This is a genomic window from Spirosoma taeanense (assembly GCF_013127955.1).
Lineage (GTDB): Bacteria > Bacteroidota > Bacteroidia > Cytophagales > Spirosomataceae > Spirosoma > Spirosoma taeanense.
The window spans coordinates 1958204-2014603 of the sequence record NZ_CP053435.1; the positions used below are offsets into that span (position 1 = coordinate 1958204).

A 56400-nucleotide genomic window follows, 5' to 3' on the forward strand; every position below is an offset into this window, starting at 1 on the left:
GGGCGGGTTTCGACGATCAGTTTATTTACGAAGAAATCGACAAGCCACGCGAGCAGCGGCATATTCCCATGCAGCAATGCCTGCGCGATGAAGCCAACGCGGTCTTTCGGGAGTGGATAGCCCTGGAAGAGCGAATCCACTACTGACGCGGATGAAGTGGGTTGACCGGAAAAGCCGTACTTTTGCAGCCGTTGGCGAACCACAGCGCGTTCGTCGGCAGCCACGTAGTAATTCCTAGCAGCTATGTCTCAAAAAATCGTTCGCGTCGGCGACATCGAATGTGGGTCGGATGAGTTGTTTCTCATCAGTGGTCCGTGCGTCATCGAAGACGAAAAAATTATGATGACCGTTGCTGAGCAACTCCGCGAAATCTCGGAAAAGCTTGGTATCAAGATCATTTACAAATCGTCGTTCCAGAAGGATAACCGGTCCAGCCTGAACTATTACAACGGGCCCGGACTAGAGAAAGGGATTCAGATTCTGGCGAAAGTGAAAGAGCAGTTCGGTTTTCCGCTGCTGACCGACGTTCATTATCCCGATCAGTGCGCGCCCGTGGCTGAGGTTGTGGATGTGCTGCAGATTCCGGCTTATCTGTGTATGCAGACAACGCTGACCGTAGCAGCCGCTAAAACCGGCCGGGTTGTCAACGTAAAGCACGGGCAGTTTCTGGCACCTGAGAACATGAAGCACCCGGTCAAGAAAATTGAGGATTCGGGTAATGATCAGATCATCCTGACCGAGCGTGGCTTTACTTTCGGCTATAACGACCTGGTGGTTGACCCGCGCAGTTTCTACCACATGGCCCGCACCAACTACCCGGTTGTGTTCGACGTAACGCACGCCATTCGCAAATACGGGATTCCGTCGGCCGACGCTAAAGGCGGGGCGCGGGAGTATCTGCCGGTGCTGGCGCGCGCGGGCGTAGCGGCCGGTGTGGATGGACTGTTCATTGAAGCGCATACGTGCCCATCAGAAGCGCTCTGCGATGCCGCTAGCCAGCTTGATATCCGCTATCTGGAAGAGTTTATGAAGCCCCTGCTGGAACTGCACGCCGTTGAAGTGAAATACCGGAACACCCTGCCGGAACTGGCGTAAAGAGTAGAGTCTATTATCTGCTGCGGAGAGGTCTCCGCAGCAGATCTTGTTTTTATGATCGATATTGAGCAAACCTTTACCGCCCTCGGCGGTCAGTTCGTTACGCCCGCGGAAGTCCTGACCCAAAAGCTTCGGACCATTCGGGCGGTGGTCTTCGACTGGGATGGTGTCTTTAACGACGGGGTTAAAACCGGCTCGGGCAGCAGCAGCTTCAGTGAAGTGGACTCGATGGGTACGAACCTGCTTCGGTTCGGATTCTGGCTGCACCATAACGGGCAGTTACCCGTTGTCGCTATCGTAACGGGCGTTACGAATGATCTGGCCGATGCGCTCGTGCGCCGGGAGCATTTCCACGCCTGTTATTCGCAGGCCAAACACAAGGTTGAGGTTCTGCAGCATTTTTTGGATCGATTCAACCTGCAGCCGAAGGAAGTTGCCTTTTTCTTCGACGATGCGCTCGATCTGTCGGTGGCCGAAGTGGCGGGCGTTCGGATCATGGTACGCCGGAACGCAAACCCGCTGCTGACGGATTACGTCGTGCGAAACGGTCTGGCCGATTATCTGACGGGTAATCCGAGCGGACAGTTTGCGGTTCGCGAGGGCTGTGAACTAATGCTGGGGCTGCTGGGTCAGTTCGATACGGTTATGGCCGAGCGGCTCCGCTACCGACCCGTTTACGATCAATATTATCAGCAGCGGCAGGCCATCGAACCCGCCTACTGGACCGTAGGAACCGCCGGTCCTGAACCCAAACTTCTTTAATCGGACGATCTGTCCGGAACGTATCCCATGCGAATTGGAATTATTCCATCCCGTTACGCGTCCACGCGCTTTCCCGGTAAACCCCTGGCCGACATTGGCGGTAAACCCATGATTCAGCGGGTGCTGGAGCAGGTGCAGCAGGCGCAGTTGTTAGATAAAGTAGTGGTTGCCACCGACGACGAGCGTATTGCTGAGGTGGTGCGTCGGGTAGGGGGCGAGGCCATCATGACCCGCACCGACCACCCCAGCGGCACCGATCGATGCTGGGAAGCCTATAACCGACTGGTGACTGATGGACTGATTCCGGGCCAGCCGACAGACTATATCCTCAATGTTCAGGGGGATGAGCCGTTTATTAACCCGGCGCAGATTGATGAGCTGGCGGCTGTGCTGGATGGCTCCGTTGAACTGGCAAGCCAGATGTCGCCGGTCGATTCGGCTGAGATTCTGCACTCGCCCAATGAAGCAAAGATCACGGTCAACGCCCGGAAGGAAGCCCTGTATTTCAGTCGGTCGGCGATTCCATTTCTGCGGGGTGTTGACCCGGCTCACTGGCACGAGCATCATACCTATCACCGCCATATTGGTATGTATGCCTACCGGGCCGACATTCTGGAAGCTATTACGCTGCTGCCGCCCTCTTCGCTCGAACGCGCCGAATCGCTGGAACAACTACGATGGGTAGAAGCCGGTTACCGAATCAAACTGGTCGAAACGCGTTACCAGAGCCAGAGTGTCGATGCCCCTGACGATGTAGACCGGGCGATCCGGTCGGCCCCCGAATTTGCTAAAAAGTCTACGCCTGAAGCGGCCGATTCAACCGGGCTGTAACTGCCAGAATACGTTCAGGATTTTCTGCTGATCCCTATGTCATCTCACCATATCGTTCGCGATAAACAGGAACCGGCTCTTCTGATTGCCAACGGCGAAGCCTGCCAGCCCGAACTCATGGGGCAGTTGCTGGAATGGAGCCCGGTAGTGGTAGTGCTCGACAGCGCCATCTGGCGGGTACTTGATCTGGGCATCAAAGTAGACGTGTTGCTCGGTGATTTCGACCGGGCGCTGGACCTCGATACGATTCGGGCGCAGCAGTACCCACTGGAGGTAGTCCATGCCCCCGACCAGAACAAAACCGATCTGGAAAAAGGAATTGAATACCTCATTGAGCATGGGTTTCCTGCCGTAAATATCATCTGGGCAACGGGCCGGCGGGCGGATCATAGCCTGACGAACATGACCAGCATCGTGCGGTACAAAGACCAGATCCGGATTGTGCTGCTGGACGATTACTCCAAGATTTTTCCGCTCGTGGGGCGCTTCGAGAAATGGTATGAAGCCGGAACGACTATCTCGCTGATACCCGTCGGCACGGTAACGGGCATCGCCACGGAAGGGCTACTGTATAATCTCCACGACGAAAGCCTCCGTCTCGGTTACCGGACTGGCAGCAGCAACGAAGCGGCTCGGGACGGGTTTGTACGGATTACGGCCGGGGAGGGTGACCTGCTGATTATGGAGTGCTGGGATTGATCGCTCAACCAAACTATTGTTTTAGCGGTGGACGAATAATCTCGCCTGAACCTGATTCAGCTTATGGTTCAGGTTCGCCTGCGGTAAGAGCTGTAGCCACGACCCCAGTAACAGCATGGCCCAATACGGGCGAATAAGCCGCTGATACTGCACGGGCAGTTGACCCACCCAAAGCAGCCCAGCCGTGAGCAGGCAAAATGTGCTGGGAGCCATCAGGCGTAGGTTTGGGGCATCAAACGGGCTTAGCGTGCGTAGTATGAACAGCACGCCTACGTAAACGAATCCGGTCATTACGAATAACTGGCTTAGGGTGGCCGTTTGCCGTTCGTCGTTCATAGGCCTGTAGGCCCGGCGCAGACGCCAGCCGCCAAGGCTCAGGAGCACTCCCTGAAGCCCCACGCCCAGCCAGGCCAGCCAGTCCGATCCGCCGACCGTAAAGTCTCGGATTAGTAAGCCCTCGTTCAGGAGTGCCCGCCCGAAAAGCCAGGCAAGCTGACCCGACGATTCGGTAGGAAGAAACCGCTCACCACCGAATGCCGAATCCGAGAAAAGGCTGTTTAGCTCGAAATAAGTCCCCAGGCCAGTAATCCCCGCAAGTGAAGCCGTCAGCAGCTGCCTGCCTATTGAACGCTGACGGGCTATTGGCAAGGAAAGTCGCTCTGGCGACAGCCAGCTAAGAAGAGCTAGTAGTCCGGTTAGTGCGAACACATACCCACCGACGTAACGAACCAGAAACAGTGCGTAACCCACCAGAATTAATACGATAGTTCGGCGCGGTGTTGGTGCGGTTAGCAGGCAGTGAAGCTGCCAGACCCACTCGGCCAGCAGGACCAGAAACACCGCTTCTGACCAGGTATAGGTCAGGAGTTTCAGAAAGCCGCCCAGCCACCAGACCGAGAGCATCCAGGTTGCCCGTTGCGTACCTAACCGACGGGTCCAGACCCAGCCCGAAACCATCAGAAAAAGTCCGTTGATAAGTTTGGAGGCCACCAGGACGGATAACCCGGTTAGCCCCGACAAACCCGCAATCAAGGCTGGGTAGCCAATGGGGAATGTGCCATTCCAGACCAGTCGGCCAGTTTCTTGCACCACGTATCCCCGACCCGCCAGCAGGTTGGCGGCCGACTGCAGGTAATAGCCCGAGTCGATACTCGTGCCGTGGTTGGGATTACTCAGAACAAGTCCTGCCAGTAGCAGACCGGTCATTGCGAAACCGGCCAGAAGATACCAGCGGCTCATCGGGTCAGAATAAGCCGGCCTTTCAATGAAATCGTATTGGCTACCGGCAGATCGGCGCCTTCAATGCTGTACAGGTACACGCCCCCCGCCAGCGCCGTTCCCGCATCGGAGGTGCCGTCCCAGAACCATTCATTCAGGCCGATGCGCGCCGGGCGGTGCAGTGTCCGGACGACGCGGCCCGTCAGGTCACTGATGAGCACCGTCAGATCGGCGGGTGGTGTCAGACCCGTCAAGATTATCGAGAAGCGGGTCTGCTGGCCGAATGGATTTGGGTAAACGCTGACAGCGGTCAGTTCCGGCTGATTTCTAACCGTGAAATGGATCTGGTAGGGAGCCCCCCGGTTGCCGCTCAGATCGGCGCTGATAGCCTCGAACCCGTAACGGCCATCGGGCAGGGGCGTGCTGGGCTGATAGCTCAGACGAAAAGCATTATCGGACCCCGCGGCTGTCCACTGCACGCCGTTACCGCGCAGGCTGAGCCGTTCGTAAGGGCAGGGACCGTTCGTGCAGGGACGCTGAAGATATAGTTCCACCTCAGTCGTGTCGGCACGTAACAGACGTCGGTTATCGTCCTGCACCAGAACGTCGATGACCGGCCGGGCGGATACCACATCACCATCGCTGATACGTTGACCATCGAACGCTACTTCTACAATAGGTGGCGTCAGGTCGGCCGGGAAAGGCAGGCTGCTAACCTGTCCGGCCGTACTGATTTCGGCTTTATTGTTCGTTTCGCTCGTTTCGGTAATCCGGTCGTCGGGGTCCAGCAGCAGCTCGAAGTAAGTCGTTCCACTTTCCGTAGGATCGTTGGGCAGTTTCCATTGGAGCGTATCAGTATAAAACGGAGCCGGTTGCGTAAACCGCTCCTCCCGGATGAGTAACCCACTGGCTTCGTAGCGCCGGAAACGAACCGTTAGGGGGTTGTTCGATACCCGTCCGTAGTTGATTAAAACGCCCGACACAACGACGGAGTCGGATGCTGCCAGCGAACCGCCCCGGTTGCCGCTTAACCGCAGACTTCCCGGCGCAACGGCAAAGTCAGCTTTCGGGAACGGAAAAACGCTCACGGCCGGGTCGCCCTGTAAGGTCATCTGCTGGGCCGTTGTTACCTCATACACAGACGTATGCGTTTGCAGATACCGTCGGATGGTTTCCTGCTGTAAGTAAGCGAGCGGCTTAGCCACGTAATTGCTGTCGGTTAGTAGCGCGTACAACTGATCGGAGTAGCTTTTCAGTGTATGGCCAAACCCGTTGTAGGTATGGGCCATAAACAGCACGGCGCCCCGGTTTGGCGTCGTGATCCAGTCGGAGCCGAAGGTCGGCAGGCCGAAATAGAAATTGCCGGCTGCGCAGCCATTCGCCAGCATAAATGGATAGCGGCCCTGGTTTCGGTAACCCATCCGGTCGTCGCTGGCAAAACCGACATCAATATCGGATACGTCCAGGCTTGAATGGCCAAACATGGAGATCATGCCGAAGCCCCGGTTAACAAGGTCCACCACCGAGAAGGACTCAACCGGATTATCGGTTTGTTTCGACAAGGTCGTAACGCGCCCACCGACGTAACGCGCTTCCACAACGTCTTTAAACTCGTCAACAAACTGACGGAACGTCTGAATCTCACTTTCGGTATTGCCACCGCTCAAGTGCAGAATGTTCTTACGCCATAGGGCGGGTTCGCTGGTATTTTCATGTTCTTTGACCTTGCTGAGGTAGTCCAGCACCGTCTGGGATCGGGTTGCGTTCAGCCGACCGATGGGCATGGCTGGTACGTTGGCCACTTCGCCGTTCAGTCCTTCAACCAGACCCAGATCTGAGCCGGGCCAGCCCGCATTCGGGACCAGGTCGAGCAGCAGACCATTGGGATTCTTACGGATACCCTGCGGATCACGCGATTGCCCGACTAGAAACAGAAATTTAGGTCTGTTACTGTTGCGGAGCATATAATCGGCAAACCGCCGAATGCCCAGCGGGTGCCGTTCTCCGTAACTGAACTGATCGAAAAGCTGGTCGATGTTCACCGTCAGGGTGTCATAATGACCGCCTGCTTCGGAAGCCCGGTAGGCCGCGTAGGCCCGGATGGGGTCGGCTACTCCGCTCACTGGCTGACGCAATATCGGGTGGGTGATGATGACATAATTAGCTGTCTGAGAAGCAAACGAACGAAAGGCAACCGGCTTGATTGACAGAACCGAAAGCGGCTGGCTGGTCATCAGTAGGGTTCGTTCGGTCTGACTATCACGTACCACGCCCCGCCAGCGGCCACCCGACAACTGGCCATCAATACGTCTCAGATCACCCGAATGTGTAATGTCGAACAGCCGACTGCCTGCCGGGACGTTCAATAGCTCCAGCGAAGACCGTCCGCCCGGGTTCAGGCGTAGATGCAGCCATTTGCGAGCCGCGCCCCCCATATCCAGGCGCTGGGGGTAGCGCAGTTTCAGGTACGAAGCCGATACCTCGTCTTCCTCCTCGCGGGGCAGTAGGCTCACCAGCACGCTGCCCGATTTGGTGAGGTCGTTCGGGGTTAGCTCAGTTTTAAAAAAGGTGGTGTTATAATCCTGAAATAACTGCGTGCCGAGCGTTCGCAACGACGTAGCGGCTGGCCCGGCCAGGTATTCAACCCGGTGGGCACGCGGGTTACGCCCGACGAGCAGGTAACTGATTTGCGGGTTGACACCGGCCCCTGCTACAAAACCTGTTAGCGAAAACGATTGGTCGTAGCGCGTGTTTGTCCGAACAACCGGTCCGGTCCAGCCTTCACCGACGTCATAGCCGGTCAGGATGGCCCCGTTGCTGTAACCGGCCCCGATTGGGTAAATGGTGCCAGCCGGGTAAGTCTGCGTAAAGACCCGAAGTTCTTCTTCCCAATGATACGGCTCAGGTGTCAGGCCCGAGAAGTCGGTATCGGAATAAGCCGTTATCCGCCTGCCGGGCCGGCCATCAGGACGCCAGGTCAGAAAATAAGCAGTGGTATCACTAAACAGGCTGTAGTAGGCGTGGGGCATGGCGCTGTAGGGCTGATAAAGCAGCGAATCCTGACTGCCATCGTTACCCCGCCCGTAGAACTCCACAAAATCCGGCGCATCGAAGCGGCTATCAGTTTCACCTTCCACGTAGATGGCCTGCTCAACGCCCCGGTGGAATAATTGTAACGTAGTGGGGTTGACCTGACCCACCGGAACGCCCGCGCGCTGTAGTTCGGCCGTCGTGATTCGGTACAGCCCCGGCTGCATTACGGGAATTTTATAGTAGGTCTGCTGGTAATTGATCCATTCATTGCCGAGAGGGAGATTCTGTGCCCAACTGGCCGATAATGAGAAAGTAAGTAGGAATATGCACGTACAAAGTTTTGGCATACAGAGCGATATACGGACGTGGCGGTGGGTTATTAATGTATGCTTAAGACTGCCGGTCCGGTTACAGGTAACTTAGAACTAGAGATAAGCGACAAAGCAAATCACTCCACAATCAGACGTAATGGACGCCCTGAGGGCATTACACTTTATGACTGGCCTGCGTTACCGTTCGTCTAGGGATGTTGCCATTTATCCGCCAATAATTAATTTTAAGCAATGTACCTTGCATTGCATAGTACCTTATGCTATCTTTGTTGCATCGGTTAATTGATCGGCTGATACGAGGGCAAATGATGGCCCCGGCTTCCGGTGTCAATTCCTTAATTAATTCACAAGTCAACCCTGTACACCAATGAATATTGAAAACGCTCAGGTGCAGATGCGAAAGGGTATTCTGGAATTCTGCATCCTGCACATCATATCGCGGGGCGAGGTATATGCCTCCGATATGCTCGACGAGCTAACCTCCGCCCGCATTATGGTCGTGGAAGGCACACTTTATCCCTTGCTAACCCGGCTTAAAAACGCCGGTCTGCTCGACTATAAATGGGTAGAATCGACCTCCGGGCCGCCACGCAAATATTATATCCTGACCGAGCTGGGGCGTAATTCACTGGATGCTCTGAACGAAACCTGGCAGGAGCTTGCCGAATCGGTTAATTCCATCGTTGGAAAAACCGTCCAGCATACCAAGCCTGCCAACGGGACCATAGCGCCGATGTCTATGCCTGATCCTTTAAATCCTTCATCCAACGCTTAACCTATTCTCTTCCCTATCACCATGAAAAAGACCATCAGCATTAATATTAGTGGCGTCATCTTCCATATCGAGGAAGACGGTTACGACAAACTCAGAAGCTACCTGACGTCGGTACAGCAGTACTTTTCGACTTACGAAGACAGTCAGGAGATTGTGACGGATATCGAAAACCGGATTGCCGAAAAGCTTCTTGCTAAACTCAAAGCCGCCGATAAGCAGGCCGTTTCGCTCGAAGATGTCAACGAACTGGTAGCGGCCATGGGTACGGTCGCCGATTTTGAAGCCGTTGAGGAAGAAGAGATTCTCGTCAGCACCGGCGGCCGTAATTCGGCGGGTAACAGTCAGACTGGAACGGGTCGTCCCGGCGCTTCGCAATCGAGTACGGGCGGTTCCAACGCTGGTAACTTTGGTTCGAATCCGGCGGGTGATGCTGCCTTTGCGGGCCCGCGCCGACTCGTGCGTGACCTGCGTCGGAAAACCCTCGGGGGCGTTGCGGCTGGCCTGGCGCACTACTTCAATATGGATGTTGTATGGATACGGCTGATTTTAGTCGCTCTGGTTATCGGCCTGCCGGCGCTGGCTGGCGCATCGAACAACGACTTCTTTGGCGGGCTGAGCGGCTTTACGGTCATTGTCTACATCGCCATGTGGATTGCCCTGCCCGGTACGATGGGCATTGAGGAAGATAAGTCGGTAAAAAAGTTTTACCGTAACCCGGAAGACAAAGTGCTGGGGGGCGTAGCCTCGGGCATTGCGGCTTACTTCGGCGTCGATACGGGGATTATCCGGTTGTTGTTTGTGCTGGGGATTGTGTTCTTCGGCGTTGGCTTCCTGCTGTATCTCGTACTCTGGATGATAGCGCCCCAGGCCAATACGCTGACCGAAAAAATGGAAATGCAGGGCCAGCCGATCACGCTCTCGAACATCGAGAACAGCATCAAACAGAACCTGAACATCAACGAAACGCCCAATAATGAGAGTACCCTGACGCGCATTCTGCTGTTTCCGTTTCGGGCCATAGCCACCATCATCAGCGGACTTGGCAGTGCTCTGGGGCCGCTGCTTAGCGGAACGGTCGCCATCATCCGGGTGCTGGCCGGGATTATGATGCTGGTGGTTGCTTTTGCCGCGATGATCGCTTGTCTGGCGTTCCTGGGCGCAGCGATCGGGGTTAACTCGGGTGCTCTGATTGGCGACAGCAGCTTTCCCGTTGCCTTATTCCGGGCCGATATTACGCTGCCCATGGTCCTGTCGGGCTTTCTGGCTGGTTTCCTGCCAAGCTTTGGCCTGGCCATCCTGGGGGTAATGCTGATCACTACCCGCAGCGTGCTGAGCAGCCGCACCGCCCTGACACTGGCTGGTGTGTGGATCGTGAGTCTGCTGGTGTTTGGGGGAACGGCCGCTCCCCTGATCAACGGCTTTCAGCGCCGGGGAACGGTGGAAGAAACAAGGATTTTGAACGTACCGGCGGCCATTCCGACGTTTGCCATGAACGAGCTGGACGACGATAACTGGCGGCCATCCATTGAACTGCTGGGCTACGAAGGCACGACGCTGAACCTGGTGGAGCGGTTCCGGGCGCAGGGCGCTACCCGCGCCGAAGCCCAGGCCAACGCCCGCCAGATCAGATATACCTACGTGATCAAGGATTCGACAGTACGTTTTGACAATGCGCTGGAATTACAGCCCAACGCGCATTTCCGGGCGCAGGATCTGGATATAGACCTGATGATTCCTTACGAGAAACCGTTTCGGATGACGAAGGATTTCGCCCGGTTTATCCGCAATGAATTCGGCGAGAAGGAAATCAACCGGATGGAAGCCAGCTTGTGGAAGTTTACGAGAACAGAAGGACTAGTTTGCCTGAATTTTCCCCGCGAGAAAAACCGCGATGCCGACAGCGAAGACAATGACGTAACTGATCTGACCGACGATGTGCAGGATGCCGTTTCCAGCGAACTGGGGGATGACTTCGACAACATTGGCGATCATACCCGCCAGTTTAACGTCAGTAATTTCTCAAAAGTAGACGTATCGGGCGCGTTTGTGGTGCGTTTCCGCAAAGGGGATGCCTATAAAGTGGTGGCCGATGGCCGCGAGGAAGACCTGGAGGACATTAAAGTTGACGTTGATGGCAGTACGCTGGAGGTGTCAGTTGATCGCCGGGGACTGTTCGACTGGAAGAATCGTAAACGAACCGGGCTGACGATCACCCTGCCGGCTATTCAGAATTTGAAGCTGTCGGGTGCCTCAAAAGCCAGTCTGGCCGGTTTTGACAACTTCAGTAATCTGAATATTCAGATGAGCGGTGCCTGCCGCACGGTATTTGATGGGGACGTTCAAAAACTGAACGTGGACCTTTCCGGCGCGTCGAATATCGTGTTGCGTGGGCATGCCAGCCAGCTGGAGGCCGACCTGACCGGCGCCAGCAAGATCGAAGCCACGAGCATGAACGTCGATAAGGCGTCGGTGGATGCCAGCGGAGCCAGCCATGCAGATTTTGGTCAGGTCGGTTCACTCGACTCCGAAACGTCAGGCGCCAGCAAAGTGACTCGCCAATAAGCCGACCCGAAAAATAGGTTGAACGGGGTGGTGAGCACTGGAACAGGTGCCGCTACCCCGTTCGTCATTTTATGGGTTACGTCCGTTGTTCGGCTTTTTTCTCCGCCTTTTCTTCTACTTTAGCCTCGTCTTTAGCTACCTCCTCACGTTGCTCCCGATTTTCGCGCTCAAAGACCTGAATCAGTACGATGAAATAGGACAGAAGAAGCGGGCCGATAACCAGGCCCAGAATACCAAAAATAGGGACGCCCAGCACGATACCGGCCAGCGTTACTAACGGGTGAATATCGCCCATGCGTTTGGCCAGCGTTATTCGCAGCAGGTTATCGATGTTGATAATGACCACGATGCCCACGATCAGAATCCCGACGCCCTGCCCCGTGTCACCCTGCGAAAGTTTGATCAGAGCGGCCGGCCCCCAGACCAGGGGTGTTCCCAGAACAGGAATAAACGCCATAAAAAAGGCGACAACGCCCCAGAACGGCGCGTCGGATACGTTGAAGATCCAGAGCGTTACGCCCGTCAGGACGCCCTGCACCAGACTAACCAGCGCCTGGCCCAGCACGTTAGCGTTTACGTTGTTCTTCAGCGATTCCCCCAGTTCCTGCTGCGTATCCCGTTTGAAAGGCAGGTATTTCTGGAGCCCTTTCTGAAAGGCTTCCTGCTGCACGAACATAAAATAGAACGTAAACAGCATCAGGCCGATGATGACAATGAAATCCAGCGCGCCCCCCGCCAGCGACGGAAGCAGCCGGCTGACGTAGCCCGCACCCTGCTGCACCAGCTGGCGCACGTTTTGCGGACTCGTAATCTTAAACCCAGTGAGGTCTTCCGCCTTATGAATCAGGTTCAGAATGTCCTCGGTATGCTGGCTGTAATACTGGATCCGACCGATGAGCAGCAGGCTCAGCGTCAGAAAAGGCATGATGATAACGACAAACGAGAAGATGATCAGGAGGGTCGTTACGAACTGACGGTTCCATTTGCGCTTGTGGACCAGAGCCGTAAACCACGGCCGCAAGACGACGTACAGGATACCCGCGCCCAGAAACGCCGTTACGTAGCCGCGTAGTCCCGCAATGATGAAGCCCGCAATGATGATCAGACTCGCAATGAGCAGAACCCGTTGCTGCTTGGGGGTATATATTGTGTTCATAAAACAGAGAGGGTGCCGGCGAGAAAGGCCGACCTGCTTAGAACACCGTAAAGCCCCTTAATTGTTTGGGCGGGCAGATTGCATCAGCACTCGGTGGCGCTCAGGGCCAGCCCGGCTTCTGACGTTTCCTTGTACTTGGTCGACATATCGCGGCCGGTCGCTTTCATGACCTTGATCACCGCGTCGAGCGAAATCTTCTGAACCGCTGCGGCCCCGGAGGTCGCCAGCAGAAAGGCATTATAGGCTTTAACGGCACCCATCGCGTTACGTTCGATGCACGGAATCTGAACGTAACCGCCGATTGGGTCGCAGGTCATGCCGAGGTGGTGCTCAATGGCAATTTCGGCCGCGGCTTCAATGGTGCCGATGGACCCGTTGGGCAGGGCACAGCGGGTCAGGAAAGCCGCCCCCATGGCCGAGGCCGTCCCTATTTCGCCCATGCACCCCATTTCGGCACCCGAAATACTGGCGTTGTGCTTTACTAAAAACCCAATGGCAGCCGCTGCCAGCATACCTGCCCGGAGCGTGGCACGATCATAATGGAAATGGTGCTTGGCCAGAAACGTCAGCCCCGGTATAACGCCCGATGCCCCCGACGTAGGTGCCGTGACGACAATTCCCCCGGCTGCATTTTCTTCCGATGCTGCCAGACAATAGGCGTTCAGAAATATCAAAAAACTGTCGGTTGACTGGCTGATGTGTTTGGCCTGCTGGTATAAGATAGGCGCTTTACGTGTCAACCTGATGGTGCCGGGTAAGGTGCCCTTATGCCGCAAACCACGCCGAACCGCCTTGTGCATAAAATCCAGAATCTGATCGAGCCGTTGATGAACCTGTGCCTGGCTGCGGTTGGTGAGCGCCATTTCGTTAGCCATAAGCAGCTCATCGAGCGCCAGCTTATTCGCCGTTAGCTGCGCTTTCAGCTCCGTCATGGTGCTGTACGGATATGGTACGGGTTGGGCAACCGGGGGCGTTTCCGCTTCACCTTTAAGGATAATGAACCCGCCCCCAATGGAATAGTATTCTTCCTCGGCCAGGGTTGCGTCGCCCGCCGTTAGGCGCAGAACCATCGTGTTGGCGTAGGGAGATTCGTACCGTTTCCGTTCAAAATGAATCTGCTGCGGTCCAATGGCCAGCGTTCGGTCGCCTACCGGTACCGGATAAACGCCAGAAGGGTCTTTGAGCAGGGCAAGCAGGGCGTCGGGGTCGGTGGTTTCGGGCTGCCAGCCAAGCAGTCCGGCCACGATGGCGCGGTCGGTACCATGACCTTTACCCGTCGCGCTGAGCGACCCGTACAGATAAACGTGCACCGCATCAGCGCGTTGCTGCGCGTCGTTGGGTAGCTCAGCCAGGCGCTGCCGGAAATCGAAAGCGGCCTTCATGGGGCCAATGGTGTGCGAGCTGGATGGCCCCGGTCCAACCTTGAACAGGTCAAACACGGAGGTGGTAATCGGGTTAGTCGTCATGTTGATGAAGAAAAGGAGGGGGTACGTGATTCCATTCGGTATCGATACCTCACCGGACATAATCACGTAAACTATCTATCCAGCGCCCGAATCTGATCCAGATACTCTGCTGGTAGCAGTATCCGTTGAGTCAGGGATCGGAGACCGAGCGCATTCAGCACTTTGTATAGACCAATGGAATACTGCAGCAGGGGTTTTTGAGGCAGATTCAGCAGCCGGCTAACCGGCTGCGGCATCAGCACGGCCTGTGCCTGCCGCAGCAAGGAATACCGCCAGCCACCCAACTGTTCGCGGTATCGCCGGAACAGCTTGTCCGTAAACTCGCTATGAACCAGGTCGCTGTTCAGATGGGCTACCCGGTCAATTTTCCACTCGGCATAGCTCGTCGGCAGGTCGGGTATCTGCAGCCCGGTGCCCACTTCGCGGAAGTGCGCGAACATGTGTTCGCGTTCGGCGTCGGTCAGCGGGCGGTGCAGGCTCTGGTAAGCCCGTTCGGAATAATCGATCAGCATGTAAAGGACGTCGCGGTAGGCCCAGTCCGGAATCCGGCGTCCCCGTTTTTCTTCAACTCCCCCATGAATCGCGTTGATCCGGCTGAGGGCCTGCCGGGCCTTAATATCGGTTGCCAGCAGGATCTCCTGCGCGTAGCGAACCGTCGAAAACAGCCGCCCAATCGGGTCGGCCGGTAGGTTACCCGTAAAGAAAAGCCAGTCAACGGCCCGGTTGAGGGCAAACTCGCCAGCGGCCCCACCAAAAATCAGCAGAATGACATCCGCATCGCCCCAGATCTGGCGGATGATGGAGTCAGCCGGGACAAACATGCGTGCCGACTCCTGAGGGATAGTAGCGTTCATAACGCTAAAACAACAAATTCGACTCTTCGATTCCTTTGTTTATGCTCTTCTGAATCATTTGGCGCAGCGGGACGCGTGTCGCCGTAGCCATTATAGCGCAGCCGGTTCTCGGCAATGCCATGGCGAACGAGATAAGTGCTGATGATCTTTGCCCGGTTTTCCGAAAGCGCCTGATTGAGCCGTCGGTCGCCGACGTTGTCTGTATGTCCCGCAATCTCAATGCTAAGTTTCGGCGTGGTCGCGAGTGTTCTGACCAGCTTATCGAGTTGTGGGTACGATTCAGGCCGCAGAACGTAACTGCTCTGATCGAAATACACGTTATCGAGCCGGACGCTCTGGCTCACCTGCAGGTTCCGAAAAACGCTGTCGGGCCTGGCCGTGGCCTTTGTTAACCGAACGACGTACTCATAGTCGGCGCAGGTATCGCAGGAAACAACCATCAGCTCTTCGCTCTCGGCATACCCGGCTGCATTCGTTACGACGTCAAGCGTATCAGTGCGCGTCAGAATGAAACCGAACGGCCTGCCCGCCTGGCTCTGACCCGTAAATTTCTGTTTCGCCAGCAGCGCCTGCACCGAGAACTGCGCCGGGAGTTCAGCCAGGGTTGTTTCATCCACGGCTTTCAACGTAAACAGCGTTCGCTGAGTTTTAACGGGCGGCTGTTTCTGGCCATACAGCCAGGATACATTGATCAGACACAGAAGGCACACCAGCAAAAGACGCATTACCACAGTGGTTGAGCCAGTTAACAGTCCGGCAAAAATAAGGGCTATGGAAACACAACACCAGATACCTTGTGCATTATTGCGATTAGCTACCCAGGCCCCAGTTCACTATACCCCTCAGGAGTCAGACGTATCTGCCTGTCCGCTGAACCGTAAGGATTTGTCAAAGAGAAGCAGTCGTTAGCCGCGTGTTGGGCGCAGGACCGTAAACCGCTGTTGCAGCAGGTAATAGCCGCCGAACAGCGCCCCACTAAAGAACAGGTCGCCCAGCAGGCCATTGAGAAAGAACGATGTGCCGTTGTAGAACGCCAGTCCGGCAACGTAGCAGCTCATCAGACCTGCCGACGTTTGCGGATAAAAGCTGCTGCCCGACCAGACGGCGTAGTTGGTAATCAGAAAGAACAGCACCGACGACGCGAGCGAAGCCGCAGCGATTCGCGTGGCCGTTTGGCTACCCGACAGCAGCCACAGGCCCAGCGCCCAGGTCAGTGTGAAGCTCAGATAAACGGACCCCATGTTGCCGTGGAAGCCAATGAGGGCGTCGCTCAGGAGCATAGCTGCCAGCGGAATGACCAGTCCCAGCCACCGGCGCTCGAACGTAGCCGCGCCAAACAGCGCCAGCGCAGCGATTGGGGTGAAATTCGGCCAGTGCGGTACCAGGCGGAACAAAGCCGTAGCAAGAACGATAGTGGTCAGCGTGGTCAGGCGAATCTGGAGCGATTTCATTCGTATATCAGCGATTAATGTATTGGATGGTATAAGCTGACCCCGTGAGCGTCAGCTTGGTTACCGCACCGTAATCAAGATTGATGCGGTAAGCATTCTGCAAAGATAAATCCAGAAACAGACACAGCAAAGCCCGAATCACTCCGCCATGTGAAACGATAAACACCGGCTGACTGGTCGTAGTTTCCGCCAGGGGCAGAATCTGCTCGGTCCAGAAAGCGGCAACACGCTCAAAAAGAATCTGAAAGTTCTCACCATTGGGCGTGGGAACGTTCACAAAATCGGCCATCCAGGGATCGAGTGCCTCGCGGCCAATGTCGGCCCAGGGCGTCATTTCCCAGTCGCCGAAATGGATTTCTTTCAGCCGGTCATCATACTGCACCTTCGGACGGTGCGCGTCCACAACGGCGGTCTGGCCCGGCGCGGTTTCGATCGGACTGCCTTGCGTCAGGGCTGACGCCAGATCCTCGGCCAGTCGGCGGCAACGGTTCAGGGGCGACGAAAAAATAACGGCCGGATCGTTGGGCAGGTGCGCGACTAACCGCTCGCGCTGCTCCTCGTAGGTATCGGTCAGGTCAACGTCGGTTTGGCCGTAAGCAATGCTGCGGCCCACGCTTACTTCGGTATGGCGAATCAGGTAGATGTCCATAAGTTTCAGTTTAGATTGACACCCACAACAGCGAGACAAACGATAGGTACACGATCACTTCGGCAAGCTGTTGGGTCGCGCCCAGGCAGTCGCCCGTGTAGCCGCCAATCCATTTGCCAAAGAAGCGCACCAGCCGCCAGCGCACCAGCGCCAGCGGGATCAGAAAGAGAAGGTAAATCCAGAGGCTGGTGTAAACCACCAGCGCCAGCAGGGGCAGCAGGCCCAGCAGGGCCGCCAGCACGAGCTGACTGGTCGTGATGCCCTGCGCAACGGGCTTCGCTTTGGCCGTGTCGTCCGGCTCGTCGCGGGCGTAGGGGAGGGCACGAATCACCGTAACGGCCGTTAGGCGACTCAGGCTATGCGCTGATACGTACTTCAGGGCGACCGTCCAGCCGAAAGCTTCGACCGAGAGCAGCGCCTGGAGGGCAAAAAACTTGACCGCCAGTAGTAAACCCAGTCCAATGGTGCCGTACGTACCCAGTCGGCTGTCTTTCATGATGGTTAGAATCTGCTCTTTGGTCCAGCCGCCACCAAACCCGTCGCATACATCAGCAAAACCGTCTTCGTGGAAGGCACCCGTAACCCAGACCGTCGCCACCATACCGAACAGCACGGGCAAAAACGTGGGCGGAAACAGTACCGTACCGAGCCAGTACGTCGCTACCCCAATGCCACCAACGATAATGCCGATTAACGGGAAGAATACCGTCGCCCGGTTGAGCGCATCGGCCGAGTGGTCGATATACTTCGGCGCCGGCAGACGGGTATAGAACATCAGGGCCGTAAAAAACAGGTGCATACGTAATGAATCGGTTTGGCAGGGCAAATTGTTTGACGATTCCGGCGACCATTAATTCAGGCAATTAACCCGCCAGGCTGTCCATGGTGGCCATGTCGTTCAGCATCGTAACGGCCGCCTGCACGAGCGGATAGGCCAGCGCGCAGCCCGTTCCTTCGCCCAGCCGCAGGCCGAGGTCCAGCAGGGGCCGGGCTTCCAGCCGGTTCAGCATCAGCCGGTGGCCGGTTTCGTCGGACTGATGGCAGAAAATGCAGTGCTGACGTACCGCTGAGTTGATGGCCTGCGCCACCAGCAGAGCCGCCGTAGCGATGAAACCATCGATCAGGATTAGCATACCATTGTCGGCAGCCTGGAGCATACCCCCGACGATGGCGGCAATTTCCAGTCCGCCCATGGCCGCTAACAGATCCATCGGGGCGGTTAGATGAGCATACCGGTCGGCTATGTCCTGCAAAACGGCGAGTTTATGCGCTAGTCCGGCGTCGTCCAGACCGGTCCCGCGCCCAACGCATTCAGTAAGGGGCAACCCCGTCAGCCGATGCATCAGCAGCGAAGCTGAAGAAGTATTGCCAATCCCCATTTCGCCAAAGCCCACCACATTGCAGTCGCGGTAACAGACGCCGTTGATCAGAATTTTTCCGGCGTCGAGAGCCGCTTCACATTCGTCCGGTATCATGGCGGGCTCGTAGCGCATGTTGCGCGTACCGGGGCGGATTTTATACTTGACGAAGCTCTCGGTGTTTTCCTCAAACGTTTCGTTGACGCCTACATCACAGACCAGTAATTTCAGGCCGTTCTGGCGGCAGAACAGGTTGATAGCCGCTCCGCCCGCAATGAAATTACGAACCATGCCGTAGGTTACGTCGGCCGGATAGGCACTGACACCCTCAGCCGTTAAACCGTGGTCGCCGGCAAAAACGAGCAGATGCGGATTGGTTAGTTTCGGGGTCTCGGTCTGTTGAATCAGGGCAATCTGAAGGGCCAGTTCTTCCAGACGTCCTAATGCGCCGAGCGGCTTGGTTTTGTTATCAATGCGCCGACGAACGGCCGTTGCAAGCGAAGTAGCGGTAAAAGTCATTGTCAGGATGGATACCAGCTGCAAAAGTCGGTATTGGTTTTTACATCACCACTATCACAAAACTCGAATGAAGCCTTCTGAAGAGTGAGGTTGGTTAACCAGACTGCCACTCATCAACTTTAACGACCGATTACTAAGTAATTAGACAATCGTCTAACTATTTAATTAGATATTTGTCTAATTATTACAAACGGCTTTTATGAACGCACTTTTTAAGGCGCTGAACGACCCGACCCGCCGACAGATACTGGACTTGCTGCGCGAAGGTGATCTGAACGCGGGTGAGATTGCCGAGCGCTTTGCTATGACCAAACCCAGTATTTCCCACCACCTCGACCTGCTGCGGCAGGCTGGCCTCGTTGACTCGGTCAGGCAGGGGCAGTTCATTACCTATTCGCTGAACACAACCGTACTCGACGACCTGCTGGCCTGGCTCCTGAGCTTTCAGAAGCAGACGACCAGCGTTCCGGAAAATACATCTGAGCAAACTCTGTAACCCATCCTGAATCATGAAACGAAACTCGTTCTCTCTCGAATTGCTGATCGTAGCCCCGTGGCTGCTGGTGTTTGCCTACATGGCGCTGAGCTGGAACCAGCTCCCAGCCAGAATCGTCACTCATTACGATATGCAGGGCAATCCCGATGGCTGGCAACGAAAGGAAACCGCGGCTCTGCTGGCCGTTGGACTTGGCGTTCTGCTTTACGTGCTGATGCGTTTCCTGCCCCGATTCGACCCTAAAGGCCGGATTCAGTCCTCGAACTACCACAAACTGCGGTTTGTCATCAGCTTTTTTCTGGCCGCCGTATTCGGCGGAATGTGGTATGTAGCCGGCCACCCGATTGACAATCAGCTGGTGCAAACGCTCCTGATGGCGCTTGTTGGCCTGATGATCGCGGGCATTGGCAACTACCTGACCACCGTAAAGCCAAACTGGTTTGTAGGGATTCGCACGCCCTGGACGCTCGAAAGCGAAACTGTCTGGCGCCGGACCCACCAGCTTGGTGGCCGGCTGATGGTGGCGGGTGGCCTGCTGAGCACGGTGCTGGCGTTTGTCATACCGATGGTGTATAAAATCGGGGTTGTGGTGGGTATCATCGTTGCGGTTTCTATTATTCCGCTGGTGTATTCTTATGTTTATTTCCGGCAGGAGAAGTCACGCCAGTTCAACTAATTAGCTCACTGAGTTTGGCATGAATCGTTTTCTCATTTCGCTCTGTTTGCTCTTCTTGTTATACCCAAACCTATCGGTACTGGCACAGGTCGAGGAGCCTATTCAACTTAAAACCGATGCCTTCACGCTGAACGGTACGTTGACGCTGCCCGCCGACGTAAAGGGCCCCGTCCCGGTCGTGTTGCTGCTGGCGGGTTCCGGACCAACCGATCGGGATGGTAACAGTAGTCTGGGTCTGAAAACCAATGTGTACCGCATCCTGGCCGATAGTCTGGTGCGTCAGGGTATGGCCGTTGCCCGTTACGATAAGCGCGGAGCGGGAGCCAGTCAGGTTATGGATAGGACGAAAGTCCGGTTGGCCGATGGTCTGTTCGATGCGGGTATTACCGATGCGGTGGGGTTCGCGCGCCAGTTGCAGGCCGACAGCCGGTTTTCGAAGGTCATAATAGCGGGCCATAGCGAAGGCTCGCAGGTGGGGATGGTGGCCGCCCGCCAAACCAGGGCCGACGGGTTTGTGTCCATTGCCGGTATCGGTCGGAACATTGCCGACGTTATGAAAGCGCAGTTTGAATATGCCCTGCCCGATTCGCTCAAAGCCGAAGCTAGCCGGATACTGGACTCGCTGCGGGTGGGTCGGACTGTGCCGAAAGCGAATCCAATTCTGATGACAGTATTCCGCCCCAGCGTGCAGCCTTATCTCATTTCCTGGATGAAACACGACCCAACGGCCGATCTGAAAGCCTATCCGGGGCCGGTGTTGATTGTGCAGGGTACGAATGATTTTCAGGTGCCGGTGAGCGAGGCCCAACTCCTCAAAGCTGCCCGGCCCGACGCTCAACTGGTACTCATTTCTGACATGACGCATATGCTCCGGACGTATGCCGGAACTAATCGGGCTGAAAATATCAAAACGTATACGGCACTAGGTCAGCCGCTGACAGCCGGTCTGGCAACGGCCATTGTCCGGTTCGTAAACCAGCTATGAGTTGAGATAAAGGCCTGAATCAGTTGGCCGAGTAATGCTGCAGGTACGAAATCAGCCGTTCGAAATGCATTTGTTCGTACGGGTTCTGGGTCTGGCGGATCAGCAGATGCCGGTAGATGTCAATCAGGCCCTCGAAGTGAGGGTTGTGGTTTAGCCGGGCTGCAATCAACCCTTTATAACAGCGGTGCGCCTGATTATACACGTAGGGGCAGGGCTGATTTGGCTGGTCGTTCAGCAACTGGTCGAGGGTAGGTAGCAGGCAGGCGCTATCCAGAAAATCAAATCCTTTGGTTTCAAAAAAAAGCGCGATCTGGTCACAGGCATCGATTAGTTCGTCGTCGGAGTGAATCTTGAAGCGCGAATACTGAAACCCGTTGAACTTCCCGATCGACATCAACAGTGTGTTGGCATCGGGTCGGTAGTCAGGCATGTTGTTGAGAAACTGCTGGGCGATCTGTTCGACCTGCTCATTGCGCGAGCCGAAGTTCACTTCCAGCATGATCTCATCCCCGTAAAATGCTGGTGAAAGAATAACGTTCTGAAAACCAATGGGCAACGTTCGCCGGTACTGCTTCTTCTCAAGCAGCAGCTGATACTGATGCGTTACAAAAAACGGCGTCAGATGTTGGTAAAGGTTCGTTTCAAACGGCGTAACGGTCATTGGTACCCATTCAGTTGAATCCGAAAAACGGCGGTGTCGGATAGCGGCATAACTAAATTAGCCTCAATTAGTTTAGTCGATTTAGGAAAAATTTCAGGGCATCGGTTAAGAAAACCGGAAACCAATTGGCGGGTGAGTGCGTTTACCTGATACGCGCCCGATTGGGCCGTCAATCTGGGGACGACCGGAATTGACAGCTTGCAGAGGTCGCGTGTAAGCATGCCGGGAGTTGGCGGAATTTCCCGACCCGAACAAATCGTCAAAACAATAACTGGCGAGTATAACTACGCCATGGCTGCCTAATCCGGAGGATTAAGCAATAGCCATTGTCTCCCCGGCCTACGTGCTGCTGGCTGGATCAGGAGGCATCGACTCGCAGCGCTGGCTCGGTTTATGGTGTTAACGGCCGAGTGAGACACAAGCACCTACGGATGACGCTTGGTCTGGTATGCACCGGGCCGATTCCCGACAATCCCAAGCATACCTAAGCATGTAGAAAGCACGACGGTTTCCTTGACTGGACGAGAGTTCGAATCTCTCCGTCTCCACCGTAAAGCCCTGACGACCTCGGTCGTCAGGGCTTTTTTGTCTTCATATTCTGAAAGTAATATATTATGTGCTGCACCAGCTACCTGTAAACGTCTCCAGCTCCGATGGTTTGAGCGGACTGCGATGCAGTAAATGATCCCGAAACTTATCGAGCTTATCGGCTGCCTTCTCCGACCTGCTAAGGTCTGCACCCATAATAAAAAAGCTACCACGCAAGGTTACCGGGTAGCTTCTTGGCTGGGTAGGGCAGATTGGTTACATTTGAAACTGTTCAATTTGTATCAACATGAGTACCTCAGAAATAATAGGGATAGTATTGACTGTAGTTTTTGGAATACCATCAGTTATAGGTTTACTTCAAAGCTTACCATCAAGATTAACTTTATTAATGGATGAGAGGTTAAACTTATATTCTAACGTTAGTAAAAACATTCAAGGACTTGATATTACATTTAAGGGTAATAAAATTAACAAAGATTTCTATTTGATAAAAGCTAGCTTTTTTTATCAAGGTAGAAAGGATGTTTTAAAAGAGCAAATAAATCAACCGCTATCTTTAGAACTACCTGAAGGATCTATTATTCATGATTTTAATATTTTATCTAAAGAGCAGAATTTAGACATTACTGTTGAAGTTAGAGGCAATCAATTGCTATTTGATTTTGACTTACTTAAAAATAGTGATTATATATATTTTCAAATTTTTGCGGAAATTGGCGATTTTATAGAAGATAAACTTGTAGCACGCCATAGGATTGCTAATGTAAATAAAAAAATAAAAACGATTAGATATATTGACTATGAAATTATGCCTAAGAAGCTGTTTGGGAATTGTTAAAGGCTGAGCGTCGAGTCATTTTTGTATCGACCAAGATGCAAAGCAATGACCAAACAGTGGAAGCCACTGACCGACGCCCAGTGGGATGCAATTTCTCCTTTTTTACCACTTGATCGTCAGCGGACTCATGATTTGCGACAGATTGTTAACAGTATTTTGTGGCTGCTACGCACAGGATGCCAATGGCGCAATCTGCCTACCGAGTGGCCTAATTGGCAAACCGTCTATTACTATTTTAGACGTTGGAAACAGGATGGTACTTTTGGTCGAATCAATCTGGCCTTAAATCAACTTGACCGTAAGCGGGTCGGTAAAGAAGCATATCCATCTGCAGTATGTATTGATTCACAAAGTGTTAAGTTGGCTCCGATGATTTGGGAGAACCGAGGTCTCGACGCGAATAAACGAGTGAATGGCCGAAAAAGGCAACTCATCGTTGACACCCAAGGGCGTCTATGGCTAGCAGATGTCCATTCTGCTAATCAAGCGGATGGCCCTTCAGCCGTATCGATGGTCAGTGACTTACTATGGCTAGTTGGAGAGCGTTTGGAGAAAGTCTACGGTGATCAATCTTATAATGGCGTCTTCGCTCAAGAGTTGGCTAGATGGAGCCTTGATTTTGAAAAAGCGTCTCGTCCTGAATCAACTCTGGGCTTTATACCCGTAGCCAAACGGTGGGTAGTGGAACGGACCATTGCTTGGACGAATCACTTTCGAAGGATTGTCAAAGATTATGAATACACGATATCATCTTCGGTTTGCTGGCTGTACTTAGCCAACATTCAGATTATATTGCAACGGATCATTTGAATGGCAAAAGATAATTCCCAAACACATTCTAATATAATATTCTTTATATTATTTGGTTTTATGGGGTCATTTATGATGTTTCCTCTAACTAATATTATATTTAGTGGTATGGAGACCGTAGATATATATTCGGATGAAGTTATAGCCACTTACTATTCAAAGAATAAGATTATTGATATAGATAGTGTAAGCACCGTATTCAACTATAATCTAAATAGGACTAATAAATATATAAATGAGCTAAGAGAAAAAGGGCAGCCTTTAGATAGCACAGAAGTAAAAGACATTTCAAACTTTTACGCATCATATAAGCGATTTGCTGATATTGACAGGAAGATTTATAATATATTTAATGAAAAAGTGAGAAAAGAATATAAACCTTATGACCTTTTTTTAAACCTTATACTAAAATTTACGAAATTAACAGTGAGTATTCTGTAGCATATCGTATTGATTTTTCTATGTTAATTCCCTATATTTTTTTATTTGTTTTTGGGTTAGTTGTACTTGTTATTACATCCAGGCAAGCCGTTGGGCAGTATAATTACAATCAATTAATAAAGGCAATTGCAAAAGTAAAGAAAAATTTATCTTAACCGACCCGCCCGGTGTCTCCACCGGGCGGGTCATTTTTGTACAATCTATCCTAATCAAACAGCCCTGACCCGCAGGGGTTGCTGATGGCCTTCTTAGTTAGGCTGAACCCGTCTAAAACGCTCTTGCTGCTGTGGAGTTCTGGCTGCGGGCTGCTCCATCATACTTGCGGCTCGTTGTACCTGCCGCGAGAGTTCAGTAGCTTTATCTTTTGTCGATTCGAGTTTGGCAACAAGCTCCTGATTCTGCTTTTTGATGCTGTCCAACGACGCATACAGGTTTTTGAGCTGCGCCTGAGCTTCTTCCTGTTTGCCATTCATCAATTCAAGCGCTTTGCCCGACTCCTGCCGCTGGAGTTCAAGTTGCTGGGCAATTTGTTTCTCCTGCTCAACAAGTCGGCTATATTCCGCACTAAACTTCGACAGATCCTGCTTCATCGACCGTACACTGGCCTCATTTGTCTCAAGCTGTTCAGTAAACTTGGCGCCTGTCGCGTTATCCAGGCAACCCCCATCGACCCTACCACCCCAATACAGGCAATTAAAATCTGCACCAGTGGACTCGATTCAGAACTTGACTTAGCCATGGCTTTTCGGTGTTGGGGTTTGGCCGCAATAGATACACCAACGGCATAAGTCAGTTATCCAACAGCTCGTCAACACAAAGGAAGTTACAGGCCCAAACCAGATTTCCGTGCGCCCCCTTTAGCCAACGGTCATTCCGGTTGGCGTTCGCTGCATCCTCAACAGCCCCACGCAGCAGGCACAACCGCTATGGCTCGTTCAACGAGCTTATATAATTCAGTAAATGTGATAGGGGAATTCGTAACTTGCTTAACACCAGTTTTTCAACCCTGAAACGTTATGCCTCAGCCGCCAAGCAATGCCCTAAGCATGGACTACCTGAACAGCGTAAAGAAGCAGTTTGCCTATTACAAATTGCTGGGTGAGCAGACGATGGACCAGTTGCCGGATGAAGCCCTGTTCTGGCAAGACAATTCAGAGAGCAATAGTATTGCCCTTATCGTGAAGCATCTGTGGGGAAACATGCTTTCCCGCTGGACTGACTTTTTAACCACTGACGGCGAGAAAGAATGGCGCAACCGGGACGAAGAATTCGAGCCTGATAGTCAGACAAGGGAGGAGTTGATGGCGCGATGGAATGCCGGCTGGGCCTGTTTGTTCAACGCGCTGAACTCCCTGAGTAGTGAAGACTTACAGAAGGAAATCTTTATCCGGAATATGGGCCACACCGTTATCGAAGCCATCAACCGACAACTGGCTCATTATCCGTACCACGTTGGCCAGATCGTTTTTATCGGGAAAATGATCTGTGGCGAAACCTGGAAGAGCTTGTCGATACCCCGGGGAAACTCGAAGGGATACAACGCCGAGAAGTTTGCTCAACCCAAGCGCACCGAACACTTCACGGATGAGCGGCTGCGCTGAGATGTCGGTTTAGGCCAATACCGAATAGCCCGATAAGGCTCGATTCGAGTGGTTCTGCAGCTTAAGGCCATCTGCCGGGCAATCACAGGCTAATGCGGATAAACCGCTTCAAGCACGCCAAACAGATATAAGATTTAGTGGGTAGGTAGAAGAGGAACACTTTTACGGCGGTAGGGCGCGGCCGACGGTCAATGCTGTGTGCCTGGCGACAGCTCGGACAGGCATTTCTGAACGTAACCCGATAGTAGCGGATAAAAGCTATTAATAGGATAACCAATACGCCCGCAAGTGTATAGTTTAAGTTCATGATAGTATGATTTGAGTATATATTACCTCAAAAATACGGATGCTCTGCTGCTTCTACCCGGCGATAATTGACAATACTCTCTATATTTACTATTTGGTTTTTTTGTTAATTACTAATTAAACATATTATCAAAATTATAATAAATTTTCATTATTAATTGTTATCACATCCACGTATTCCTATAGTTTAAGAACGACAATAAGGTGGGAACAGACAGCTCGATTTTGAATGAAACCAGCGTACAGCGCTTATCTGAGCACTTTTCGCCTTTTTCATGTGTCTCCAGGTTCAATCATTTGAACGGTATTCGGTGCAGCAAATGGTATTGAAACTTGTCGGACGTATTGGCGGCTTTCCCCGCCCTGCTGGGGCCACTCGGATAAATTACACTACCTTCACTGAAGGGCACCAGCCAGCCTTGCTGGGAACAGGTCAGGTTCTGCAAAGACGCTATAGGCCGGCCCGGCTACAGAGAAGGGGTTAGCCGTTAATGGTAACTCAGGAGCACGCAATCTTATACACGACTGAATGAATTATGTAATAATAGCAACCAGGAGACTTGTACCTTTGTATCAACCTCTTAAAACTGTGTCGGTTGACTTTTTTAACATTAAACCATTCAAACGTATGAACGCTGAACAGACTGTTAATCAATGCAACGAGTCCTGCACCTGTACTCCCGATTGCTGCGCCAGTGGCCAATGCACCTGCAACTGCTGCCAGGATACCTGCTGCGGCTCTAAATAAGAAGATTGGTTAAAATAAAAGGCCAGGGCTTATGTAAGCCCTGGCTGTATTGATGGGTAGCATTTCGTCCATCCTGTGGGGCAGTGAGACCCTATAAAGCGATACGCACGTTAATCGGTCCGCTGAGTCCAGACCGTGCAGTTTCCAGTGGCTGATTGGCTTTTTGCATAGCCGTCGTTTCGGAGTATTTCTGGGTTAGCTTCACGATTAACCGCCCATAGTGCGTCAACAGGCTACAATGCTCACGTAAAGCCATTCATTAACGCGCGTAGGTTAATTACTTAAGCAGGGCACGTAGAGCCGCTTCGTCGCGAAAACCAATCTGACGATCCACCAGCTTGCCGTTTCTGAAGAGTAAGAGTGTCGGCAATTCATCCACCTGATAAGCGGCTATCAGCGATTTTTCCGTATCGGCATTCAGTTTAACGATGGTCGCCTGTCCAGCCATCTCTTCAGCAAGTCTGTCGATAACGGGGGCCATTTTTTTGCAGGGCGCGCACCAGGGCGCATACACATCGACCAGCACCAGGGGCTGCGCCTGAACCAGGCTGTCAAAACGGTCGGTTGTCCATTGAGCCTTGGCCGCCGACCGGCTTACCCCCTCTATAGGCATCATCCGGGAAGACCATTTCAGATAGCCCCCCTTCAGTTCGTGTATATCCGTGTAACCCAGCTGCCGTAACTTCTCAACGGCTCCTTTGCTACGTCCTCCCGACAGACAGTAAACGAATACCGGCTTGTTTTTATCGAGGGTACCCAGGGCCTGGCTAAAGTCGTCTCGTTGTGAGTTGATATTGACAGCACCCGGCAAATGACCTTCGGCGAACTCGGCGGGTGTCCTGACGTCAATTACCTGTGCCTGCTGGCTTTGTTTCAGCATAGTAGCAAACGTATCGACCGAAACCGTTTGAGCGAGCAGCCGATGGCCGAGCAGGAGCAGAAACAGAATGTATTTCATCATCAGTTAGAATATCCTGTCACAAGTTACGGGGAAGAAGGCCATATCCCAAGTAAACCCCACATTCACCGAAGCCTTTAATAAGAGCTTAGAACAGATCATTGAACTAACTGATCAAGCCCGACCTGATCCAGATAAGGGGTCAGACGATGAGAATGGGTAAACGTACAGATACAGGTTAGCTTTCCCGTTTCTTTGTCAAAACACATTTCGGCAAAATAATGGCTAAAGCTATAAAGCTGCCGGACCCGGCATAAATCGACCCGCCGGGCTAAGGGGATGCCCCATAACCGCAGGGCCCCCTGTTTAATGAAAAGAGGCTTTCGGTCGTAGGAATCTCGATCAATAATCATTAAAATAAAGTTGAGTAAGTAAATCGTTAGCCTACAAACAGTTAACCCAGGATAATGAGCAACCCGGACTCGTTTAACTGAGCAAATGGTCTGTAGGCAGACTCGGTGAAGAGCCGCTTTTCACGCCAGAACAAAGCCGCCATCCATTCAGAAAAGAAGAGGATGGCCTGATCCCCTGTGTCACGGGAGATCAGCACCCGCGGTTTACCGCCCGCCGTTTTGTTGCTATGGCTGTCAAAGCGTTAAACGACGTTGGGCAGCGTGGTAATATCCCACCAGTATTGACGGAGCATACCAAAACAGTCCAGCCACTGGTTGTTAGTTGCTGGCTTCGTAATAAAGGAGTTGACACCACAACGATAGGATTTTCTGATGTCGTCCGGATCGTGGGACCAACTCAGCATCACAACCGGTATTTCCCGATACCGATAATGGGATTTAATGATCTGCGCAAAATTGAAACCCACCTGGCAGGTTGGAAGATATAAATCCAGCAGGATCAATCGGGGCAGTTCCTGCTCATTTTCCGAACAGCTTTCCAAGTAAAGAATAGCCTGGGTAGAGTCTGACATCCAGACTGGCTCGACTTCCGGAAATTTCTGGAGCAGCACCCACCGGATCAGGAACCACTGATCGGCGTTATCTTCCAGGACCAGAATGGTGGGCTTGGCTGAACGGGCTTGTATAAGTCGGTCTACGGCCATCGTTACTCTGTTTACATATGAATATTTACCTATTAAAGGAATAATTATGAAAAAACTAATTATTGGGCGGGCGAACAACGTAAAATATAGTTTGCCAGTCTCTTCTGAAAGCGGTGCGTATAACTAACTTTTTGAGCTTTCCCAGTATAGGGCTTTTTTATGCTTCAGCCCGCTTCGTGTCAGAAGCCTGATTCATTATCAGTCTGTTACGATATATTTTCTAATAAGTAAACAAACTAACTGTTACCAAACACAACACCACCGATAGTGGTTATACGTTGCGAAATCAACAGAACCGTACAGAGACGGTTGTTGCCAACTGCTTCTTTACGGCTTATTCTCAACAAAACTAATTACAACTATGCCACGAGGAGACAAATCGGCGTATACCGATAAGCAAAAACGGCAGGCCGAACACATTGAGGAAGGTTACGAAGACCGGGGTGTACCCAAAGAGGAAGCTGAAAGCCGCGCCTGGGCGACCGTTAACAAAATGTCAGGGGGCGGTAAAAAAAGCGGTTCAGGGCGCGGTCAGGCAGAAAATAAGGAGCCAGCCCAAAAAGGTGGTAAAAAAGGGGGCACAGCTTCGGCGTCGCGCTCAGCCGAAGAACGTTCTGCTTCGGCCAAGAAAGCGGCAGCAACCCGCAAGCGGAACGCCGAGAAAAGCCACGCTTCCTAAGCCATCTCGCTGTGCGAAAGCCAGGAAATCCAGCTATACGGTTAACGCCTGTCTCTACGTAAGCGGCAGGCGTTATTGTTTTAAGCTGCGGGTTGCGGTCAGTGCTTACTTATAGCAACGGCAACCGGAGTAGGGGCAATCAGTGGCATACCCACCAGAAATTTTTCTTCGTCATGCTGAATCACGACGCTCGAACGGTCGAGCAACTGGTATTTCATCATGATATTCTGCAGGCCAATCTGGTTGGAAGGAACCGCAATTTTCTTTTTCTGCAGGTTGTTTTCAACGTACAGATTCCCGCCCCGGGTGTACAGCCGAATGGTCAGCGGCCGATTGACCGAAATGATGTTGTGCTTGATGGCGTTCTCGAACAGAATCTGGAGGGTTAGGGGCGGAATCAGATACGTCAGGTACCGTTCTTCGATCGTTGTTTCCAGGAAGATGCCGTCGCCATACCGGGTTTTGAGCAGGTGAAAATATGCTTTGATAAAATTCATTTCATCCGACAACGGGCAGAGGTCCCGGTTGTTCTGCTGGAGCAGGTAGCGGTACACCGACGACAGCTCGTCCAGAAACCGTTCGGCCTGCTCGGCGTCGGTGGTAATGAGCGACGACAGCGAGTTCAGGTTGTTGAATAGAAAATGAGGGTTAATCTGGGTTTTGAGAGAATCGAGCTGGCTTTGCAGGTTCACTTTTTTCAGTTCCTGAGCCTCGGTATAGGACACCTTCCAGCGCTGGTAGAGATAGATTCCCTCAAAAACGGCCGCTACCTGAACCGTACCCACCACCGAGACGAGCGTATTGAAAAAGTACGGCCTGAACTGAAGCGATGCGCGGGAATGCCAGAGGCCGATGATCTGGTAGAAGAACGTCTGCGAGATACGAATCAGGCTGGCGAACAGAATAAACCAGATGAGTTGGTAAAGCACCCGCTGCAGAGTCTGCGTCAGTTCAGGGTAGCGCTGGCGGGAAAAAATAATCCCCCATCGGTTGCTTTCCCAGACCAGCACGGTACCCAGAATGAAGAAAAACGGAATGCGCCAGTCGTTCGGAAACGGAACGTTGGTGTAGCCATACATCATCCACTGCCCGACAAACGCCAGTACCGGAACGCCCAGAATACGCATCCATTTGTCATTCAGTCGCTGCATTTTATTGACCGATCCATTCGGTGAAGCTGTTTATCCGGTCTAGGCTGACTAAAACCGCCTGTTCGGTTCGCGGTCTGAGGTCAATTGCAAGGAGGCCATCCGCCGAGGGTTGAGTATGCAAAATGGCCCGTGCCTCGACAAGAAACTGGCTGTTGACACGAAAAAAACGATTGGGTTCCAGCAGGCCCTCCAGGGCATCAAGCGTATAATCCACGACATAATGAGTATGGTTCCGGCTGTACAGATGAGTTATCCCTTCGTTTTGATAAAAATAAGCAATATCGGCGGTGTTGATGGAAATTAGTTGCTGGCCGGCTTTGGCCAGAAGCTGGTTACGCGGTTCCTGAGTGCGGTTCTGCCTACGGAGGTCATTGACCAGATCGCCAATATCATGCGACGTAACGTTACGTGAAGCCAGCGCATTAAATTTGCTGAGCGCCTGTTCGAGCTCTTCTTTTTTGATGGGTTTGAGCAGATAATCGAGGCTGTTTACCCGGAAGGACTCAACGGAGTGTTCGTCGAATGAAGTCGTAAAAATAACCGGGCATTCGACCTGCACCAGGTTGAAGATTTCAAAACTCTGGCCGTCTGAAAGCTCAATATCCATCAGGATCAGGTCGGGCCGGGGGTTGGCGTTCAGCCATTCGACGGTTGATTCAATCCCGTCCGTCACGCCAACGACGGTAGGAGCCTGCTGGCTGAGGGATAACAGCTTGATTAGTTTCTGCACGGCCAGCAGCTCGTCCTCGACGATTAAAATAGTCATAATACGTTGATATTACGGGTCTTAATTTACCGGTCAAATCAGTCCGAAAAAAATGACCGGTCAGAATAGCCGCTGAATTGTTAATATGGCCGGATGAATTGTTGGTTACCAGCTCCCTTGGCCAAACTGTTTAGTCGCTTAAGGGCCAGTTTGCCCGCTATTTTGTTATCTGTCTATGACCCGTAATCAACTCGACGACCTCATCGCGCAGGGCGAAAGCAATCGGCTGGAGTTCAAACGTTCGATCTCGTCCGCCCACCGTATCGCCCGAACGCTGGCCGCTTTTGCCAACACCTCGGGCGGAACCCTGCTCATCGGGGTCGCCGATGATGGCCGGATAGTGGGTGTGCCGTCGGAGATACGCGAAATGCGCAAGATTGAAGACGCGACCGACCGGCTCATCGACCCTGCGCTGACGATCAGCTACGAAACAATTGCGCCCGATGGTCGCAAGGTGCTGATTATTACCGTTGCCGAAAGCGAGGAAAAGCCGCACTACGCCGTAGATGAAGCCAGCAAACGCACTATCTACGTCCGGGCAAAAGACAAGTCGGTGCCAACCAATAAGCTCATCATTACCCAGGAGCTGGCCGATGCACAGTTGCTGAAAACGCCCATGGCGCGGGCGTTGATTCAGTACCTGCGTAAGAACGACCATATTACGGCCGACCGCTTTGCCCGGCTGATCAACGTATCGGACTACCGGGCCACCAAGCTGTTACGTCAGTTTGCCGAGCAGGGACTCCTGCTGCTGATTGACAAACCCCGGCCCACGCGCTACGCGCTGAAACTTACGGAATGAGGATTCTGCGGTAAGGCAGCCTAGAATTTACGAACTTTGCCACCCTATGACCTTGGAACAACGTATCAGTAAAGAAACGATAACGGATTTTTTTGTCGATTTACAGGCCCGTATCTGCCGGGCACTGGCCGAAGCCGATGGTGTTGGGCAGTTTCGAGAGGACGCCTGGGAACGGCCGGGTGGGGGCGGAGGTCGTTCGCGCACGCTGGCCGACGGGGCAGTTATTGAGAAAGGGGGCGTGGGTTTCTCCGCAGTACACGGCGAAGCCACCGAAGCGACGCTGCGCGCACTGGACCTGACCAATCAGGAGGAAACGCCGAGTTTCTATGCCACCGGTGTTTCGATTGTGCTGCACCCGCGCAACCCGATGGTGCCCATCATCCACATGAACGTGCGGTATTTCGAACTGAGTACCGGCCATAGCTGGTTCGGCGGAGGTATTGACCTGACCCCTCATTACGTCGTGGCGGAGGATGCCCGCTGGTTTCATCAGCAGCTGAAAGCCGTCTGCGACCGTCATAATGCAGACTATCACCCCCGGTTTAAAACCTGGGCCGACGATTATTTCTTTATTCCGCACCGGCAGGAAACGCGCGGCATCGGTGGCATTTTCTTTGATTATCTGAAACCCGCCGACGCGGTCCACAAGGCTGATCTGTTCGCGTTTGTGCAGGATGTGGGTAATGCATTCGCGCCGATCTATACGCACTTCATGCATCAGAACCGCGATCTGCCCTTCGGTGAACGCGAAAAGCAGTGGCAGTTACTGCGCCGGGGGCGTTACGTCGAGTTTAATCTGGTCTGGGATCGGGGTACGAAGTTCGGGCTGGAAACCAATGGCCGCACCGAATCCATTCTGATGAGTATGCCCCCGCAGGCCAACTGGACCTACGATTTCCGGCCCGAACCGGGCAGCCGTGAGGAGCAAACCCTGAATCTGCTGAAAAAAGGAATAGACTGGGTATAAGTCATTCACCGCAGGGTGCGGCCGAAAACAGGATTATCGCGACTGCATACTGCTCACCGTCAGGGGGCTGACATCCCAGGGCTGATCGGGATTGTAGTGCAGTTGTCCCTGTTCGATGCTGAGCGGACTCTCGAAATTGTTGTGGTATAGCTGGCCCGTACCCAGTCCCTGCGGCAGCAGGTTGCGGAACTGGGCCGTGTACTGCGCAATGGCGTTCAGACCGATGTTCGACTCCAGCGCCGAGGTTATCCACCAGCCGATGTTGAGCCGTCCGGCCAGTTCAATCCATTCGTCGCAGTGGCGCAGCCCACCCAGCAGGGTAGGCTTGAGAATAATGAACTGCGGCTGGATCTTCTTCAGTAGCCGAAACTTATGCACATATTCCATCTGACCGATGAGTTCTTCGTCAAGGGCGATAGGCAGGGGTGAATGGCGGCAAAGCTCCGCCATCAGGTCGGGCTGACCGGCGCGGATAGGCTGTTCAATTGAGTGCAGGCCGTAAGTCGCCAGCCGCTCCAGTTTAGCCATGGCTTCTTCGGGCTGGAACGCGCCATTGGCATCAACGCGCAGGGTGATCTGCTCCGGCGTAAACCGCTCGCGGATCATGGCCAACAGATCGCATTCCTGCTCGAAATCGATCGCGCCAATTTTGAGTTTGAGCGTGGTGTAGCCGGCCTGAAGTTTATCCTCAATCTGCTGACGCATGAAGGTCGGGCTGCCCATCCAGATCAAGCCATTGATAGGGAGCGAACGACGGCCGTCTGTAAAATCTGATGCAAGGATGATCTGTTTGCCACCGGCCAGAAAATCGAGCATGGCCGTTTCGAAGCCAAACAGGATACTCGGGAACTGCTGACTGATGAGCTGGTTGAGCACAATCGGAACGTTCCAGCTAAACAATTGAAGATCCAACTCGTTGAAATCCCGGCAATTCTGCGCCAGCTGTGCTTCAAAGTCGGGCCGGTCATCATAGCTCAGGCCCCGTAGCGGACCGCATTCGCCATAGCCAATGATAGACGGGTCTTCGTCATCATAAAGCCGGATCAGATAAGATGTTTTGTCCGTGAGGGTGCCACGCGACGTACCCGCTTCGAAGCGAAAGTGCAACGTATATTTCAGGTAGTCGGCTTTAAGACTCATTGTACCGATTAGTATTGGCGGGCGTTCACAAACCTAAAAGTACTACTTTTGGCTGCTCAAAAAAGGCAATGTTACGAAATTATTAGTGAAGCAACTGGTGCTATTCTTGATACTCCTTCCATTCAGTAGAATTTATGGGTTGATAACCGGAATCCGTAATTTACTGTATAACAGGGGGTTGTTTGAAAGTTTTAAGCCTGATATACTGACTGTAAGCGTTGGTAACATAACGGTGGGCGGAACCGGCAAAACACCCATGATCGAATATTTGATTAAACGGCACAGAGCGGATAAGTCGGTCAGGCCGTTTGACCTGGCAACGCTAAGCCGGGGATACGGTCGGCGGACCACGGGATTCCGGATTACCCAGGATCAGGATACGGCCGAAACCGTTGGCGACGAACCCCTGCAGCTCTACCGGAAATTTGGTCGGCGGGTGCGGGTGGTTGTGGGCGAACGACGGGCCGACGCCATTCAGCATTTGCAGCGGCACTACCCGGAAGTTCGGCGGGTTCTGCTCGATGATGCGTTTCAGCACCGGGCGGTCCAGCCGCACCTGAACCTGCTGCTGACGGATTATAACCGACCTTTCTACGCTGATCATCCTTTTCCGGCTGGTCGGCTGCGTGAGAATCGCCACGGAGCCCGACGGGCCGACGCGGTGATTGTAACCAAGTGCCCCGGCGATCTTACCGTTCAGGAACAGGACCGCATCCAGGTGTTAATTCGGCCCTACATCCGTCCCGAAACGCCAATTTTCTTTGCGGGCTTACGATATGGTCGGCCCGTACCGTTCGGCTCGGTTACGTCCGCCGAGGAACTGCGGGATGTTGTACTGGTGTCGGGTCTGGCCAACGCCGACCTGCTGGAGCAGTACGTTCAACAAGTGTTCGTTCTGTGGGAGCACTTCCGGTTCGCCGATCATTACGCTTACACCCGCGCGGATCTTGACCGGCTCCTGAGCCGACTGGCCCCCGGTGTTGGCCTGTTAACGACCGAAAAAGATCGCGTAAAGCTCGACGCCCTACTAACGCCCGACGAGCGGAATCGGCTGCCCCTGTATTCGCTGCCGATCGAGGTTGAGTTCCTGCCCGGTTATGAAGCTAAATTCGACGAACTGCTACAGACAACGGGATATTGATTCGGGCTCAAATCGACTACACCACAAACTACCCTTAAAAAACGTTAACCCAGTATCGTTCGCTGGAGGTATCCGGCGTTTTGGCTTACTTTTGACTTAATGAATCGGCGTATAGTTTTTCTGTTTCTTCTTTTGGGCCTGACGCTTACTACCTGGGCGCAGCAGTTTCCGGGCGGTAGCCAGCTCCCCGGCGGGTTCCCTGGCTTCGGCGGGCAGCAGGGGCGTCCGTCCAGCACCACCGGCATCAGCGGTAGTGGCATCGACGACTCAACCAAGGTCATCTATGGACCGAAGTCAACGCGATACGTGCTGGAGGAAGATATTTTTAACAACCGCCGGAAGCTCTACACCGTCGACACGACGATGGACGACACCCATCTATTTCTTTACGTCCAGCGGAGTCAGAATCAGTATCAGGACCTGGGCAACCTCGGAACGCCCATGCGGCCAGTCTTTGTGCAGGAGCCGCAGCAGTTAGGGGCGCAGACCGGCTATTACGTCTTCGCACCCTACGCCTACCAGACGATGGGCGTCAAGTATTTCGATACCAAGTCGCCCTTTACGGATATGTATCTGGCCTTGGGCGGACACAATCAGAACATTCTGCGGTTCAATTTCGCGCAGAACATTACGCCCCGATGGAACGTCGGATTCAATGTGCAGCGGTTTACCTCGCAGAAGCAGTTCGGAACCAGTGGCGTCAATGACCCGACCAAACTGCTGGCTCAGAACTGGGGGTTTGTGGGGCATACGAACTACCGGTCCAAAAACGAAAAGTACACCCTGCTGGCGCACTTCATTAACATGAACCACAGCATCGACGAGCAGGGGGGGGTATTGACCGGCGAGAATCTCGACGGAACGCCGAACATTTATGCCTATACCGGTGAGGCCCGACTGAACGGGGGCAGCACAAGGGGCCCTAACCCGAACGGCCGCGAGCTGCGCAACGACTGGCATGTGTATCATCAGTACGTGCTTGATCAGGGCTTTCAGGTGTTTCACCGACTCGATTACCGACGCCAGAAAAACTACTACCAGGACGATACGCTGCGACTTAATCAGCAAACCCGGTCAGCTATTGAAGGCGTTCGGGAGGAGATTCCTGGGTTTTACCCGGCCATTCTGGGCGATACATCGCGCATTGAACAGGATGCCCGCTTTCGGCTGGTCGAGAATATGTTTGGATTAAAGGGCGTTTACCGTCGGCGGGGCTCAGCGTTTAACTACCGGGCTTACCTCCGCAGCCGGATTTATGGGCAGTACACCCGCTATAATACCTCCCGGACGCTCTACAATGAATACGAAACGCGCCGGGCCGAAACGTTTCTAGGGGGCTGGCTGGGGTACTATTTTCCCGATAGTCTGTCGCAGATGACGGCCGAAGCCGAGTATCAGGTAGGGGGCGGTTTCCGGTTGCAGGGACAGTTTGACAGCAAATGGCTGACGGCGGGTTATTCGGCTATGCTCGTCCAGCCGACGCTGCTGCAGGAACGTTTCCAGAGCCACATCTTCTTCTGGCGGAACGACTTTAAACTGCGTGGATACAACCACGCCTTCGGGCAGTTTAACCTGCGGTATCGCAAGCTGCAGCTGAAGCCGGGGCTCGATTATTTTCTGCTCAGCAACTATACGTATTTCGACACGGCGGCTATTGCGCGGCAGGCATCCGGCTCGTTCAGTGTGTTGCGAACCGGTCTGGGATACCAGATCGGCTTCGGCAAATTCCTGACATCAGGGCAACTCTATTACACCGTTCAGTCCCGCACGGATATTCTCCGGACGCCACCGTTTTTTATGAATGCCCGCCTGCAGTATGAGTTTTTGTACGCCAAAGTACTGTATATCCAGGTGGGCGTTGACCTGCACTACAAGTCCTCTTACTTTGCCGACGCCTATATGCCGGTTACGCAACAGTTTTACCTGCAAAACAAGCAGCGCGTCGAAGGGTACGTCCTGGCCGATCTGTACGCGAACTTACGGGTTAACCGGACACGGCTGTTCGTAAAGCTTACCCATGCCAACCAGGGTGTGTTGCAGCCCGGTTATTTCGTTGCGCCGGAGTTTCTGCAAATGCGCCGGGGGTTTGCGTTTGGAGTAGACTGGTATCTGTTCGACTAACTATTAGAAACCCTTGGGCTGAAACGTAACGAAGCCAGCTTGGTTACATTACGTTTCAGCCTTACCAAACGTCCGTTCTGGTGCATTACTTTCTCGTTGACAGAATTTGCTCGGGGTGAGTTTGGTAAACTCTTTGTAATCACGCACTAAGTGCTGGTAATCGTAGTAACCCAATTCAAGCGCAATGCTCAGCCAGTCTTTAGTGGGCTGGGCATTTTTTAGCTTTACGGTCTGGTCGAAGCGGGCGATGCGGGCATACAATTTAGGACTGATGCCCATGCGCTGCACAAAGAGATTGTAAAACTGTCGGGTGCTCAGGCATGCCTGATCGGCCAGCCAATCCAGCACGAATGGCGATGGGCTCTGCAAAAGAAACTGACTTACCCGATCAATCGGCTGTTGGCAATGACGGGAATAAGCCGTGCTTCGTCGCCTTATCTGATAATGAAGAAAAGCTTCCACGATGCTGATCATTTCCAGATGATTATCCGTGCTACTTAACCGTTCATTAACCAGGTTGATTTCTGGCGCAAATACCGCTTCGGCATCTACGAATGTATTCGCCAGTTCGTGCGCAGGAATGCCTGTTAGTCGAAATAAGGCACCCGGCTGAAAAACAATTTGGAATAACACGAAATCGTGAAGAGGCTGCCGATTCGTAATCCCTGTAGCCTGTCCAATTAGCAGGGAACGCGGTTTCCAGATTTCCTTGCTTCCATTAATGTGTTCAACTACTATGGGGTTGCGCGGATGAAAGGTCAGGTAATTTTCGGCACGGGGCCAGTAGGGCTTAACAGGAACTTCTACCGTATCCGGAAACGAAAAGCCGACGATCTGATAAAGCCTGACATATTCCCAAAGGGCTGGGCTAGGTGGCCTGTAGTCGAAGATGTTCATGGTCGCAGCAGTGATTCATGACAAAATACGTCGTTTGGAGAAACGCAGAATCGTTTACTTCGTTATCGGCGGACCTATGGTCTCCGCACCGTGCTTCCGCGATAGTTGTTGTTCTTCGGCAAAGGTTGGTGGTCGTTTAAAGGCGTTCATTTCCTTGAAGAACTCCTCCAGCGTGCCCGCCGGCTGCAACAGGTATAGCATTTTTCCTTTATCTGAAAGTTGCAGCCAGGTGTGGGGAATATTTCGGGGCAGGAAAATGGTGTCATTCGCTTTCAGCGTCTGTCTTTCCTCGCCCACCTGAAACAAAAATTCTCCTTCCACTACGTAGAAAACCTCGTCCTGATGAGGGTGCATATGCAGCGAAGGGCCGATTTTGGCAAATCCTTCATACTCAAAAACGGAGAACTGCCCACCGGTGTCTTTTGCGGAAATTTTAACCAGGTTTGGATTGACACCCGCAAACAGGATAGGCTCGTTGAATCGGTCTTTGCCCGCTTCAACCGTAAAGTTTTTTCCAGTTGCTGATGCCGGGCTGACGGGTGAGGCCGATGTATTCAGGGCGTTTTCTTCTGGAAGATTTTGACGTTGCATAATCAGGATTAGTTAAGGTGATACGCAAAAGTCTATTGGTTTTCAGTAAGGTTGGTGGTAAAAAATGGCAGTATTTAACTTGAGTTACGGTGCGTCATTAAGAATTACTGCTGCTTAGCCTAGAGACATCAGCCGCTATGGTAGCAGACTGATGGTGTGCGCTTTTGAGGTTGTTGTCTCGTTTCCTTCGTAGTAAGCAAGAATTACACACCCGTCGAATAAACTCCTGTTGAATTGGCCCTATATGGGGAATATGACCAACGGCGGGTACAATCCATAAATTGGCTTGTGGAATGTTTTGATACATTTCCCCGAAGAATGAATCTTTAATGCATCAAGGGCAACGTGTTTCCAGTTTCTGTTTCGTTTCATCCATATCTGGGTGTACCGGCGGTTAACCGTTTGTTCGGCCATGGGCGCATTCCTGACGGGTTTAATGACTTCCCTGCCCGTAGTGAGCACGGCTCCTTGAATACCATGACCTCTTCTAGCGTAACTTCCAATAAGAAGTAATCAATGAGCCCCGTTCGTACTGCCCATTTTGCTTCGGCTAGCTTTACGATGTTATTGGTGGGGCTATTTACCGCGAAGTCTTCGGCCCAAATCTTGTAAAGTGCTACCGTGTCGTGCTGGACAATAGTCGCAGCTTGCGCTTTCTCCAGTTGCCGGATTTCCTTTTCAATAGCGGAGGATGTCTAGGCGTTAACCACCGACGCTGTATACAAGCAGCATAGGAATAAGTAAGGAGGAGCTTACTAATCTGATCAATGCCATGGGCTTCCGATTTCAATTCCTTAAACTTTTCTGTTAAAAATGTCTCTACAATGTGGATCATTTCTCTATAATTATCCGTGCTGTTCAACCAGGAATTAATCAGCCGGATTTCTTTTGAAAAGACCGATTCCGCATCGATGCCGTTGTTGGTTAGTTCATAGGCTGGAATATGCGTAAGGTGGTATAACGCTCGGGTCGAAAGTTTGAGGAAATGAATGATAGGTTTCAGCTGCAATTGGGTTCCAACCATGAGATTTGAATCAATTAAATTTTAGCTGAAACTTCGGACTGTGCATTTTCAGGATAAGGTTAAATTATCCGCGAACGGCTCGCTTCCCTTCTGGGAAGCGAGCCAATATGACGTAATGAGTTAATTAGCGTTGTGGTTTAAAAACAGCGAAGCCAGCCTCATTACGGGCTGGCTTCGCTGTTTTTAAAATGGAAGTGGCTTAGTTAATCTTCAGAACGGCCATGAATGCTTCCTGCGGAATTTCGACGTTGCCGACCTGGCGCATGCGTTTCTTTCCTTTCTTCTGCTTTTCGAGCAGTTTACGTTTCCGGGAAATATCACCCCCGTAACATTTCGCCAGAACGTCCTTACGTAACGCTTTTACGGTTTCGCGGGCAATGATCTTCTGACCGATGGCGGCCTGAATCGCGATCTCGAACTGTTGACGTGGCAGCAGTTCGCGGAGTTTTTCGCAGAGTTTCTTGCCCCACTCATAAGCCTTATCGCGGTGAACGATGGCCGAGAGCGCATCCACGCGGTCGCCGTTGAGCATGATATCGAGCTTGACCATGGTCGACTCCCGGTTGCCGATAAACTCATAGTCAAGCGAAGCGTAACCGCGCGAAATAGTTTTGAGCTTATCGAAGAAATCGAAGACGACCTCGGCGAGCGGCATCTCAAACTGAAGCTCAACCCGATCCTGGGTCAGATACACCTGATTTTTCAGCAGGCTTCGCTTATCCATGCAAAGGCCAATGATGGCCCCGACGTACTCAGACTTCGTAATTATCTGCGCCCTGATGAACGGCTCTTCAATCCAGTTGATCGTGCTGGGATCGGGCATATCGGCCGGGGCTGATACCGTCAGCGTTTCATCTTTGGTGGTGAACACTTCAAACCGTACCGAAGGAACCGTCGTGATCACGGTCATGTCGAATTCGCGTTCGAGCCGTTCCTGCACAATTTCCATGTGCAGCATGCCCAGGAAGCCGCAACGGAAGCCAAAGCCCAGAGCCGCCGACGTTTCGGGTTCCCAGACCAGAGCCGCGTCGTTGAGCTGAAGTTTTTCCATGGCCTCACGCAGATCTTCAAACTCGCTCGTTTCGACGGGATAGATACCGGCAAAGACCATGGGTTTCACCTCCGAAAAGCCCTGGATAGCCTGGGTCGCCGGCCGATCCATCGACGTAATGGTGTCGCCAACCTTAACTTCTTTGGCAACTTTGATTCCCGAGATCAGGTAACCTACGTCGCCACACTCGATCACATCTTTGGGTACCTGTACCAGCCCGAGCGTGCCGACCTCATCGGCAATATATTCCCGGCCGGTGTTCATGAACTTAACCCGGTCGCCTTTGCGAATCCGGCCGTTCTGCACCCGGAAGATAACCTCAATGCCCCGGTAGGAATTGAAATGGGAGTCGAAGATAAGGGCCTGCAGCGCACCATCCGGATCGCCTTTGGGTGCGGGAATCCGCTCGACGATAGCCGCCAGGATTTCGGGAACACCGATGCCTTCCTTACCGCTGGCCGGAATGATCTCGTCGCGTTCGCAGCCGAGCAGGTCAACCATCTCGTCCTTTACCTCTTCGGGCATGGAGCCCGGCAAATCGATTTTGTTCAGGACCGGGATGATCACCAGGTCGCTGTTCATGGCCAGATACAGGTTCGAGATTGTCTGAGCCTCAATGCCCTGTGAGGCATCCACAAGCAGCAGTGCCCCTTCGCAGGCGGCAATCGAGCGCGACACCTCGTAGGAGAAGTCGACGTGACCCGGCGTATCGATCAGATTCAGCGTGTACGTTTCCCCATTATGGGTGTAATTCATCTGAATGGCGTGGCTCTTGATGGTAATGCCACGCTCCCGTTCAAGGTCCATATCGTCCAGCAACTGCGCCTGCATGTCGCGGGCACCAACCGTCTTGGTATACTCAAGCAGGCGGTCGGCCAGCGTACTTTTGCCGTGGTCAATGTGGGCGATAATGCAAAAATTGCGGATATGTTTCACGTTGGAATAACGGAGGAGTCTTTCGTAATAAACCACAAAAATAGACAAAAAAGTCCGCGTTTGGGTCAGGTCGGCGCTGCGCCTAAAAAACAAACGCCGACCTCAGCGAGATCGGCGTGTTCAATTACACTTCATCAACAAACTAAAATCATTCGGCCTGTTGCCGGATCGCCGGAGCGATCAATGCTGTAGGAGGGGGACTCGAACCGCCCACGGTGCAGTTAGCCACAGTACAACTTCTGGTGGTCAACCCCAGTCGCTCCGAAGAGCGGCATTATGCTGCGTTTATCCTTTATCACCACCCCCGAGACAGGAGGGCACGTCTGCCAATTTCGACATCCTACAGTGTGAAAAAAAGGTGCCAAGAAGATCGGCGTGTGACCCCGCTCGATCAACTTGACAATGCAAAGATAAAGCAGCTTTCTGTTTCGTTGCAAATTTTACATAAAAATTTCTTAAAATTTATAATAGATTTAAAAAGTGGCTACTTTTGTTAGCATTCATCAAAAAGTCCCCGAAGATGACCGAGAAAAATTTAGAAATTGATAATACAGACCTGAAAATTCTGAGCCTGCTCATGCAGGATGCGAATATGGCGTACACGGAAATTGGTAAGCGCATCTTCGTATCGGGGGGGACAGTGCACGTCCGAATGAACAAAATGAAGCAGATGGGGATTGTACGCGGATCACAACTGGTCATTGATCACACCAAGCTGGGCTGGGATATCAGCGCGTTTCTGGGAATTTATCTCGACAAAAGCTCGCTCTACGCCGAAGTGTCCGTGCAGCTGGAAAAAATCCCCGAAGTGGTCAATGTTCATTACACAACGGGTATCTACAGCATCTTTGCCAAGATAGTCTGCCGCGATACGCAGCATTTACGGGAGGTTCTGCACGACAAGATTCAGAAAGTGAGCGGTATTCAGCGAACCGAAACCTTTATTTCGCTTGAAGAAAGCGTTAACCGGCCGATTCCATTCAGCGACCTGAAGGAGTTATCCTGACTTTTGCGGATCAGCGGTGGTCGACGGGTGCTTCATCAGTACACTGCGGCTTTTACCGGTTTTCAGATCCAGCACGACCAGACACGCCCGGCCGGGGTCGGGCAGATAAGCTACCTGCCGACCAGGGTCTACCTGTACATCGTTCAGGCTGGCCTGGCTGAGCGGCACATCCTCAACGACGTACGTATGCGTAATCTGGTTTGTAGTTAGGTCAACTCGGAGCAACTTAACCCCAGCGGGTATGGATTTGCCGAAGTTGGGATTGGCCGGGTCAAACACCCAAAGCGCATCGTCCTGATAAATGAACAGCGCCTGTACGCTCACAAAATGCTGCTGTAGGTTAACCGTATCCCACTGGTTCCAGCTGGCATCGGAAACGGGATGCGCTGCCCGTCTTTCCGTTCAACCAGGCCGTATTCATACGTATCGGTCCAGCGGGAAAGAAAACAAACAGCCGCTGCCTGACCGAGATAGTCATGCCGACGGGCTGATAGGTGCCAACGGAAACAATTCCTTCCAAACGGGGTGTGTCGGATTGGGCCAGACTCATCATCGAGGTCAGCAGCACGAACAAGAAAGCGGTTCTTATACGCGTTCTCTAAACTGGTTCCCTTGCGAAACCAACGCCTGATCAGTTTGTTTACTCGCTTTTTTAGGGGTAAGGCGGACGAAAAGCGTCGTTGCTGTGTTAATCCAATCGACACAAATCACAATTCATGCAACCAAAGATTCACGCAACGACCGTAGTGGGTATCCGCCACAACGGTCATGTTTCACTCGGAGCCGATGGACAGGCTACCATGGGCAATACCGTAGCCAAAAGTAATGTGCGCAAAATCCGGGTTCTAATGGGCGGTAAAGTGCTGGCGGGTTTTGCCGGCTCTACGGCCGATGCCTTTACCCTCATTGAACGATTTGAAGAAAAACTGAATGCCTACGGCGGCAACCTCAAACGGGCGGCTATTGAACTGGCCAAGGACTGGCGTACGGACCGGTACCTACGAAAACTTGAAGCCATGCTGATTGTCGCGTCGAAAGAGGACCTGCTGATCGTATCCGGTACGGGCGATGTACTTGAACCGGATCACGACATTGCCGCTATCGGTTCGGGGAGTATGTTCGCGCAGTCGGCGGCCGTCGCCCTCAAGAAGCATGCGCCCAGCCTGTCGGCCGAGGAAATGGTCCGTGAAAGTCTGCATATTGCGGCCGACGTCTGCATCTATACGAATCATAATCTGGTGGTTGAGACGTTGTAACCCAGACGTTCCTGACCGGACTTAGCCCGGTCATATTGTGAGTTGTTTGTATATTTGCAACCAGTCATATATACCACCGTAATGGCCCTTTTGCAACACTCTTCCAACGTCCCGATGAACCGGCGCATCGCGCTGGGGTTTGTGCTGGCAGTTGTGCTGATTGCGCTGGGGTTTGCAATGTCGTTCTACAGCTATGATCAATATAGCAGGGATAGTCAGCGTGTGCAGCATACGCATCAGGTAATCGGCCAGTTAGATGACCTTCTATCGGCGCTGAAAGATGTCGAATCCGGCACGCGTGGGTATCTGATTACGGGCGAAAATTTCTTTCTGGAATCGTATTACACTGCGCTGCCGCTGGTACCGAAGGAACTTACCCAGCTTCGGCAATTAACGGCTGATAATCCGGCGCAGCAGCAACGTGTCGATACACTGGCTCGTTTAGTTGAGGCTAAAATAAAGATTTGTCAGCGGCAGGTAAAGGAAGCCAACGGCTTGACGTCGGCCACGCGCAATGCGTACCTGCACGTGGGCAAAGTGCGGATGGACCTTATCCGGGTTGAGGTAGCCCGCATGATTGATACCGAAGAAGGGTTGCTGAAGCAGCGCAGCGAACAGGCCGACCGCTCGTTTCGTAATGCGTTGATTGTTATCTTCTCGCTATCACTGCTAACGTTTGTGGTGCTGGCCATTTCGTATCGTCTGCTGGAGAACGAACTCGCCCGACGGCAGCAAACCGAAGACCAGCTGCGGGCCTACGAAGCCCGGCTAAAAGAACAGATCCGGCAACTGGAAGCGTCCAACGAAGAGCTGGAGCGGTTTGCCTTTGTGGCCAGTCATGATCTGCAGGAACCGCTGCGTAAAATTCAGTCGTTCGCTAATCTGATCATGGGGCGCTACGCCAACCTGTTCGACGGGGATAGTGCGATGTTTATGCATAAAATCAGTCACTCGGCTGAGCGAATGTCGAAGCTGATCAAAGATCTGCTGAATTTTTCCCGCATTTCCAACCATCGGGAGGACTTCAAGCCGGTTCGATTGAATAACATCATTCAGCACATCCTCGAAGACCAGGAACTGCGGATTAAAGGATTGAATGTTCAGCTTGAAGTGGGTCCGCTGCCGGTGGTTCAGGCGGTAGCCAGCCAGATGGATCATCTGTTTGCCAACCTGATTTCCAACGCACTTAAATTCTCGCGGCCAGATGTCCAGCCAAAGCTGCGCATTCACGCCCGGCCAATTTTCGGTAGCGATTATCCGGAACTGATTTCGGATCGTCGCTATTTTGAGATTACCATTGAAGACAATGGTATTGGTTTTGACGTAAAGTATTTAGATCATATTTTTAAGGTTTTTCAACGATTGCACGGCAAGACTGCGTTTGAAGGAACTGGTATTGGCCTGGCTATCTGTAAGCGGGTTGTAGTCTATCATCACGGCTATATCACTGCCCGCAGTCAGCCGGATCAGGGTACCACATTTGTTGTTATACTTCCCGAAAGCCAGTCGTCAAATGACTATGACCAATCAAACTCATCCAAAGCCTATTCATATTCTGCTGGTTGACGATGATGAGGACGACCGCTACCTCACGCGTGAAGCTTTTCACCAGCATTATCCATCCAGCCGCATTTCGTTTGCCGAGGATGGAGAGGATTTGCTGGACTTTTTGAATTATCAGGGCCGCTACATTGGTGCTGAGCACACCCTGCCCGAACTGATTCTGCTGGACCTGAATATGCCCCGTAAAGATGGCCGGGAAGCGCTGCGCGAAATTAAAGCCAGCGATCAGTTTCGTCATATTCCGATTGTGGTTCTGACTACCTCGGATGCTAAAGACGATATCGAAACCTCTTATTACAACGGAGCTAACAGCTTCATTACCAAGCCGCCAACTTTTCAGCGGCTTAGTGAAGTAACGAAAGCGATTGGCCAGTACTGGTTCAATGTCGTGACGATCTGCGACCACGACGGTGAAGAGTAAAGCTTTGTAAAGGTGGGCCGACCGGGCTATACAAACAGCCCGGTCGGCCCACCTTTGTTTACCTGCCCTTAAGGCTCACCAGATTGACAAATAACTTTTCCAGGGCTGCTGTAACCGCCCGATTCTGACCGGGCGTGAATTTGTTCACCAGTACGCAGAAGCTCAACCGTTCGCCATCGGCAGCGGTAAAGTAACCGGCATAAGCCCGGACCCCCTCGATAGAGCCGCTTTTGGCCCGAATTTTGCCCGCTGCCGCTGTTCCGCGCGCCAGACTCCTTACCGTGCCGGTCTGGCCAACCACGGGAATTGTCTCGTAGAACTGCGGAAACGCTTTCTCCCTACCCATTGCGCTCAGAATGCCTGTCATATTATCGGCCGTGAGCGCACCTACCGTCGACAGACCGCTACCGTCGCGGATTCGGAAGCCATCCAGATTGACGCCCTTATTTTTCCAGAACGTAATCAGAGCCTCCAGACTAGCTTCGGTCGAGCGGACACGTTTATCCAGGCTTAAGGCCGTTGTGCGCAGCAGGGCTTCGGCGTAAAGGTTAATGCTCTGAAAGTTTGTCTGCTGGACCAGCTCCGTCAGGACTGGCGATTTATGCTGGCTGAGAATGGTTCGGCTGCCCCCCGTGGGAAATGTAATCGGCTGGCCGCCCCCCACCGACAGCGGCTGCTCACTAACCGGGATGTTGTTCTGTTGTAGCTGTTCGCGGAGGGCGTGGGCCGCAAAGTAGGCCGGGTCGGGCAGCGAGCCTTTTACGCTGAATTCGTTGGCGGGTTCGCCCATGGGTACTTTGCCCGTAAGCCACTGCTGGTTTTGAAACGGGGCACCGTAGATGTTTACCTGGTCGCCGGTGTTGCGCGCATCGGTGGTCACCGAATTGCGGAACGTCAGGTAGGGCAGGGACGGGTCCGTTCGGGCCACGCTGGCGGCAGCGCCGATGCTCCGGCCGACGTTGAAGAACACCCGGTACAGATTCTCGTTGATATTCAGAGCGCTCAGACTGGCCCCATAATAGTTGCCGAGGTCGCCGAAGGGCCAGGTGCCGGGCGTTGTGAGGTCCGGATACAGGCTGGCATCGCCTACGACGGCGCCCTGTATCCGGCGGATACCGGCCGCCCGAACGGCATCTGACCAGCTTTTCAGCAAGGCTGATAGATCATAGTAGTTCGTAAATCGCCAGCTGCCCAGCGAAGGGTCACCCGTACCGCGAACGTAGAGGTTGCCGATCAGAATGCTGTCCTGAACGCGCCCGTCATACTCCAGAAAGGTCGTGTACGTATAGTTTCCGCCGAGGACGGCCAGTGCCGTTGCCGTTGTAATCAATTTTAGCGTTGAAGCCGAGGGAAGACTTTGCCGGGCGTTATAGCCAATAAGTTCTTCTCCATCGCTTACCCGCCGAACTGACAACGCAACAGTACCAAACCGAACGGCGGGCGACGATTGAAACGCTTCGACCTGATTTAGTAGCCGTTGCGTTGCCAGCGAGTCGGTGGCGGGATTACGCTGCGCGGCTGCAGTTGTCGGGCGGCAAACAATAGGAAAACAAACTAGCAGAAAACGGAGTAAAAGAAGGGGCGATTGGGACAGAAAGCGCATTTGGGAACGGTTAGGCGATTCGGACTGCATTTCGTACTTTTGCAAACTTACGTCAACCACCTGACTTGTTAATAGGCCAAACCTGAACGAGACATCGAACAAACGACATTGTATAGTAAGCTGTACGCATGAAAATATCATTTCTGGGGGCGGCCCGGCAGGTTACCGGCAGTATGTATCTGCTGGAACTGGAAGACGATTATCGCATCCTGATTGACTGTGGGTCGGATTTGGAGCGGTCCGGTGCCAATGGTCAAACTGCCCCAACTACTCCGCAACCGGGCTTTTTCCCGTTTGAGGCTTCAAGTATCAATTTAGTGCTGCTAACCCACGCTCACGTTGACCATTCGGGCAACCTGCCAAATCTGTATCGCGAAGGGTATGAAGGCCAGATTCTTTGTACGGAGCCTACCTTTGCGCTGACGAATGTGCTCCTGCGGGATGCGGCCTCGTTGAATCAAAAGCGCATCAATGAGCTGAATGCCAGTAAGAAACAGCGGGTTAGGGATCGGCAGGCCCAGATGCAGAAAGACCTGTACCTGGATAAGCAGGTTCGGGAAGCGATGGAGAACGTTGTGCCCATTGCCTTCAATAGAAAGTTTAAGATAGCTGATGGGGTGGACGTAACCTTTATTCCGGCGGGGCATCTGCTGGGCGCGGCCCACATCCTGATCAACGTGGTGGAGAACGGCGAACAGAAAAGCATCTGTTTCTCGGGTGACATTGGCCGTAAAAACTACCCGCTGCTGGTTGATCCGGCACCCGTACCGCCGGTCGATTATCTGATTTGCGAAAGTACCTACGGGAACCGACTACACGAGAATATGCAGTCGCCCGAGGATGCGCTGGCCGACGTCATTCAGCGGACGTGTATCGACATTCCGGGGCGGTTGATTATTCCTTCCTTCAGCGTTGGCCGGACGCAGGCTCTGCTCTATACACTCAACCGGCTCTATACCGAACGCGGTTTCCCGCCCATCCGGGTATTCTCCGACAGCCCAATGGCGTTTGAAAGCTCCAAGATTTACCTCCAGCATGTGAAGATGCTGAGCGGTGAAGCCAAGGAGTTCTATCGGGAGAACGAAACCTTGTTCGACTTTCAGAACTTCCAGTTTCTGGAATCGTCGAAGGCCAGTAAAGCCGTGTCGAACTATGACGAGCCGTGCATCATCATCTCATCGTCAGGCATGGTGCAGGGGGGGCGGGTCGAGTATCACGTTGCCGAAAACATCAGCAATCCCTATTCAACCATTCTGATCATTGGTTACTGCGCCGAGGGAACGCTCGGCTGGCGGCTCCTCAATGGGCAGTCGACGCTGAGCATCAAGGGAAAAGACCATCAGGTGCTGGCCAATATTGAGAAGATCGACGTATTCAGCGGACACGGCGACCGGAACGATCTGATGAACTTTATCGGCATGCAGTCGCCTGAAAGGCTCAAAAGAGTTTTTCTGGTTCACGGCGAATACGAGAGTATGGAGTCCTTCCGAGACACGCTGGCCGAAGCCGGTTATCCGCAGGTAGTTATTCCGAAAAAAGGCGAGACTTTTGACTTATAAATTGATGAAGGGCGAACGATAAAGCTGGCTCCGCAATGAGCCCTTTTCATCGCTCAGCGTTCATAATCATACCGGCGACCCGGTCATCCCTGAATGAGAACATATCTTGATTTTGAAAAACCCATTGCCGACCTCGAAGCGCGGCTGGAAGAGACCAAACGCCTGGCTCAGACCAGTAATGTAGACGTTAGTGATGCCGTAACGATTCTCGAGCAGAGCATTGACCGGCTGCGTCGGGAGATCTTCCAGAACCTGACCCGCTGGCAGCGGGTTCAGCTGTCGCGTCACCCCGACCGGCCTTATACGCTCGACTATATTTCGCTGATGTGCGATCAGTTCGTGGAACTGCACGGCGACCGTACCGTTCGCGATGATCCGGCGATGGTGGGAGGTTTCTGCGAAATCGACGGGCAGACGGTTATGATTATCGGGCAGCAGAAAGGCCGCAATACCAAGCAACGGCAGCAGCGTAACTTCGGCATGCCTAACCCCGAAGGCTACCGCAAGGCGCTGCGGCTGATGAAACTGGCTGAAAAATTTAACAAGCCCATCATTACGCTCATCGACACACCGGGGGCGTTCCCTGGTCTGGAGGCCGAAGAGCGCGGACAGGGGGAGGCCATTGCCCGCAACCTGAAAGAAATGTTCATGCTGACGGTGCCGGTCATCTGTATCGTAATCGGCGAAGGTGCATCGGGCGGGGCGCTGGGTATTGCCATCGGCGACCGCGTGCTGATGCTCGAAAACACCTGGTATTCGGTTATTTCGCCTGAAAACTGCTCAACTATTCTCTGGCGGAGCTGGAATTTCAAGGAGCAAGCTGCTGAAGCCATGAAACTGACGGCCAAGGATATGACGACCTTTAAACTGGTGGACGGCATTGTGGAAGAGCCGCTGGGGGGCGCTCATAACGACCATCAGGAAATGGCTCATCATCTCAAAACGGTTATCCTCGACGCGCTGAATGAACTCAACGCCATTGATCCGCAGGCACGCATTGAGCAGCGAATCGAAAAGTTCTGTTCGATGGGGGTTGTGGTAGAGTAACTGGCTGGACCATGATAAAGAATCTGATTTTTGATCTCGGTGACGTAATTATTCCGATTGACCTGACGGCGCCCATCCGCAACTTCGCCATGCTGGCCAATCTGCCGGAAGAAGAAGTGCAGGCCATCTGGAAACAGCACCAGTTCATCAATCATTACGAAACCGGGCTGATTGACGACGTGGCCTTTCGGGGACACGTTCGGCAACTACTCCGGAATGACAACTGGGCTGATGAGGTTATTGATACGGCCTGGAATACGGTACTGCTCGACCTGCCCGTGGAACGTATTGAGCGACTGGGGGAGCTGAAGTCCAATTACCGGCTGTTTCTGCTGAGCAATACCAGTCCGATTCACATTCGACGGGTAAATCAGGTGCTCATGGGGCTGAACCTGCCGACGCTGGAATCGCTTTTTGACCGGGTATTTTATTCCTATGAGGTTCGACTGGCAAAGCCGTCGCCGGAGATTTACCAGCACGTGCTGAGCAGTGAGGGACTGGTTGCTGAAGAAACGGCTTTCTTCGACGACAATGCCGCGAACATCCGGGCCGCGTCCGAGTTAGGTATTCAGGCGGTACACGTTCAGCCACCCAAAACCATTCTTGATTATTTAGACCAGACGCTTCAGGCCGGGCCGTAGGCGCATAATCATCCGATTACGCATTTAGCCCCCGTCCTTCAGTGGCTTCATACCATGAGTCAACGTACGAAAACCTACCTCCTTCACGGAGGTCTTTTTTTGCTCACGCTCGTCACAACCACCATGGCCGGGGCCGAGTGGATGTTCGGGCGGCTGTTTATTCCGCTGCCAGGAATGACAACGCTCGGCTGGCCGGAGTTTGTGGCCGGGCTGCAATTTTCACTTCCGTTTCTGGCTATCCTGACGGTGCACGAGTTCGGGCATTATTTCACGGCGAAGGCCAACCGGGTGCGCGTAACGCTGCCTTACTACATTCCGCTCTGGCTTGGCATTGGCCAAAGCATCGGAACGCTGGGGGCGTTTATTCGCATTCAGGATTACATTAACAGCCGCCGGAAGTATTTCGATATTGGCATTGCCGGGCCACTGGCCGGGTTTGTGCTGGCGCTGGTAGTGCTGTGGTATGGATTCACGCACCTGCCCGACCCGTCGTTTATCTTCACCATCCATCCGGATTATGCAAAGTATGGTCTGGATTACGGTAAGTATGTGTACAATAACCTGCCGGAAGGCGCAGCCGTGGGGCTGGGCGACAATCTGCTGTTCAACTTCTTCAAAACATACGTAGCCGACCCGGCGCGAGTGCCGCATCCCAACGAGATGGTGCATTACCCGTACCTGATGGCGGGTTATCTCGCGCTGTTTTTTACCTCACTCAACCTGATTCCTATTGGCCAGCTGGACGGCGGACACATTCTGTATGCGCTCATCGGTCGGGAGCGATTCGGGTGGGTAGCACCCGCCCTGTTTATTGTTTTTGCGTTTTATTCCGGGCTGGGCTTATTCAAACCCGCCATTTTTGCTGAGCTGTCCGACGATAAATTCTACACCGAGCTGGGCTGGTTCGCGCTGTACATCGGATTTCTGTATCTGGCGTTCATGCGCATCAGCGAGAACCGCATGACATCCCTGCTGATTACGTTAAGCATCGTGGTTACCCAACTGATTTTCTCCTGGCTGCGGCCGGACTGGGAAGGCTATTCTGGGTTTCTGGTTTTCGTGTTCGTGCTGGGGCGATTCCTGGGAATCTATCACCCCGAAACTGAACTGGAGGAACCACTGGATACCAAACGGCTGGTGCTGGGCTGGCTGGCCTTGCTGATTTTTGTGCTGTGCTTCAGTCCCAAACCGTTTCTGGTTTCATGAGCCTTACCGGGTTTCATAGAGCAATCGGCTGGCCCGGAATGGCCCATCGGCTGCCTGCAGCAGCTTAGCCCGCAGGCGCGGGTTATAGCCCGGCCGATTGGCCAGAAACTGCCGTACGAGCTGGGTTGTAGCGGGTGTCTGGTAGGCCGAAAGGGTTGACCGCAACCAGGATTCGGGAAAGAAAATATCGCCGGTGCGTTGAATTTCTTCGAGTAGCTCCAGGCTTTTGGGCAGATACTTCGCCGACGTTTCCGCTCGCAGCGGATGGTGCAGATACCCCAGGGCGGCCGTCACCCAGGCTTCATGGTCGCGGTTAGCTTCCATAGCCAGTGAAGCAAAAAAGGCGTCGCGCTCCGAGACGTTGGTTGATAGAGCAGGCATCATAATATCCAGACGCTTTTTCCGATCCGGATTTTTAATCCGTCCTAACTGGCGCTGCAAAATATTGTCGGCAGGATAGTCGCGCACGGCCAGCGCAAGGGCCAGCGCGGTATAGTCATCTTCGGTAAGGGTTACGCCCTCGGGCGCTTTCTGCTCGCTCCAGATGGCATATAGCCGCTCCTGGGCTGGCGGACTGAACGCGATGTTCTGATACAGGCGAAACAGCAGCTTTTTACGGCCCGCAACGGTTACGTGTTCCATCGCCTGCCAGGCGTCCTGTTCAACGGCAGTGGCTAAAGCCGGCCGGTCTTCGGGTCTGGTGAAATTCCAGACGATGTCGGAGAGCTGACCGGTCAATAGGCGCAGGTTCAACTCCTCCGTTTCCCGGCTCAGCAGCGTACGGTAGTGTTCGGCCAGTTGCGCCGGTCGGATAACCGACCCCGCTAGCATGTTCTCGTATAGATTGATATAAGCCGCGGCCCGCGTTACCGGATTGCTAAGCGTTCCTACTTTGGGTATCATGGCCAGATCTACGGGAAACAGACCGTAGCCCTGTCCCGACGAGTTGAATACAACAAACGATGGGGCTGGCTTACCCACAGCTTCCGCCAGCGCAACCTGCGACTGATTCATCGGCACGGTCAGTTCCTCCGTATGATCCGGGTATATCAGCATCACTTCAAAGGACTGTGGCCAGATTCGGTTGGAGCCGTCTTCGCCTGTCTGCGAAACGACAAACTGACTAATTTTTCCGTTGGCCGTTTCGAGCTTATAGGTGAATTTGGGTCGTCCTGTTTCGCTTACCCAGACCTGGTTCCAGGCGTTTAGATCAACCGGCGTGCGGGCGTCCAGAATAGTAATCAGATCGGTCCAGGTCGCATTGCCAAAGGCGTATTTTTTCAGATACTCGCGCAGTCCGTCGCGGAGGGCGGGTTTTCCCATGAGTCGCTCCAACTGCCGCATCATGATCGGGGCTTTGTGGTAGATAATACCCCCGTAAAGCGTTCCGGCTTCCTGCAAATTTCCCAGCGGCTGGCCAATGGGGTTGGTGCCCTCGGTCCGGTCGACGGCGTAGGCAGCCGGGAAATGGTCCGTGACGAACTGAAGATCGTAATTGGCGTCGGGTATAGAGGTTTCGGTAATCTTGTCGGCCATGAAATTGGCGAAAACTTCCTTCAGCCAGACATCGTTGAACCAGCGCATCGTAACCAGGTCGCCAAACCACATATGGGCCGTTTCGTGGGCGATCAGCGTGGCGCGGGAAAGCTTCTGATCGCGGGTGGCACCAGCATCCAGAAACAGACTCGACAGCCGGTAATCAATGGCGCCAACGTGCTCCATGCCGCCGTACTGAAAATCAGGAATGGCCGCGAAATCGAATTTCTGAAAGGGATAGGGAATCTGCGTGTAGTCTTCCAGAAATTGTAAAGCGTTGGCGTGTAGATGGAAAATCGTATCCAGACTCAGCCGGATTTTGGTCGCGTCGGTTTCGCGGTGAAGCAGCGTCATGGACCGCTTCGCCACTGTTCGCTGAACCGGCGTGAATTTGCCCGCCACAAACGAGAAGAGATATGTAGGCATAACGCTGGATGGCAGAAACGTCAGGGCTTTCCGCTCGCCGGTTGCCGATGAGTCACGCAGAGGAGCGTTGGTCATGGCCTGCCAACCGGCCGGGACCGTCAGCGACAGTTGAAACGACGCCTTTAAATCGGGTTGATCGAAGCATGGAAAGACCGTGCGGGCGCGGTCGGGCACCAGCAACGTATACAGGTAGTCATCGTTGCGGTTCAGCGATAGATTCCCAGCCGTGAACCGGATGCTAATTGAATTACGTCCGGGCTTCAGAAAAGCAGGAGAAATCAGGATATGTTCGCTTTCAAATGCAACCGGAATATCCAGACCGTTGACTGAAACATTCTGCAAATGAGTACGTTCTTCCTTAAAATCGAGCTGTAACGAAGCCCTGTTTTTTTGCCAGTCGAACGTAAGGGTTTCCGTGGCCGGAATGGGCTGGGTTTTCTGATCTGGAATATCGAAATGCAGCGCATAAGTCAATTGGCGGATAGTCTGCGCCCGGACCTTGGCCAGCGTTTGTGACACGCCCGTTTCGACGGGCAATGAACCATTGGGAACCGATTGGCGACTGCAGGCCATAGCAAACAGGAAAAGAACAGAAATAAGCGTAACGCCGTAACGAGTAACTTGTAAGAAATTCCAGACCATTCAGGTAGCGGTTTGGCAATAAGTTAGTAAGGTGAGTCAAAAATAACGCGCTTCATGAAACGGCATCTCCTTTTTCTTCTGGTTATTTGGGCCGTTGTCGGCCGGGTTACGTCGGGCTGGGCTAATTCCATCCTGATCCCGATGGACGATCAGCAGGCCAATCACCTTAAGGCCTATGGTATCGCTTATAAAGTGCTGAAAGATGATCAGGAAGTTGACTGGCTGCTGAACTATCGGGGTGGCAGCTTTCTGATCAAACAGACGTCGGCCTTTGAAACCGAGTGCCGGGTGCGGGGCGTTTCGTTCGAGGTCCTGAGCGATGCCAAAGCGGCTTCGTTACGTCAGCAACTGGCCGACCCGGACCTGAACATGAACGTGGTGACGCTTCAGAAGGCCGCCAAAATTATTGTGTACTCGCCAATCAAGGTCAGCCCCTCGGAGTTTGAAAATACCGACGCCGTGCTGCTGGTCCTGACCTATGCCGAGATTCCTTATGAGGTGGTTTACGATGAGGAAATTCTGAAGGGCGAGCTGCCTAAATACGACTGGCTGCACCTCCACCACGAAGATTTTACGGGGCAGTATGGCCGGAATCTGCATCGGCAGTCGCTGGCCGACATTAAAGCCCAGGAAGATATTGCCAAAAAATATGGCTTCGCCAAAGTATCGCAGATGAAGCTGGCGGTGGCCAAAGCGATCAAAGAGTTCTGCGCCGGGGGCGGGTACCTGTTCGCGATGTGTTCGGGCGCCGAAACCTTCGACATTGCCCTGGCGGCCGAAGGCGTGGACATCGTTGGCAGTAGCTACGACGGCGACGGCGTTGATCCTGATGCGCAGTCGAAACTGGACTTCAGCAAGTCGGTGGCGTTTGAAAATTTTACGCTCGAAGGCGATAATGGCTACCGGGGCTATTCAACTTTTTCAGACATTAACTCGACGGGCGGCCGGGGCTATGACCAGCCGGGGGGCTTCTTTGAGCTGTTCAACTTTTCGGCCAAGTGGGATGTCATTCCGGCCATGCTAACCCAGAATCACGAGTCGATCATTAAAGAGTTTATGGGTCAGACAACGGCCTTCCGCAAATCGGCCGTTAAACCGAGCGTACTGGTCATGGGCGAAGGCAAGACATCTCACCGATATCTGTATGGTGAACTTGGCCGGGGGCAGTGGACGTTCTACGGCGGTCACGACCCCGAGTCCGTGCGGGGCGGGGGCTTTCGAAACCCCACCGACCTGAATCTGCACCCGCACTCGCCCGGTTATCGATTAATTCTCAATAACGTCCTGTTTCCGTCGGCCCGGAAGAAAAAACGCAAGACGTAACCGCTCCGACGGCGGTTAG

At 53.1% G+C, this 56400-nt stretch carries 56 protein-coding genes and 1 other RNA gene (2 of these 57 only partly in view); 29 read left to right on the forward strand and 28 right to left on the reverse strand.

What is annotated here, in order from left to right:
• From HNV11_RS08275 to HNV11_RS08295, 5 genes are all read left to right on the forward strand, one after another.
• Positions 1–146, forward strand: partial view of a nucleoside deaminase gene (locus HNV11_RS08275; RefSeq protein ID WP_171739218.1) — the end only. The gene continues 373 nt to the left of window position 1, outside the view; only the last 146 of its 519 coding nucleotides appear in the window; the start codon falls outside the window, past its left edge; it ends in the stop codon at positions 144–146.
• A 97-nt stretch (positions 147–243) separates the two neighbouring features.
• A complete protein-coding gene (gene kdsA / locus HNV11_RS08280; protein ID WP_171739219.1) occupies positions 244–1095 on the forward strand; it encodes a 3-deoxy-8-phosphooctulonate synthase in 852 nt (283 codons plus the stop codon).
• Positions 1096–1149: 54 nt separating this feature from the next.
• Complete coding sequence (locus HNV11_RS08285; protein ID WP_171739220.1) at positions 1150–1857, forward strand: phosphatase; 708 nt, start codon at positions 1150–1152, stop codon at positions 1855–1857.
• Between the two features lie 27 nt (positions 1858–1884).
• Positions 1885–2688, forward strand: a complete 804-nt coding sequence (gene kdsB, locus HNV11_RS08290) for a 3-deoxy-manno-octulosonate cytidylyltransferase (RefSeq protein WP_171739221.1) — start codon at positions 1885–1887, stop codon at positions 2686–2688.
• Positions 2689–2724: 36 nt separating this feature from the next.
• Entirely contained in the window at positions 2725–3387 is a 663-nt protein-coding gene (locus HNV11_RS08295; RefSeq protein ID WP_171739222.1) for a thiamine diphosphokinase, read from the forward strand.
• A gap of 21 nt (positions 3388–3408) precedes the next feature.
• Here HNV11_RS08295 and HNV11_RS08300 read toward each other — a convergent pair whose 3' ends face one another.
• Positions 3409–4626 (reverse strand): hypothetical protein, encoded by a 1218-nt coding sequence (locus tag HNV11_RS08300; RefSeq protein WP_171739223.1) that lies wholly within the window; start codon positions 4624–4626, stop codon positions 3409–3411.
• Positions 4623–7985 carry a putative type IX secretion system sortase PorU2 gene (gene porU2 / locus HNV11_RS08305; RefSeq protein WP_171739224.1) on the reverse strand — a complete coding sequence of 1121 codons (3363 nt, stop codon included), beginning with the start codon at positions 7983–7985 and terminating at the stop codon, positions 4623–4625. Before porU2 ends, HNV11_RS08300 begins: the two co-directional genes overlap by 4 nt.
• 352 nt (positions 7986–8337) lie before the next feature.
• Here porU2 and HNV11_RS08310 point away from each other — a divergent pair, with 352 nt between their 5' ends.
• Both HNV11_RS08310 and HNV11_RS08315 read left to right on the forward strand, forming a co-directional pair.
• Positions 8338–8745, forward strand: coding sequence for a PadR family transcriptional regulator (locus HNV11_RS08310; RefSeq protein WP_171739225.1), 408 nt, complete (start codon positions 8338–8340; stop codon positions 8743–8745).
• A 21-nt stretch (positions 8746–8766) separates the two neighbouring features.
• Complete coding sequence (locus HNV11_RS08315; RefSeq protein ID WP_171739226.1) at positions 8767–11307, forward strand: GIN domain-containing protein; 2541 nt, start codon at positions 8767–8769, stop codon at positions 11305–11307.
• Between the two features lie 76 nt (positions 11308–11383).
• On the opposite strand, the gene HNV11_RS08320 is transcribed toward HNV11_RS08315, so the two are convergent.
• The 8 genes from HNV11_RS08320 to cobT all read right to left on the reverse strand — a co-directional run bounded on the left by HNV11_RS08320 (position 11384) and on the right by cobT (position 18760).
• Positions 11384–12463, reverse strand: a complete 1080-nt coding sequence (locus HNV11_RS08320; protein ID WP_171739227.1) for an AI-2E family transporter — start codon at positions 12461–12463, stop codon at positions 11384–11386.
• Positions 12464–12546: 83 nt separating this feature from the next.
• Positions 12547–13929: an L-serine ammonia-lyase gene (locus HNV11_RS08325; RefSeq protein WP_171739228.1), complete on the reverse strand. Its 1383-nt coding sequence runs from the start codon at positions 13927–13929 to the stop codon at positions 12547–12549.
• Positions 13930–14000: 71 nt separating this feature from the next.
• On the reverse strand, positions 14001–14783 hold the full coding sequence (locus HNV11_RS08330; RefSeq protein WP_240163850.1) for an oxygenase MpaB family protein: 783 nt from the start codon (positions 14781–14783) through the stop codon (positions 14001–14003).
• On the reverse strand, positions 14780–15508 hold the full coding sequence (locus HNV11_RS08335; protein ID WP_171739229.1) for an OmpA family protein: 729 nt from the start codon (positions 15506–15508) through the stop codon (positions 14780–14782). The genes HNV11_RS08330 and HNV11_RS08335 overlap by 4 nt, the downstream gene beginning before the upstream one ends.
• A gap of 180 nt (positions 15509–15688) precedes the next feature.
• A complete protein-coding gene (locus HNV11_RS08340) occupies positions 15689–16234 on the reverse strand; it encodes a DUF6580 family putative transport protein (RefSeq protein ID WP_171739230.1) in 546 nt (181 codons plus the stop codon).
• A 7-nt stretch (positions 16235–16241) separates the two neighbouring features.
• Entirely contained in the window at positions 16242–16883 is a 642-nt protein-coding gene (cobC, locus tag HNV11_RS08345; protein WP_171739231.1) for an alpha-ribazole phosphatase family protein, read from the reverse strand.
• Between the two features lie 10 nt (positions 16884–16893).
• Entirely contained in the window at positions 16894–17682 is a 789-nt protein-coding gene (locus HNV11_RS08350; RefSeq protein WP_171739232.1) for an adenosylcobinamide-GDP ribazoletransferase, read from the reverse strand.
• A gap of 64 nt (positions 17683–17746) precedes the next feature.
• Positions 17747–18760: a nicotinate-nucleotide--dimethylbenzimidazole phosphoribosyltransferase gene (gene cobT, locus HNV11_RS08355; RefSeq protein ID WP_171739233.1), complete on the reverse strand. Its 1014-nt coding sequence runs from the start codon at positions 18758–18760 to the stop codon at positions 17747–17749.
• A 199-nt stretch (positions 18761–18959) separates the two neighbouring features.
• On the opposite strand from cobT, the gene HNV11_RS08360 reads away from it, so the two are divergent.
• From HNV11_RS08360 to HNV11_RS08370, 3 genes are read left to right on the forward strand one after another with little or no spacing between them, the layout of a single operon-like run.
• Positions 18960–19256: an autorepressor SdpR family transcription factor gene (locus HNV11_RS08360; RefSeq protein ID WP_171739234.1), complete on the forward strand. Its 297-nt coding sequence runs from the start codon at positions 18960–18962 to the stop codon at positions 19254–19256.
• 13 nt (positions 19257–19269) lie between these two features.
• Entirely contained in the window at positions 19270–19932 is a 663-nt protein-coding gene (locus tag HNV11_RS08365; protein WP_171739235.1) for an SdpI family protein, read from the forward strand.
• Between the two features lie 19 nt (positions 19933–19951).
• Positions 19952–20917 (forward strand): alpha/beta hydrolase family protein, encoded by a 966-nt coding sequence (locus tag HNV11_RS08370; RefSeq protein ID WP_171739236.1) that lies wholly within the window; start codon positions 19952–19954, stop codon positions 20915–20917.
• Between the two features lie 19 nt (positions 20918–20936).
• Here the strand turns inward: HNV11_RS08370 and HNV11_RS08375 are convergent, their stop codons facing one another.
• Positions 20937–21578: a hypothetical protein gene (locus HNV11_RS08375; protein ID WP_171739237.1), complete on the reverse strand. Its 642-nt coding sequence runs from the start codon at positions 21576–21578 to the stop codon at positions 20937–20939.
• 176 nt (positions 21579–21754) lie between these two features.
• Between HNV11_RS08375 and ssrA the strand changes: the two genes are divergently transcribed.
• Positions 21755–22129, forward strand: a transfer-messenger RNA (tmRNA) gene (ssrA, locus tag HNV11_RS08380).
• A 61-nt stretch (positions 22130–22190) separates the two neighbouring features.
• Here the strand turns inward: ssrA and HNV11_RS24070 are convergent.
• Positions 22191–22322 (reverse strand): hypothetical protein, encoded by a 132-nt coding sequence (locus HNV11_RS24070; RefSeq protein ID WP_262889973.1) that lies wholly within the window; start codon positions 22320–22322, stop codon positions 22191–22193.
• 91 nt (positions 22323–22413) lie between these two features.
• On the opposite strand from HNV11_RS24070, the gene HNV11_RS08385 reads away from it, so the two are divergent.
• The 3 genes from HNV11_RS08385 to HNV11_RS08395 are packed head-to-tail and all read left to right on the forward strand — an operon-like array spanning position 22414 to position 24216.
• Positions 22414–22965: a hypothetical protein gene (locus tag HNV11_RS08385; protein ID WP_171739238.1), complete on the forward strand. Its 552-nt coding sequence runs from the start codon at positions 22414–22416 to the stop codon at positions 22963–22965.
• Between the two features lie 45 nt (positions 22966–23010).
• Positions 23011–23775, forward strand: coding sequence for an IS5 family transposase (locus tag HNV11_RS08390; protein ID WP_171739239.1), 765 nt, complete (start codon positions 23011–23013; stop codon positions 23773–23775).
• Positions 23776–24216 (forward strand): hypothetical protein, encoded by a 441-nt coding sequence (locus HNV11_RS08395; RefSeq protein WP_171739240.1) that lies wholly within the window; start codon positions 23776–23778, stop codon positions 24214–24216.
• 248 nt (positions 24217–24464) lie between these two features.
• Here the strand turns inward: HNV11_RS08395 and HNV11_RS08400 are convergent, their stop codons facing one another.
• Positions 24465–24806, reverse strand: a complete 342-nt coding sequence (locus tag HNV11_RS08400; RefSeq protein WP_171739241.1) for a hypothetical protein — start codon at positions 24804–24806, stop codon at positions 24465–24467.
• A 426-nt stretch (positions 24807–25232) separates the two neighbouring features.
• On the opposite strand from HNV11_RS08400, the gene HNV11_RS08405 reads away from it, so the two are divergent.
• On the forward strand, positions 25233–25817 hold the full coding sequence (locus tag HNV11_RS08405; RefSeq protein WP_240163852.1) for a DUF1572 domain-containing protein: 585 nt from the start codon (positions 25233–25235) through the stop codon (positions 25815–25817).
• A gap of 1331 nt (positions 25818–27148) precedes the next feature.
• Here HNV11_RS08405 and trxA read toward each other — a convergent pair.
• From trxA to HNV11_RS08420, 3 genes are all read right to left on the reverse strand, one after another.
• On the reverse strand, positions 27149–27832 hold the full coding sequence (trxA, locus tag HNV11_RS08410; RefSeq protein ID WP_171739242.1) for a thioredoxin: 684 nt from the start codon (positions 27830–27832) through the stop codon (positions 27149–27151).
• A gap of 95 nt (positions 27833–27927) precedes the next feature.
• A complete protein-coding gene (locus HNV11_RS08415; protein ID WP_171739243.1) occupies positions 27928–28182 on the reverse strand; it encodes a hypothetical protein in 255 nt (84 codons plus the stop codon).
• 242 nt (positions 28183–28424) lie between these two features.
• Positions 28425–28886 carry a response regulator gene (locus HNV11_RS08420; RefSeq protein WP_171739244.1) on the reverse strand — a complete coding sequence of 154 codons (462 nt, stop codon included), beginning with the start codon at positions 28884–28886 and terminating at the stop codon, positions 28425–28427.
• A 361-nt stretch (positions 28887–29247) separates the two neighbouring features.
• Between HNV11_RS08420 and HNV11_RS08425 the strand changes: the two genes are divergently transcribed.
• Positions 29248–29565, forward strand: a complete 318-nt coding sequence (locus HNV11_RS08425; protein WP_171739245.1) for a plasmid stabilization protein — start codon at positions 29248–29250, stop codon at positions 29563–29565.
• Positions 29566–29663: 98 nt separating this feature from the next.
• On the opposite strand, the gene HNV11_RS08430 is transcribed toward HNV11_RS08425, so the two are convergent.
• Together HNV11_RS08430 and HNV11_RS08435 are read right to left on the reverse strand one after the other, a co-directional pair.
• Complete coding sequence (locus HNV11_RS08430) at positions 29664–30716, reverse strand: sensor histidine kinase (RefSeq protein WP_171739246.1); 1053 nt, start codon at positions 30714–30716, stop codon at positions 29664–29666.
• 1 nt (position 30717) lies between these two features.
• Complete coding sequence (locus HNV11_RS08435; RefSeq protein WP_171739247.1) at positions 30718–31482, reverse strand: LytR/AlgR family response regulator transcription factor; 765 nt, start codon at positions 31480–31482, stop codon at positions 30718–30720.
• Between the two features lie 175 nt (positions 31483–31657).
• Here HNV11_RS08435 and HNV11_RS08440 point away from each other — a divergent pair, with 175 nt between their 5' ends.
• A complete protein-coding gene (locus tag HNV11_RS08440) occupies positions 31658–32284 on the forward strand; it encodes an ATP-binding protein (RefSeq protein ID WP_171739248.1) in 627 nt (208 codons plus the stop codon).
• Positions 32285–32330: 46 nt separating this feature from the next.
• Positions 32331–33251 carry an oxygen-dependent coproporphyrinogen oxidase gene (gene hemF / locus HNV11_RS08445; protein ID WP_171739249.1) on the forward strand — a complete coding sequence of 307 codons (921 nt, stop codon included), beginning with the start codon at positions 32331–32333 and terminating at the stop codon, positions 33249–33251.
• 33 nt (positions 33252–33284) lie between these two features.
• On the opposite strand, the gene HNV11_RS08450 is transcribed toward hemF, so the two are convergent.
• Positions 33285–34391, reverse strand: coding sequence for an o-succinylbenzoate synthase (locus HNV11_RS08450; RefSeq protein ID WP_171739250.1), 1107 nt, complete (start codon positions 34389–34391; stop codon positions 33285–33287).
• A gap of 97 nt (positions 34392–34488) precedes the next feature.
• Here HNV11_RS08450 and lpxK point away from each other — a divergent pair, with 97 nt between their 5' ends.
• A complete protein-coding gene (lpxK, locus tag HNV11_RS08455; RefSeq protein WP_317168088.1) occupies positions 34489–35532 on the forward strand; it encodes a tetraacyldisaccharide 4'-kinase in 1044 nt (347 codons plus the stop codon).
• Between the two features lie 99 nt (positions 35533–35631).
• The gene (locus HNV11_RS08460; protein WP_171739251.1) at positions 35632–37653 is read left to right on the forward strand and encodes a putative porin; all 2022 of its coding nucleotides are present in this window, start codon (positions 35632–35634) and stop codon (positions 37651–37653) included.
• A gap of 48 nt (positions 37654–37701) precedes the next feature.
• On the opposite strand, the gene HNV11_RS08465 is transcribed toward HNV11_RS08460, so the two are convergent.
• From HNV11_RS08465 to lepA, 4 genes are all read right to left on the reverse strand, one after another.
• Complete coding sequence (locus HNV11_RS08465; protein ID WP_171739252.1) at positions 37702–38550, reverse strand: AraC family transcriptional regulator; 849 nt, start codon at positions 38548–38550, stop codon at positions 37702–37704.
• 54 nt (positions 38551–38604) lie between these two features.
• Positions 38605–39141 carry a cupin domain-containing protein gene (locus tag HNV11_RS08470; protein ID WP_171739253.1) on the reverse strand — a complete coding sequence of 179 codons (537 nt, stop codon included), beginning with the start codon at positions 39139–39141 and terminating at the stop codon, positions 38605–38607.
• Positions 39142–39757: 616 nt separating this feature from the next.
• Positions 39758–40165 carry a hypothetical protein gene (locus tag HNV11_RS08475; RefSeq protein WP_171739254.1) on the reverse strand — a complete coding sequence of 136 codons (408 nt, stop codon included), beginning with the start codon at positions 40163–40165 and terminating at the stop codon, positions 39758–39760.
• 199 nt (positions 40166–40364) lie between these two features.
• Complete coding sequence (gene lepA / locus HNV11_RS08480; protein WP_171739255.1) at positions 40365–42152, reverse strand: translation elongation factor 4; 1788 nt, start codon at positions 42150–42152, stop codon at positions 40365–40367.
• A 520-nt stretch (positions 42153–42672) separates the two neighbouring features.
• Here lepA and HNV11_RS08485 point away from each other — a divergent pair.
• Positions 42673–43158 (forward strand): Lrp/AsnC ligand binding domain-containing protein, encoded by a 486-nt coding sequence (locus HNV11_RS08485; protein WP_171739256.1) that lies wholly within the window; start codon positions 42673–42675, stop codon positions 43156–43158.
• Here the strand turns inward: HNV11_RS08485 and HNV11_RS08490 are convergent.
• Together HNV11_RS08490 and HNV11_RS08495 are read right to left on the reverse strand one after the other, a co-directional pair.
• On the reverse strand, positions 43150–43482 hold the full coding sequence (locus HNV11_RS08490) for an L-dopachrome tautomerase-related protein (RefSeq protein ID WP_171739257.1): 333 nt from the start codon (positions 43480–43482) through the stop codon (positions 43150–43152). The genes HNV11_RS08485 and HNV11_RS08490 overlap by 9 nt on opposite strands.
• Positions 43483–43498: 16 nt before the next feature.
• Positions 43499–43726, reverse strand: a complete 228-nt coding sequence (locus tag HNV11_RS08495) for a hypothetical protein (protein ID WP_171739258.1) — start codon at positions 43724–43726, stop codon at positions 43499–43501.
• Positions 43727–43874: 148 nt separating this feature from the next.
• Between HNV11_RS08495 and hslV the strand changes: the two genes are divergently transcribed.
• The 3 genes from hslV to HNV11_RS08510 all read left to right on the forward strand — a co-directional run bounded on the left by hslV (position 43875) and on the right by HNV11_RS08510 (position 46398).
• Entirely contained in the window at positions 43875–44414 is a 540-nt protein-coding gene (hslV, locus tag HNV11_RS08500) for an ATP-dependent protease subunit HslV (protein ID WP_171739259.1), read from the forward strand.
• A 114-nt stretch (positions 44415–44528) separates the two neighbouring features.
• Positions 44529–45980, forward strand: coding sequence for a sensor histidine kinase (locus HNV11_RS08505; RefSeq protein WP_171739260.1), 1452 nt, complete (start codon positions 44529–44531; stop codon positions 45978–45980).
• A complete protein-coding gene (locus tag HNV11_RS08510) occupies positions 45934–46398 on the forward strand; it encodes a response regulator (RefSeq protein WP_171739261.1) in 465 nt (154 codons plus the stop codon). The genes HNV11_RS08505 and HNV11_RS08510 overlap by 47 nt, the downstream gene beginning before the upstream one ends.
• Positions 46399–46456: 58 nt before the next feature.
• Here the strand turns inward: HNV11_RS08510 and dacB are convergent, their stop codons facing one another.
• Positions 46457–48001 (reverse strand): D-alanyl-D-alanine carboxypeptidase/D-alanyl-D-alanine endopeptidase, encoded by a 1545-nt coding sequence (dacB, locus tag HNV11_RS08515; protein ID WP_171739262.1) that lies wholly within the window; start codon positions 47999–48001, stop codon positions 46457–46459.
• Positions 48002–48129: 128 nt separating this feature from the next.
• On the opposite strand from dacB, the gene HNV11_RS08520 reads away from it, so the two are divergent.
• The 4 genes from HNV11_RS08520 to HNV11_RS08535 all read left to right on the forward strand — a co-directional run bounded on the left by HNV11_RS08520 (position 48130) and on the right by HNV11_RS08535 (position 52454).
• Positions 48130–49560, forward strand: coding sequence for an MBL fold metallo-hydrolase RNA specificity domain-containing protein (locus HNV11_RS08520; RefSeq protein ID WP_171739263.1), 1431 nt, complete (start codon positions 48130–48132; stop codon positions 49558–49560).
• A gap of 93 nt (positions 49561–49653) precedes the next feature.
• A complete protein-coding gene (locus HNV11_RS08525) occupies positions 49654–50607 on the forward strand; it encodes an acetyl-CoA carboxylase carboxyltransferase subunit alpha (protein WP_171739264.1) in 954 nt (317 codons plus the stop codon).
• Between the two features lie 11 nt (positions 50608–50618).
• Positions 50619–51248 (forward strand): HAD family hydrolase, encoded by a 630-nt coding sequence (locus tag HNV11_RS08530; RefSeq protein WP_171739265.1) that lies wholly within the window; start codon positions 50619–50621, stop codon positions 51246–51248.
• 54 nt (positions 51249–51302) lie between these two features.
• Positions 51303–52454, forward strand: a complete 1152-nt coding sequence (locus HNV11_RS08535) for a site-2 protease family protein (RefSeq protein ID WP_171739266.1) — start codon at positions 51303–51305, stop codon at positions 52452–52454.
• A gap of 3 nt (positions 52455–52457) precedes the next feature.
• Here the strand turns inward: HNV11_RS08535 and HNV11_RS08540 are convergent, their stop codons facing one another.
• Positions 52458–54989: a M1 family metallopeptidase gene (locus HNV11_RS08540; RefSeq protein WP_240163854.1), complete on the reverse strand. Its 2532-nt coding sequence runs from the start codon at positions 54987–54989 to the stop codon at positions 52458–52460.
• Positions 54990–55112: 123 nt separating this feature from the next.
• Here HNV11_RS08540 and HNV11_RS08545 point away from each other — a divergent pair, with 123 nt between their 5' ends.
• Entirely contained in the window at positions 55113–56381 is a 1269-nt protein-coding gene (locus tag HNV11_RS08545; RefSeq protein WP_171739268.1) for an asparagine synthetase B, read from the forward strand.
• Between the two features lie 15 nt (positions 56382–56396).
• On the opposite strand, the gene HNV11_RS08550 is transcribed toward HNV11_RS08545, so the two are convergent.
• Positions 56397–56400: the final stretch of a DUF6582 domain-containing protein gene (locus HNV11_RS08550; RefSeq protein WP_171739269.1), read on the reverse strand. 251 nt of this gene lie beyond the right edge of the window; only the last 4 of its 255 coding nucleotides appear in the window; the start codon falls outside the window, past its right edge; the stop codon is at positions 56397–56399.

What these genes read in the sequence shown, in the direction of transcription:
- kdsA (WP_171739219.1), top strand. Translation starts at nt 244, where the DNA reads ATGTCTCAAAAAATCGTTCGCGTCGGCGACATCGAATGTGGGTCGGAT.
- HNV11_RS08285 (WP_171739220.1), top strand. Translation starts at nt 1,150, where the DNA reads ATGATCGATATTGAGCAAACCTTTACCGCCCTCGGCGGTCAGTTCGTT.
- kdsB (WP_171739221.1), top strand. Translation starts at nt 1,885, where the DNA reads ATGCGAATTGGAATTATTCCATCCCGTTACGCGTCCACGCGCTTTCCC.
- HNV11_RS08295 (WP_171739222.1), top strand. Translation starts at nt 2,725, where the DNA reads ATGTCATCTCACCATATCGTTCGCGATAAACAGGAACCGGCTCTTCTG.
- HNV11_RS08300 (WP_171739223.1), bottom strand. Translation starts at nt 4,626, where the DNA reads ATGAGCCGCTGGTATCTTCTGGCCGGTTTCGCAATGACCGGTCTGCTA.
- porU2 (WP_171739224.1), bottom strand. Translation starts at nt 7,985, where the DNA reads ATGCCAAAACTTTGTACGTGCATATTCCTACTTACTTTCTCATTATCG.
- HNV11_RS08310 (WP_171739225.1), top strand. Translation starts at nt 8,338, where the DNA reads ATGAATATTGAAAACGCTCAGGTGCAGATGCGAAAGGGTATTCTGGAA.
- HNV11_RS08315 (WP_171739226.1), top strand. Translation starts at nt 8,767, where the DNA reads ATGAAAAAGACCATCAGCATTAATATTAGTGGCGTCATCTTCCATATC.
- HNV11_RS08320 (WP_171739227.1), bottom strand. Translation starts at nt 12,463, where the DNA reads ATGAACACAATATATACCCCCAAGCAGCAACGGGTTCTGCTCATTGCG.
- HNV11_RS08325 (WP_171739228.1), bottom strand. Translation starts at nt 13,929, where the DNA reads ATGACGACTAACCCGATTACCACCTCCGTGTTTGACCTGTTCAAGGTT.
- HNV11_RS08330 (WP_240163850.1), bottom strand. Translation starts at nt 14,783, where the DNA reads ATGAACGCTACTATCCCTCAGGAGTCGGCACGCATGTTTGTCCCGGCT.
- HNV11_RS08335 (WP_171739229.1), bottom strand. Translation starts at nt 15,508, where the DNA reads ATGCGTCTTTTGCTGGTGTGCCTTCTGTGTCTGATCAATGTATCCTGG.
- HNV11_RS08340 (WP_171739230.1), bottom strand. Translation starts at nt 16,234, where the DNA reads ATGAAATCGCTCCAGATTCGCCTGACCACGCTGACCACTATCGTTCTT.
- cobC (WP_171739231.1), bottom strand. Translation starts at nt 16,883, where the DNA reads ATGGACATCTACCTGATTCGCCATACCGAAGTAAGCGTGGGCCGCAGC.
- HNV11_RS08350 (WP_171739232.1), bottom strand. Translation starts at nt 17,682, where the DNA reads ATGCACCTGTTTTTTACGGCCCTGATGTTCTATACCCGTCTGCCGGCG.
- cobT (WP_171739233.1), bottom strand. Translation starts at nt 18,760, where the DNA reads ATGACTTTTACCGCTACTTCGCTTGCAACGGCCGTTCGTCGGCGCATT.
- HNV11_RS08360 (WP_171739234.1), top strand. Translation starts at nt 18,960, where the DNA reads ATGAACGCACTTTTTAAGGCGCTGAACGACCCGACCCGCCGACAGATA.
- HNV11_RS08365 (WP_171739235.1), top strand. Translation starts at nt 19,270, where the DNA reads ATGAAACGAAACTCGTTCTCTCTCGAATTGCTGATCGTAGCCCCGTGG.
- HNV11_RS08370 (WP_171739236.1), top strand. Translation starts at nt 19,952, where the DNA reads ATGAATCGTTTTCTCATTTCGCTCTGTTTGCTCTTCTTGTTATACCCA.
- HNV11_RS08375 (WP_171739237.1), bottom strand. Translation starts at nt 21,578, where the DNA reads ATGACCGTTACGCCGTTTGAAACGAACCTTTACCAACATCTGACGCCG.
- HNV11_RS24070 (WP_262889973.1), bottom strand. Translation starts at nt 22,322, where the DNA reads ATGGGTGCAGACCTTAGCAGGTCGGAGAAGGCAGCCGATAAGCTCGAT.
- HNV11_RS08385 (WP_171739238.1), top strand. Translation starts at nt 22,414, where the DNA reads ATGAGTACCTCAGAAATAATAGGGATAGTATTGACTGTAGTTTTTGGA.
- HNV11_RS08390 (WP_171739239.1), top strand. Translation starts at nt 23,011, where the DNA reads ATGACCAAACAGTGGAAGCCACTGACCGACGCCCAGTGGGATGCAATT.
- HNV11_RS08395 (WP_171739240.1), top strand. Translation starts at nt 23,776, where the DNA reads ATGGCAAAAGATAATTCCCAAACACATTCTAATATAATATTCTTTATA.
- HNV11_RS08400 (WP_171739241.1), bottom strand. Translation starts at nt 24,806, where the DNA reads ATGAAGCAGGATCTGTCGAAGTTTAGTGCGGAATATAGCCGACTTGTT.
- HNV11_RS08405 (WP_240163852.1), top strand. Translation starts at nt 25,233, where the DNA reads ATGCCTCAGCCGCCAAGCAATGCCCTAAGCATGGACTACCTGAACAGC.
- trxA (WP_171739242.1), bottom strand. Translation starts at nt 27,832, where the DNA reads ATGATGAAATACATTCTGTTTCTGCTCCTGCTCGGCCATCGGCTGCTC.
- HNV11_RS08415 (WP_171739243.1), bottom strand. Translation starts at nt 28,182, where the DNA reads ATGATTATTGATCGAGATTCCTACGACCGAAAGCCTCTTTTCATTAAA.
- HNV11_RS08420 (WP_171739244.1), bottom strand. Translation starts at nt 28,886, where the DNA reads ATGGCCGTAGACCGACTTATACAAGCCCGTTCAGCCAAGCCCACCATT.
- HNV11_RS08425 (WP_171739245.1), top strand. Translation starts at nt 29,248, where the DNA reads ATGCCACGAGGAGACAAATCGGCGTATACCGATAAGCAAAAACGGCAG.
- HNV11_RS08430 (WP_171739246.1), bottom strand. Translation starts at nt 30,716, where the DNA reads ATGCAGCGACTGAATGACAAATGGATGCGTATTCTGGGCGTTCCGGTA.
- HNV11_RS08435 (WP_171739247.1), bottom strand. Translation starts at nt 31,482, where the DNA reads ATGACTATTTTAATCGTCGAGGACGAGCTGCTGGCCGTGCAGAAACTA.
- HNV11_RS08440 (WP_171739248.1), top strand. Translation starts at nt 31,658, where the DNA reads ATGACCCGTAATCAACTCGACGACCTCATCGCGCAGGGCGAAAGCAAT.
- hemF (WP_171739249.1), top strand. Translation starts at nt 32,331, where the DNA reads ATGACCTTGGAACAACGTATCAGTAAAGAAACGATAACGGATTTTTTT.
- HNV11_RS08450 (WP_171739250.1), bottom strand. Translation starts at nt 34,391, where the DNA reads ATGAGTCTTAAAGCCGACTACCTGAAATATACGTTGCACTTTCGCTTC.
- HNV11_RS08460 (WP_171739251.1), top strand. Translation starts at nt 35,632, where the DNA reads ATGAATCGGCGTATAGTTTTTCTGTTTCTTCTTTTGGGCCTGACGCTT.
- HNV11_RS08465 (WP_171739252.1), bottom strand. Translation starts at nt 38,550, where the DNA reads ATGAACATCTTCGACTACAGGCCACCTAGCCCAGCCCTTTGGGAATAT.
- HNV11_RS08470 (WP_171739253.1), bottom strand. Translation starts at nt 39,141, where the DNA reads ATGCAACGTCAAAATCTTCCAGAAGAAAACGCCCTGAATACATCGGCC.
- HNV11_RS08475 (WP_171739254.1), bottom strand. Translation starts at nt 40,165, where the DNA reads ATGGTTGGAACCCAATTGCAGCTGAAACCTATCATTCATTTCCTCAAA.
- HNV11_RS08485 (WP_171739256.1), top strand. Translation starts at nt 42,673, where the DNA reads ATGACCGAGAAAAATTTAGAAATTGATAATACAGACCTGAAAATTCTG.
- hslV (WP_171739259.1), top strand. Translation starts at nt 43,875, where the DNA reads ATGCAACCAAAGATTCACGCAACGACCGTAGTGGGTATCCGCCACAAC.
- HNV11_RS08505 (WP_171739260.1), top strand. Translation starts at nt 44,529, where the DNA reads ATGAACCGGCGCATCGCGCTGGGGTTTGTGCTGGCAGTTGTGCTGATT.
- HNV11_RS08510 (WP_171739261.1), top strand. Translation starts at nt 45,934, where the DNA reads ATGACCAATCAAACTCATCCAAAGCCTATTCATATTCTGCTGGTTGAC.
- dacB (WP_171739262.1), bottom strand. Translation starts at nt 48,001, where the DNA reads ATGCGCTTTCTGTCCCAATCGCCCCTTCTTTTACTCCGTTTTCTGCTA.
- HNV11_RS08520 (WP_171739263.1), top strand. Translation starts at nt 48,130, where the DNA reads ATGAAAATATCATTTCTGGGGGCGGCCCGGCAGGTTACCGGCAGTATG.
- HNV11_RS08525 (WP_171739264.1), top strand. Translation starts at nt 49,654, where the DNA reads ATGAGAACATATCTTGATTTTGAAAAACCCATTGCCGACCTCGAAGCG.
- HNV11_RS08530 (WP_171739265.1), top strand. Translation starts at nt 50,619, where the DNA reads ATGATAAAGAATCTGATTTTTGATCTCGGTGACGTAATTATTCCGATT.
- HNV11_RS08535 (WP_171739266.1), top strand. Translation starts at nt 51,303, where the DNA reads ATGAGTCAACGTACGAAAACCTACCTCCTTCACGGAGGTCTTTTTTTG.
- HNV11_RS08540 (WP_240163854.1), bottom strand. Translation starts at nt 54,989, where the DNA reads ATGGCCTGCAGTCGCCAATCGGTTCCCAATGGTTCATTGCCCGTCGAA.
- HNV11_RS08545 (WP_171739268.1), top strand. Translation starts at nt 55,113, where the DNA reads ATGAAACGGCATCTCCTTTTTCTTCTGGTTATTTGGGCCGTTGTCGGC.